The sequence below is a fragment of the Candidatus Arthromitus sp. SFB-turkey genome (assembly GCF_001655775.1).
GTDB lineage: Bacteria > Bacillota > Clostridia > Clostridiales > Clostridiaceae > Dwaynesavagella > Dwaynesavagella gallinarum.
Genome location: NZ_LXFF01000017.1, coordinates 1 through 57,671, shown reverse-complemented (window position 1 = coordinate 57,671; position 57,671 = coordinate 1). Strand labels below are relative to the sequence as shown.

Genomic DNA, 57,671 nt, shown 5'->3' with positions numbered 1-57,671 from the left:
TCTTATAGAGTTAAAATTAATGATATTATAGAAGTTAGAGAAAAAAGTCGTTCACTTGAAAAGTTTAAAGTTTTGTTTGAAAATAATACGTCTATTCCTTCATGGCTTACTATTGATGGTGAGAGATATAGAGGAAAGGTTGTATCTATTCCTTCTAAGGATGACTTAAATGTACAATTTAATGAAACTTTAATTGTAGAGTTTTATAGTAAATAATTTTTGAATCAGTTGCCCTTAAAAATTATGTTAAGGGAGGGTTTTTTATATATGTTTGATATTGAAACGCCTAAGATTGAATGTGTAGAGTGTAATGATAATGGAACATATGGGAAATATGTGGTTGAGCCTTTAGAGAGAGGTTATGGAACTACTCTTGGTAATTCATTAAGGAGAATATTGTTATCTTCTTTACCAGGTGTTGCTACAACATCTATTAAAATTGATGGAGTATTACATGAATTTTCCACAATTAAGGGAGTAAAGGAAGATGTAACAGAAATTATTTTAAATATTAAAGAACTTGCTCTACGTATGGATGAAGAGGGGAGTAAAGTATTACACTTAGATGTAAAAGGTAGTAAGGTTGTTAAAGCCGGTGATATACAAGTAGAAGATGGAATTGAAATTATAAATAAAGATTTACATATAGCAACGCTTGAAGATGATGGACATTTAAATATAGAAATTACAGTTAATAAAGGTAGAGGATATGTACCACAAAATAAAAATAAAATTGAAAATAGTATAGGTCATATTCCAATAGATTCTATTTATACTCCTGTAAAAAGAGTAAATTTTATGGTAGAAAATACAAGAGTAGGTCAAATCACTGATTATGATAAGCTTACTATAGAAGTGTGGACTAATGGTTCTATAAAAGTTGATGAAGCTATAAGTTATTCTTCAAAGATTTTAATTGAACATTTTAAATTATTCTTAGGATTAACAAAAGAAGCTAATGAAGTTGTAGTCATGGTTCAAAAAGAAGAAGATAAAAAAGAAAAAGTGCTTGAAATGACTATTGAGGAATTAGATTTTTCTGTTAGAAGTTATAATTGTTTAAAGCGTGCGGGTATTAATACAGTTCAAGAGCTTGCACAAAAATCTTTAGAGGATATGATGAAAGTTAGAAATCTCGGTAAAAAATCTTTAGAAGAGGTTGAAAAAAAACTTAAAGATTTAGGATTAAGTTTAAGGCAGAGCGATGAATAATAGGAGGTGTTTAATTTGGCTTGGCAAAGAAAATTAGGTAGACCAACAGATCAAAGAATAGCTATGCTTAAAAATCTTGTTACAAGTTTTTTAAAGCATGGAAAAATAGTTACAACAGTAACAAGAGCTAAAGAAACTCAAAGTTTAGCTGAAAAAATGATAACTCTTGCAAAAAGAGGAGATTTGCACGCAAGACGTCAGGTTTTGTCTTTTGTTAAAGAAAAGCAAGTTGTTAAATCGTTGTTTGATGAAGTTGCTTCTAAATATCAAGATAGAAATGGTGGATATACAAGAATAATAAAAATTGGACCAAGAAGAGGCGATGGTTCTGAAATGGCTGTTCTAGAATTAGTATAGTTTTTGTTTGTGGGAAATTAAGAAGTTTGTCTTAATTTCTCTTTTTGTTTTTTGAAGAAAATTTGATATAATGTTGTGTATTATAAGTAGGTTGGGAAATTGAATTATGAATAATTGTATAAAAATTATAGATGTTTCATTTAAATATAATGAATATGAAGATTATGTTTTAAAAAATATAAAATTGACTATTAATGAAGGAGAATTTGTTTGTATTGTAGGTGGAAATGGTTCTGGAAAATCTACATTATCAAAACTTATTAATGGAATTTATGAGCTTAAGTATGGGGATATTTTTGTTAATTCTATGAGCGTTAGAGATCAAAAAAATATTTTAAATATAAGAAAAATACTTTCCATTGTTTTTCAAAATCCTGATAATCAAATTGTTTCTACTCTTGTTTTAGATGATGTTGTGTTTGGCCTTGAAAATATTCTAAATGATAGGGAAGAAATTCAAAAAAGGGTTTATGATGCACTTGAAAAAGTTCATATGCTTGAGTATAAAGACCATAATACAAATATGTTATCAGGTGGGCAAAAACAAAGGGTTTCAATTGCTGGAGTTTTATCTATGAAACCTAAATATATTATTTTTGATGAATCTACATCCATGCTTGATCCTAATGGTAAAAGGGAAGTATTATCTATTTTAAAAGAGATAAATGAAGTTTATGGAATTACGGTTATATTAATAACTCATTTTATTGAGGAATGTCTTTTAGCAAATAGAATTGTTGTTTTAAGTAAAGGGATAATCAAATATGATGGCAATCCAAGGAAAATTTTATGGGATGAAAAATTTTTATTTGAAAATAATTTAGATACCACATCATCTTGTAGAATATCAAATTATTTAAAAAAAATGGGTTTTCACAATGAAGAAAATATATTTGATTTGGAGGAACTTGTTGATTTGTTATGTCGATTGAATTTAAAAATGTAGAATATACTTATCTTAAAAATACTCCTTTTGAAAATAAAGTGTTACATGATGTAAATTTTAAAATTAATAAGGGTGAGATAATTTCAATTATTGGGCATACTGGAAGTGGTAAATCTACTCTTGTTCAGCTTATGAATTTGCTTCTTAAAGGTTTTTCAGGAGATATTATAGTTGACTCTTCAAGTGCTAAGGACAAAAAAGTAAAGCATGTTGATATTAGAAAAAAGTTTGGATTTTCTTTTCAATATCCAGAGTATCAATTTTTTGAGGAAACCATATATAAAGATATTTCATTTTCTTTGAAAGTTCGTGGTGAAAGTGATTTAAATATAGAGCGTAAAGTTAGAGGTGCTATGAAAATGGTATCTTTAGACTTTGAAAAATATAAAGATAAAAGTCCTTTTGAAATTAGTGGTGGGGAAAAAAGAAAGGTTTCTTTAGCTTCTATGCTTGTTTTAAATCCTGAATATATTATTTTAGATGAACCAACTGTTGGTCTTGATCCTAAAACTCGTGAAGAAATAATTTTAATTATTGAAAGGTTAAATAAAGAATTTAATAAGACTATTATTATAGTAACTCATATTATGGATTTAGTTTATAGGCTTTCACATAGAGTTATGCTTTTAAATAAAGGGAAAATTATAAGTTTTGAAGAAACACATAAATTTTTTATGAATGAAAAAATTTTAAATGAGTATTTAATTGAAAAACCATATTTATTAAAGTTATACTTGTGTTTAATGGAAAAAGGTATAAATTTAGAAACTTGTCCTAGAAATATTCATGAAATGGAAAATGTATTAAGCACTTATTTTAAAAATAAGAGGGAAGGTAAATGATTGATAATATTATAATTGGTCAATATGTAAAAAGCGATTCTTTTATACATAAACTTGATCCTAGAACTAAAATAATACTTAATATTGTATATATTCTTGGTGTGTTTTTTATTGATGATATAAAAGGGTATTTAGCTTATTTTCTAATAGTGTTTTTTGTGTCATTTTCATCTAAAATTAAAATTTATCATTTATTAAAGGCTTTGAAAACTATAAGTATGTTTATTATTTTAACCTCTCTTTTTAATGTGTTTTTCATAAAAGAAGGAAATATAATTTTTAATGTTGGGTTTTTAAAGATTTATGATAAAGCTCTTATTACATCTATTTTTATAAGTTTTAGGGTAATATTTTTAATATTAGGGTCAACTATTTTAACACTTACAACTTCTCCAACAGAATTAACAGATGGTTTTGAATCTCTTATGAAACCTCTTAGAAAATTAAAGGTACCTGTTGGGGAAATTTCTCTTATGATTAGTATTTCTCTTAGGTTTATTCCAACTCTTTTAGATGAAACAGATAAAATAATTAAAGCTCAAAAGTCTAGGGGAGTTGATTTTGAAAGTGGAAGTATTGTAAAGAAAATTAAAAATATTGTACCTATTTTAGTTCCTCTTTTTATAAATTCATTTAGACGTGCAGATGAACTTGCTATTGCTATGGAATCTAGATGTTATCAGGGAAGTGAAAATAGATTTAAATTTAGGGTGTTAAAATTTACAAGAAATGATTTTATAAGTTTTATTGTGTTTATAAGCCTTATTGTTTTAACTTCTTTTATATAGGTGATTTATGAATATATGTTTAAAAATTTCTTATTTAGGCACTAATTATTTCGGATTTCAAAAACAAAAAAATAACATTACAGTGCAAGGAACTCTTGAGAATGTATTTTTAAAAGTATTTAATAGAAATGTTAATATTATAGGGTGTAGTAGGACAGATTCTGGAGTTCATGCAGAGGAATACTATTGTAATTTTCATATTGAGGAATTTAATGTTCCTTTACATAATATAAAAAATGCTTTAAATTCTAATCTTCCTTATGATATAAGGGTAATTGATTGTTATGAAGTTTGCTATACGTTTAATTCAAGGTATGATGCTATAAAAAAAGAGTATGAGTATAAAATATTTAATGGGGAGGTATTACCACCTATAAAATATGTGAATCACATGCATTTTAAATATAGTCTAGATTTTTTAAAAATGAAGGAAGCTTCTAAATATTTTGAAGGTGAGCATGATTTTATAGGGTTTATGAGTAAGGGATCTTCTACTTCAAATACTGTTAGAACTATTTTTAAAAGTGATATTTACAAAAAAGATGAAGTTATAGTTTATAGTGTTTTAGGAAGTGGATTTTTATATAACATGGTTAGAATAATAGTTGGAACTTTAATAATGGTTGGGCAAGGGAAAATAGATTATAAAAATGTGCCTTATATAATTAAATCATGTGATAGGAAAATGTCAGGATTTGTAAGTGATGCAAAGGGGTTATGTTTGAAAAAAGTTTTTTATGATAATTGACATAGTATATAAAGTTTATTATAATACTAATGTTATGTATAATTTAGAATAACAAATCCACTGCCCCGGATTTTTTTATAAATTAAGTATCATTTTTACTAGGAGGATATTATGAAGTCATATTTGCCAAAAAAAGATGAAATTCAAAAAAAGTGGTATGTTGTTGACGTAGAAGGAATGGTTCTTGGAAGAGCAGCAAGTCAAATAGCTTCTATTTTAAGAGGAAAGCATAAGCCAGAATTTACACCTAATATGGATTTAGGGGATTTTGTAATAGTATTAAATGCAGATAAAGTTGTTTTAACAGGAAAAAAACTTGATCAAAAGATGTATAAGTATCATACTGGGTATCCAGGAGGACTTAAAGAAATTCCATATAAGAAATTTTTAGATAAAAAGCCTGAGTTTTTATTTTATGAAGCAGTTAGAAGAATGATTCCGAGAGGTCCACTTGGAAGAAGTCAAATGAAAAAACTTAAGGTTTATAGAGGTTGTGAACACAATCATCAAGCTCAAAATCCTCAAGAGTTGAAATTGAAATATTAATTTGGAGGGAGGAGTTATTATGGGTAAAATTCAATATATGGGAACAGGAAGAAGAAAGAAATCAGTTGCTAGAGTTTTTTTAGTTCCTGGAAATGGAAATGTAATAATAAATAAAAGAAGTATGGATGAATATTTTGGATTGGATACTTTAAAGTACATAGTAAATCAACCATTAGTTCTAACAGATACTTTGTCTAGATATGATGTTAAAGTTAATGTACATGGTGGAGGTTTCACAGGTCAAGCTGGAGCTATAAGACATGGAATATCAAGAGCTTTAGTTAAGTCAGATGAAAACTTAAGACCAATTCTTAAAAGAGAAGGATTTTTAACTAGAGATCCTAGAATGAAAGAAAGAAAGAAATATGGTTTAAAGAAAGCGAGAAGAGCTCCACAATTCTCAAAAAGATAATATTTTTTATTTTCAAGGTTCAAACATTTGTTTGAGCTTTTTTTTGTTTACATAAAATTAAATAAAAATGTCAAACATAAGAGTGAGGATGTAAATTATATAAAGGGGTTTTAAAATGAGGATAGGTAATTTATTTAAAATTCTTACTTTAAGCGTTTTTATTTTTTGTTTTGTGGTTTTTAAAGTATGTTCTATGGAAAATAATAAAATTATCTTAATAGATCCAGGGCATGGAGGAATTGATGGAGGGGCTGTATCTTTAACAAAAACTTTAGAGAAGGATTTAAATCTTCAAATATCTTTAAAACTTAGAGATATTTTAGAAAATAAAGGTTACAAAGTATTTATGACTCGTGATGAAGATGTTTCACTTTCAAATAGTGAAAATGTTAAACAAAAAAAGAGAGAAGATTTAAATAAAAGGTGTAGCATGAAAAAGGAAGTTTCATGTGATATATTTTTAAGTATACATATGAATAAATTTCCAGATTCTTCAGTTAAAGGATCTCAAGTTTGGTATCCTATTTACAGCGAGAAAAGTAAAAAATTAGCTCAAAGTATGCATAAACAATTTAAAGAAACATTAAAACAAGAAAATAATAGAGAACCTAAAGGGGTTAAAAATGAGTATGTAATACTTAGAGATGGATATTTAGGAGCATCTGTAATAGTTGAATGTGGATTTATATCTAATAAAGAAGAAGAAGCAAAATTAAAAGATGATAATTATCAAAATGAATTGTGTAATGCTATAGCATTAGCTATTGACGATTATTTTAGTGGAGGTAATTTGAATTGATTTTTAATTTTAAAGGTAAGATTCAGTCTAATGTATTTATTGATAATTTACTTGCAAAATCTAATGGAAATATTGTTATTATTAGACCAATTTATTATAAGGAAATTAAAAAATCTGAAATTTCATTATCTATATTAAATTTAATAATAGGAAAATTAGAATCTTTATATGATAAAGATATGACCTTTAAAATGATAATGAGTGATGAAGACGGACCTATTGTATTTGTTGTTATAAATAAAGATTCTTTTGATTTAAAGCATGATATGGCTGTATTTGAAGATGAGGATGAACTTGGTCAACTTGGAGTATATATGGTATATGATAAAATAGAAAATAGGTTCATAAAAAGAAGTGAAGCTAATTCTGATTATAGAACTTGTCCTATTTGCAGAGATGAATATATTAATTGTGATATAAATAATAAGCATAATAGAGATGAAATAATTAAACATTTAAGTAGTAGATATTCAGAACTTAGAAAGGAATTTTTTTCAGTTATTTAGTAGTAAATTAATTAGAAATTTATTGAATATATTAAAGAAAAGATTTACACTAATTATTGTAAAAATAGTTATATATATATTTAAACATGAAGTATATTTATTATAAATTAAAAATTATTTTTATTAATTTAAAAATAAAAATTTTAAAAATTATTTATTGTTTTTGTTTGTTTANNATAAAAAAAGATATAAAAATAAATATTAACAATTTAAAAATTGAAAATATAGATATTGAAATAAAGAACTTAGAAGATGCTCTTAGTAAAACAAGAGAGCAACTAGAATTTTTGAGAAAAAAAATAGAAACTGAAGTTGGGAAAGAAGAATCTTTAGTTTTTGAAAGTCATCAAATGATACTTGAGGATCCTGAATTTATTGATAAAGCAAAAGATATGATAAAAAATAATAGTGTTAGTGCTGATTATGCAATTGATAGTGTTAAAAAAGAGCTTGTTCTTGTTATGGAAAGTATTGATGATGAATACATGAGAGAAAGAGCTGCAGATATTAAGGACGTATCAGATAGAATAGTTAGAAATATTTTAGGTATACAGGAAGAAGTGGAAATAACTGAACAAAATACTGTTGTTGTTGCACATGATTTAACTCCATCAGATACCGCTCAACTTGATAAAAGTAAGGTTTGTGGATTTTTAACAAACATTGGAGGTAAAACATCACATTCAGCTATAATGGCTAGAACAATGGAAATTCCAGCTATAGTTGGAATGAATAATATAACAGATATTGTTAAAAATGGAGATATTGTTTTAGTAAATGGTGTTGAAGGGTATGTAATAATAAATCCGAAAGATTCGGAAATTAAAGAGTTTGAAAATTATATAAGAAGTTACAATGAAGAAAAAGAGAAGTTAAAAGCTTTAAAAGATGTTAAAATATATGATAAAAATAATAGACAAATTGAAATTTGTGGGAACATTGGTTCCACCAAAGATGTGGATCAAGTTTTAGAAAATGGTGGAGATGGAATAGGTTTATTTAGAACAGAGTTTTTATATATGGATAGAAGTAATATGCCATCAGAAGAGGAGCAGTTTAATTCCTATAAAGTAGTTCTTGAAAAAATGAATGGTAAACCTGTTGTAATTAGAACACTTGATATAGGAGGAGACAAAAAACTCGATTATTTAGATTTAGGTCATGAAATGAATCCATTTCTTGGATATAGAGCTATTAGACTTTGTTTAGATAGAGTGGATATATTTAAAATTCAGCTTAGAGCACTTTTAAGAGCTTCTATATATGGTAATCTTAAGATTATGTTTCCAATGATTTCTTCAATTGAAGAATTTAGACAAGCCAAGAAAATTTTAGAAGAGTGTAAACAAGAACTTATAAATGAAGGGGTTGTTGTAAGTGATTCAATTGAGGTTGGAATAATGGTTGAAATTCCATCAACGGCAGTTTCAGCTAGTGAATTTGCAAAAGAAGTTGACTTCTTTTCAATAGGAACTAATGATTTAATTCAGTATACACTAGCTTGTGATAGAATGAATGAAAAAGTATCTTATTTATATAATCCAATGCATCCATCTGTACTTTCTCTTATAAAAATGACCATAGATGGAGCTCATGCTGAAGGTAAATGGGTTGGAATGTGTGGAGAAATGGCTGGAGATGAGGAGGCTATTCCTAAACTTTTAGAATATGGATTAGATGAATTTTCTATGTCAGCAACATCTATTTTACCAGCTAAAAAGCAGATTTTAGACATATTAGATAAAAAATAAAATATTTCATGAAGGTGAAATTCTATGGTAACTATTATAAAAGACATTGAAGTTTATGCACCAGAGAGTTTAGGCAAAAAAGATGTAGTGTTTTTATTTGATAAAATAGAAGGATTGTATGATAAAATAAATGAAATCAATCCCCTTATAGAATGTGAGGTAATTGATGGAAGCGATTATATAATGTTTCCTGGATTAATTGATTCTCATGTTCATATATCAGGTGGTGGTGGGGAAGCTGGTTTTAAAAGCAGAACACCAGAAATTAGTATTACAGATTTAATAACTTCTGGAATTACTACAGTTGTTGGATGTTTAGGAACTGATAATGTATGTAGGAATATGAATAATTTACTTGCTAAAGCTTATGGTCTTGAGGAAGAAGGAATAAGTACTTATGTTTATACGGGATCATATGAAATACCCGTTAAAACTATAACTGGAGATATAAAAAAGGATCTTATGCTTATTCCTAAAGTAATAGGTGTTGGAGAAATTGCTTTATCTGATTATAGATCTTCAAAGCCTAGTTTTGAGGAGTTTATAAAAATTATTCATGAGGCAAAAGTTGGTGGAATTTTATCTAATAAAATGGGAATTGTACACATTCATATAGGTGATTCTAATGAAGGGCTTAAATATTTATTTGATATTTGTGTAAATAAAGATATAAACTTATCTCAAATTATTCCTACTCATGTAAATAGAAATAGAAAACTTTTAGATTCTGCTATTGAATATGGTAAGAAGGGTGGATATTTTGATTTAACAAGTAGCTATGTTAAAGGTATAGAAGAAGAGGAAAATTTACGTATAAGTAAAATTATTCCCGAAATTTTATCAAAAGGTGTAGATGTAAGTCATATTACTTGTTCTTCAGATTCTCAAGGGAGTTTACCTATTGTAGATGGTAATGGTAATTTTGTTGGAATTGGAATTGGAAAACCAAATTCTTTATATAATGAAATAAGGGAATTATTAAATAATTCTAAAATTTCAAAAAGTCATATAATATCTCTTGTAACTAAAAATGTTGCAGATATATTAGGACTTAAACATAAGGGAGAAATAAAGAAACATAAAGATGCAGATGTAATTCTTGTAGATAAGCAAGATTTTGAAATAAAATATGTGTTTTCAAAAGGTAAGAAAATGGTTTATAATGGTAAATTATTAGTAAATGAAACTTTTATTAAGGAGTGATTAAGTTTATGATTAATGTTAATGATGCAAATTTTCAAGAGGAAGTATTAGATTTTAAGGGACTTGTGGTTATAGATTTTTATGCTGATTGGTGTGGACCTTGTAAATCGTTTGGACCTATATTTGAAGAGTTTTCAAATGAGAATAGTGACGTGAAATGCGTTAAAATAAACGTTGATGAAAGTACAATTTCTAGAAAATATAAAGTTATGAGTATACCAACAGTAATTTTATTTAAAGATGGTGAAGTTTGTGATAGATTTGTTGGTGTTATGCAAAAAAGAGATTTAGTTGAGTTTGTAAATAAAAATAAGTAAAGAAAAGATGCTAGAGTTTTCTAGCATCTTTTTTATATATGAATGTATTCACTTAAGGTTGAATTTATTTCTAAATGAATTTCATTTAAGGTTTGATTAAGCATTAAGAAATTTGATTTAAGAGATTCTACATCATTAATGTTACTTACTATACTATTTAGCTGTGAAACTTTTTCATTTAAATCTATATTTGAATAGTTTCCTTCAGAATTTTCTAGAGCAAGTACCGAATAATTAATTATTTCTGATATATTTTTTAATTCCTCTTTAACTTCATCTATATTGTTAGCGTTTAAAATATTATTTAAATTTTCAGTTTGAATATATTGATTTGTTAAGTAGCAAAAAAGTATGTTTGATTTAAGAAATTTTTGCTCTATTTTAGAATTAACAACAGAATAAGGATAGTTTACTATGTCATTTATTAAATCTTTAATTTCAGATTTTTGTTTTGTTATATTAAAATACAAATTAGAATTTTTAATATCATTTATTTCCAAACCTTTTTTAAAAATGTGATTATATTTGTTGTATAAATTAACTAAAACTTCAGCCATTTCTTCTTTTTGATTTCTTTTTGTATTTTTATTTTCAATATTAAATATATTTAAAGGTGCTTTTATTTCTCTTTCTTTTACATCATTTATTGGTAATGCTTGAGCACTGTAAGTTATATACGGAAGAGTTGTTGTCAAAGCACCTATTGATAGGCTCAATGCTAAATTTTTAAGTTTTTTCATAAATACCTCCGTAAATTTAAAGGTATAATTAGTTACTCTTTAGTTTGTGCAGTTATTTAAAAAATATTAGTTTAGTTGTACAAAGAATTTGAAATACTTACTTTAGAATCTATTTTATGTTTTAAAGTATTGTATTTATTTAAAATTTTTGAATAAACAAATTCTGTTTGCTCATACATTTTTTGCAGATTTTCATCTGTTAATTCATTTGCTTCTGATAAATGTTCATTTTTAATAGAATATTTTAATTTTGTATTGTATTCATCATAAAGATCTAAAATTTCTTCAATTTCATGATATATAGATAAACCTTCTTGAGGTATTGGAAGTTTTGAAAGTTTAGATTTTAAATTTTTTAAAACGTTTAAATTTTTTTCTAATGTATTTAAAATTAATTGATAGTCATATTTGTTATCTCTAGCTTTTTTTAATTTTTCATCAATGTTTTCTATTAAAGGAAGGAATTCATACATAATGGAGTTTACTTCACTTATAAATTTATTTAAGCTTAAGGTTGATATGGAGTTTATTTTTTCTGAGTAAAAATTATTTTCATAAGCATCTTGAACATTTGAAATTGTATTTATGGTTTCTGTTAAAATATTTGAATTAGCTGGTAGGGATTTTAAACTTAGGATTATTTGATCAAAATGGTTTTTAAGAGCAACGATGTTTTCATTTATATTTTCAGTGTCTGATTGTAGATTTGATATTTGTTTTATGTATAGCTCTGATGAATTTATTAAGTGATTGAAGGTTTTAGTTTCATGAACTTTCAGAGAAGTGTTAATATTTTTTTTAGATTCTTGTAATATGTATATGTTTTCTAAAGATTTTGATATATTTTCTTTAGAATATAAATTGTCATCTAAGATTTTATATATGTTATTTAGGTGTGAAATATATGAATCTAATTTATAGTTTGGATTATGTTCTTTATTTATAATTAAATATGTTATAAAACAGCAAATACTGAAGAAAATAATAAATAAAAATATTGATATTATTTTAAATAAATTTTTTTTAATATGCAAAATGTTTTCGCCCCTTTAAAAATCATTTAGTTTATTATATTATTGAGTTAGTTAATAAATTCTTTAAAAAAGAAAAAAAAGAGGTAGATAATTGGAGTTTTTAAATATTGTTTTAAATACAATTAAAAATATAAATGTATTTGATTTACTAGATATATCGATAGTTGCGTATGCTTTATATAAGGCTTATATGCTTATAAAAGAAACTAGAGCTGAACAATTATTAAAAGGGATTTTATTTATATTAGTTTTAATACCTATTAGTTACCTTTTAAATTTAACTATGGTTTATACTATTTTAAAAAATACTTTAACTATAGGTGTTTTAACTATTGTTATTTTGTTTCAACCAGAAATACGTAAAGCACTTGAACATTTAGGTAGAAGTGCTTTTTCAGATATACATAATAAATATTATAATAGTTACGTTAAAAATGATTTTATTGTTGAGATTTGCAAAGGAATTGCAAATATGTCTAGCAAAAATGTTGGAGCGTTAATTGTGATAGAGAGAAATACAAAACTAGCAGATATTGTTGAAAGTGGTACTAAATTAAATTCTAAAATTAGTTCTGAGGTTATAGAAACAATATTTTTTCCTAACAGTCCTTTACATGATGGGGCTATTATTATACGAGAGGGTTTAATAGAAGCTGCAGGATGTTTTCTTCCTCTTAGTTATCAAAATATTGATAAAAGTTTAGGAACAAGACATAGGGCAGCTCTTGGAATATCAGAGATTAGTGATGCTGCGGTTATTGTTGTTTCTGAAGAGAGTGGAATAATATCTCTAGTTGTAAATGGTAAAATGACGAGAAACTATGATTTTGAAAAATTAAATTCCTTACTTAGTAGGATGTTTGTATATAATAATTTAAAATCAGCATCTTTTAAAGGCAGGGTAAAAGGTTGGATAAGAAAAAAAATAAGAATAAAGCACAATTCATAAATGTAAAGATATTGTGTTTAATAGTATCGTTTATGCTTTGGATTTATATATTTATAACTTTAGATCCTATGATTACAACTAAGATTTATAATATACCTGTAAATATTATAAATAGTTTAAGTTTGAAAAAAAATGGATTAATTGTATTACCTGATCAAAAGTTTACAGTTAATTTAACTGTTGAGGGGAATGCATCAGATATATATAATTTGAAGGCAGAAAATTTTGAAATATTTTTAGATTTAAGCTTGTATGAGATTGAGAAGGGAGAAAATGTAGTAAGAAGCTATATACGAAGTATACCTTCTAATATTTCAATAACAAAACCTAATGATTTAGATATTAAAATTTTAATAGATGAGTTTGTAGAAAAAAGAGTATCTGTTGACAAGGTTATTGAAAAACATAATACTGAGGGGTTTTATTCTTTTGAACCTATAATCACTCCTGAATATGTTATAGTTTCGGGAGCATCAAAATTTGTAAATGAAGTTGATAAAGCTGTTGTTAATGCTAAGTTTGAAGATTTAAAACAGGATACTTATCAGAGTTTAAAAGTTAAATTTTTAGATAAAGATGGAAAAGAAATAAATGAATTTTTAGATGTTTATCCTGACGTTGTTGAGATGTATATTATGGTTAGAGCTATGAAAGATGTAGAGGTGGATGTTCCTTTTGTAAATAATTTGCAAGAAGGATTAAAGCTTGAAAGTATTGACATTATACCTAAGGAAATAAAAATAATTGGAGCTGAGGATGTAATATCAAATATTTATAAAATTTCTTCTGAAAGTGTTGATTTATCTAAGATAGAGGAAAATTCTATATTAGAAGTCCCATTAAAAATTTCAAATGGTATAGAGACTGTAGATAACAGGAAATCTGTTACAGTAAAAGTTAAAGTTAGTAAAGTTGAAGAATGATAATTATAAATTTAATTAAATGTTTAAGGAAGAAGTGATATTTATATATAAGGTTATATTTAGGGAAGAACGGTGCAAGGGATGTACACTTTGTGAGACGGTTTGTCCGAAGAAAATAATTTCTATGTCTAGTAAATTAAATGATTCAGGGCATTATGTTGCTCAAATAGTACATCATAAGGAAAAAGATTGTATAGGATGTGGGTTTTGTTTTAGAATGTGTCCAGATTCTGTTATAACTATAGTTGAAAATAAAGGAGAATAGATAATTGAAGATATTAATTAAAGGATGTGAAGCTTTAGGAGAAGCGGCTATTAAAGCAGGGTGTCATGCTTTTTTTGGGTATCCTATAACTCCGCAAACAGAGATAGTTGCACATTTGTCAAAGAGGATGCCGGAATGTGGAAGACTAATTATTCAAGCAGAGAGTGAAATTTCTGCTATTAATATGGTTTATGGAGCAGCCAGTGCAGGATTTCGTACTATGACTTCTACTTCAAGTCCAGGAATGAGCTTAAAAGCTGAAGGAATTTCATATATGGCAGGTGCAGAGTTACCATGTGTTATAGTTAATGTTTGCAGATTAGGTCCTGGTCTTGGAGGTATTCAACCATCTCAACAGGATTATTTTGTTGTAACTAGAGCACTTGGTCATGGAGGATTTAAAGTAATAGTTTTAGCTCCAAATAGTGTACAAGAAATTTATGATTTAACAATTAAAGCATTTGAATTGGCAGACAAGTACAGGAATCCTGTGGTTATTTTTTTAGATGGAACTTTAGGGCAGATGATGGAGTCTATAGAGGTAGATGAAAAAAGTGATACTATTTACGATTCTTTTGAAGATATAAGAAAATTAAAGCCTTGGAGTGCAAATGGTGTAGTAGATAGAGAATATAGAAATGTTATACGTTCATTGTATTTAGATAATGAAGAAGTTAAAAATCATATGAAAAAATTAAATGAAAAGTATAATTTAATGAAAATCAATGAAGTTAGTTGTGAAGTATTAGGATTAGAACAAGAAGTTGATATTATATTAGTATGTTTTGGAATAATATCTAGAATATGTGAAAAAGTAAGGGATATTCTTAAGGATGAAAATATATGTGTAGGTATATTGAGACCTATAACTATTTGGCCATTTCCTTATGATGAAATAAAAAAATATACTCATAATACAAAATATGGGTTTTTATGTGTAGAAATGAATTTTGGACAAATGGTTGAAGATGTAATTTTAGGTTGTTCTAGTAAAAATAAAGTGTATTCTTGTGCAGAGGTGTATGGAAACGTTATTGACTGTGAAACTATAGTAGAAGATATTAGAAAAATTATTAAAGGAGATAAGCATGAATATAAAATTTAAACCATCTGAAGCTATTATTGATGTTAAGAATCACTATTGTCCAGGATGTACTCATGGAATAATAAATAATATAATAGGTGAGGTTTTAGAGGAGTTAAATATACTAAATAAATCTATTGGAATTGCTTCTGTTGGATGTTCAGTTCTTATGTATGATTATTTAAATTGTGATTTTATAAGTGCTTCTCATGGAAGAGCTCCAGCCGTTGCTACTGCAGTGTCAAGACTTTTAAAAGATAGGGTTGTATTTACTTATCAAGGAGATGGGGATTTAGCAGCTATAGGTATGTCAGAAATTATACATGCAGCACTGAGAGGGGAAAATATAGTAGTAATTTTTATAAATAATTGTACTTATGGAATGACTGGTGGGCAAATGGCGCCTACTACTTTGAAGGGACAGATAACTGAAACAACTCCTTATGGAAGAGAAGTTGATTCTCATGGTCCTCCTGTGAAAGTTTGTGAATTATTAGAAACTATTGAAGGAATTAGATATTTAGAAAGGGTTTCAACTCACAATGTTCGTGAAGTTATGAAAGCGAAAAAAGCAATAAAGAAAGCATTTGAATATGTAAAAAATGGTGAAGGTTTTTCTTTTGTTGAAATTCTTTCTATATGTCCAACAAATTGGAGAAAAAATATTTATGATTCTTTAAAATGGGTTGAGGAAAATATGGTTAAGGAGTTTGAATTAAAGGTATTTAAGGATTAAGTTTGTGGAGGTATACTAGTTTGAATTTAGATGTATTGTTTTCAGGATTTGGTGGACAAGGAATCTTATTTATTTCAAAAATTTTATCTTATGCTGCAATTGAAAGTGGATTAAATGTTACATGGTTTCCATCTTATGGACCAGAAATGAGAGGAGGAACTGCTAGTTGTTCTGTTGTAATAAGTAATAAGAAAATTTCTTCTCCAATTGTTTCTAGACCTAAATATATGGTTGCTATGAATTATCCATCACTACTTAAATATGAAAGTAGAGTTTTGAGTAATGGTTTTATATTTGTTAATTCAGATATAATTAGAAATAATCATTTGAGAAAAGATGTTAAATATTTTGATGTACCAATTCAAAGTATTGCTAAAGGTATTTCTGAAAAAGTTTTTGGAAATATTGTAATGCTTGGTTCATTAACTAAAATAATAAAAGTTATTTCTAGAGGTTCTGTTATTAATTCTCTTAAGAGACATTTGAATAAAAAATTTAATTTTGATGATAATGAAAAAGCTTTTGAAGCTGGATATGATTTTTTATAAAGGAGTATAAATAATGGGAAAGTTATTTGGAACAGATGGTATTAGAGGAATTGCAAATGTAAAATTAACAGGTGAATTTGCGTATTTAATAGGAAAATGTGGAGCGCATATTCTATCTAATAATTCAACAAATAACAAAAAAATTATAGTTGGTATGGATACAAGAATTTCAAGTCCTATGCTTGAAAATAGTATATGCTCGGGTATTGCATCATGTGGTATTGATGTTATAAAAGTATCTTATATACCAACACCTGCCATAGGATATTTAATAACTAAGTATAACTTAATAGGTGGAGTTATGATTTCAGCTTCGCATAATCCTTATGAATATAATGGAATAAAGTTTTTTGATCATAATGGAGTAAAATTAAGTGATGAGTTAGAAGAAAAAATAGAAGATTTATACTTTGAAAATATAAATGGATTTGAGAGTAAAAATTCACAAATTGGGAAAATTGAATATTCAGAACATATGATAGATGATTATAGGAAATTTTTATTAAATTCTTTAGATACAAGTCTTAATGGTTTAAAAATAGCTATAGATTGTGCAAATGGAGCAGCATATATGATTGCTGAAAAGGTATTTAAAGATACAGGAGCAGAGGTATTAATTATAAATAATAACCCAAATGGAACTAATATAAATAATAATTGTGGCTCTACAAGTATGAAGGAAATTTGTAATTTTGTTGTAGAAAATAATTGTGATTTTGGTTTTGCCTATGATGGGGATGCTGATAGATGTTTAGCTGTTGATCATGAAGGAAACATTATAAATGGTGATTTTATAATGGGAATAATATCAATTTATTTTAAAGAAAAGGGTATTTTAAATAAAAATACAGTTGTAGCAACAGTTATGAGTAATATTGGATTGCACAAATCGTTAAATAAATATGGTATAGACATTTCTGAAGTTTGTGTTGGAGATAAGTATGTTTTTCAGAATATGAATGAAAATAATTATGTTGTAGGAGGAGAACAATCAGGACATATAATTTTACTTGATAATAAAACAGGAGATGGAATTTTAACTTCTCTTATACTTAGTAAAATTGTAAAAGAAAAAGGGAAAACTTTAAAGGATTTAGCATCATGTATAGAAGAGTTTCCACAAGTTTTGTTAAATGTAAATGTTAGTGAGGGTAAGAAAAACATTTATAAAGAAGATAAAGAAATAGTTGAGTTAATTGAAAAATGTGAAAATGAGCTTTTAGATAATGGAAGGATTTTAGTTAGAGAATCTGGTACAGAAGATTTAATTAGAATTATGGTAGAAGGTAAAGATAAAAATATTATTGAAAATATTGCAAATGAAATATCAAATGCTATTAAAAATAAATTATAGAAAATGTGTAGAATTAAATTTCTACACATTTTTTAATATTATGTTATTTATTGCATATGAAATCCCTTCTTCGTCGTTTGTTTTTGTAATATGTGTTGCAAGTTTTTTCACATCATTTTCTCCATTTTCAGGGACTATAGAGGTTCCAGCAAAATTTATCATTTCTATGTCATTAAAATTATCTCCAAAAACGCAAACATTCTCACTTTCTATATTTAAAATGTCACAAAGAATAGAAAGAGCAGTTCCTTTATTTATACCTGAAGGCATTAAATCTAATAATTCATAATCAGAAGATACGATTGATAAATTTTTAAAATCTTTATTTAAGATAGATTGAATTTCTAAAAGTTTAGGTCGATTTTCTATGTGGGCTAGAGATTTTAGAAATTTTAAATTTGAATATTTATTTATGTCATCGTCCATAATTTCAAAATTAAATTGATCATTTTTATTTGCTGTTTTGTTATAATTTTTCAAAAACTCAATACGAGGATTGTTTTTTGTAACTAAAATTGAGTTTTCTGTGTAAAATAAGAAATTTAATTCTAATGATTTAAAATAATTAAAAATATTTTTTACAGTTTCAAAATCTAGAGTTTTCATGTAGTAAATTTTATTTGAAAGATCTCTTATAATTGATCCATTACATGAAATTATTGGTAAATCTGAACATATTTCACGTTGGTATTTTCTTGCTAAAATATCAATTCTTCCTGTTGCAATTGTATATTTAATATTATAATTAGATAAATTTTTAACAGCTAATAAAGTTTCTTGTGTTATCTTTTTATTTGAATTTAATAGTGTCCCATCAAGATCAAAAACACATAATTTAATATTTTTCATTTTAAATTCATCTCCAATTTATAATTATGATAAAAAAATGTTTTTTTTATTGAAATATATACAATAATGTTGCATAATTGTTATTTAAATATTAAAATAATACAATAATTATATTTTAAATATTTTGAAAATGAAAGGAGTTAATGGTTTTGGCTGAAAAAAGAAGTAAAAGATTAAGAAGTACAAATGCAGTCAAAAAAGTTGGTATACTTAATAAAAGTCTCAATTTTATTGAAAAGATTGGTAATAAGTTACCTGATCCTGTAACATTGTTTGTTTTATTAAGTATATTAACCATAATTGCATCTTTTATTTTAGGTAACGCTGGTGTCAGCGCAGAGTATGAAACCGTAAAAGATGGAGTTTCTGAAGTTGTTAAAGTAGATGCTGTTAATTTATTAACTAAAAGTTCCATGGCAGAATTTTTGAAAAATATTGTTAGTAACTTCACGAGCTTTGCCCCACTTGGTGTTGTTTTAGTTTCAATGCTTGGTGTTGGAGTTGCTGAAGGAACAGGGTTAATAGATGCTTTAATAAAGAAGCTTATTTTAAGTACTCCAAAAAGACTTATAACTGTTGTTGTTGTGCTTTTAGGAGTTTTATCAAATATAGCTTCTGATGCCGGATATGTTGTTTTAGTACCACTGGGTGCTATAATATTTAAGAGTTTTGGAATGAATCCAATAGCCGGTATTGCTGCAGCTTTTGCTGGAGTTTCTGGAGGATTTTCAGCAAACTTACTTATAGGAACAATAGATCCTTTATTAAGTGGTCTTAGTCAATCAGCTGCAAATATTATTGATCCAACATATGTTGTTAATCCAACAAGTAACTACTATTTTATGGTTGTTTCTACATTTTTAATAACTATAGTTGGTACTCTTGTAACTGAATGTATAATATTACCAAGATTAAATAGAAAAAATGGTGATAATTTAGTAGATCAAGTTGAAATTGAAGATGAAAGTGCTTTTAAATTTACAAAAGAAGAGAAAAAAGGACTTTTATGGGCTGGAATTTCTTTATTTATTTATGTTCTAATAATTATAATTGGACTTCTTCCTGGAGGAATGCTTAGAAATCCAGAAACAGATTCAATTATTGTTAAATCTCCATTTATAGATGGTATAGTTGTTATTCTTTCACTTGGGTTTTTTGTGCCAGGTGTGGCTTTTGGAATTGGGTCAGGAAAAATTAAAAATGATTCAGATGTAGTAAAATCTATGACAAAGTCTATGTCTACAATGGGAGGATATTTAGTTTTAGCATTCTTTGCTTCTCAATTTATAAAACTATTTGAGCAAAGTAAAATAGCTACAATAATTGCAGTAAAAGGTGCGGATTTCTTAGAAAATATTGGTTTTGTTGGAATTCCTCTAATACTTGCATTCATAATAATAGTTGCTTTTATAAACTTATTTATAGGAAGTGCATCAGCAAAATGGGCTATAATGGCACCAATATTTGTTCCATTATTTATGAGATTAGGATTTACACCAGAATTTACACAAATAGCTTATAGAATAGGTGATTCTACAAGTAATATAATAACTCCACTTTTACCATATTTTCCTATAATAGCAATGCTTGTTAAGAAATATGATCCAAAGAGTGGAATTGGAACTCTTATTTCTTTAATGCTTCCATATTCAATAGTTTTCTTAATTTCATGGGTATTGTTATTGATTGTTTGGATGGTTTTAAAATTACCTTTAGGACCTGGTGCATTTATTTTTATGTAGAAAATATTAAGTTTAAGGATAATTTAAAAGTTTTAAATTATCCTTATTTTATTGAGGTGAATTTGTGAAAATACTTAAAAGTAGTAAAGAAATAGAAATTAGTGATGAAGAATTTTTAAGTAAAATAAGTAAATATAGTAAGTGTGTAATTGATCTAGGGACAGGTCAAGGAGGATTTGTTTACTTTAATGCTTTAGAAAATAAAGATTGTTTTTATATAGGACTTGATTCATGTAGAGATTCTATGAAAAAATATGGAGTTAAGCAGTATAAAAATAAAATTGATAATTTAATGTATGTTGTTATGAATGCTCAAAGTTTACATGAGGTTTTATATAATAAATTTTCAGAAATTTATATAAATCTTCCTTGGGGAAGTTTACTTCAAGGAATTTTTAAGGAAGAATTAAAAATTATAGAGGGGATTTCTAAGCTTTCAAAACCAGAATGTAAAATAAATATATGCTTTTCTTATGATGAAAAATTTGAAAAAAATGAAATAGAAAAGAGAGAGCTTCCTGAATTAAATGAGAGTTATTTTAAAGAGATTTTTATTCCAACATATAATAAATATGGAATTGAAGTAGAAAGTATAGAGTATATTTCAAAAGATAAATTATCTTTTCAAAGTAAATGGATGAAGGTTTTAACAGAGAGTAAAAGTAGAAAATTTTATGTTATAGTTTGTGAAAAAAAATAGAGTGCAAAAATTTTGCACTCTATTTTTTTAATATATAACTTTGTAAATTTCTAATAATTCTTCAACAAGTGGGTATCTTGGGTTTGCACCAGTACATTGATCATCAAATGCTTTTACAGCAAGTTCATTGATTTTGTTCATATATTTTTCTTTTGATATTCCACACTCAGAAACTTTTGAAGGCATTTCAAGTTCAGACATTAACTTTTTAACAGCGTCAATTAAGCTATTAACTCCTTCTTCTGTAGTTGAAGCTTTAAGACCAAGAGTTCTAGCAATTTCTGCATATTTTTCATGAGCAATAAATTTCTCATATTTAGGGAATGATGGAAGCTTAGTTGGAGTTTCAGAGTTAAACTTAATTACATGAGGAAGAAGTATAGCGTTAGCACGTCCGTGAGGTATATGGAATTCTCCTCCAAGTTTGTGAGCAAGAGAGTGGTTTATACCTAAGAATGCATTTGTAAATGCCATACCAGCTATAGCTGATGCATTATTCATTTTTTCTCTTGCAACCTTATCATTACTTCCATTTTTAAATGCTCTTGGTAAATATTCAAATACTAATTGAATTGCTTTCATTGCAAGGGCATCTGTATAGTCAGAAGCAAGTATTGAAACATAAGCTTCAATTGCGTGAGTTAAAACATCAAGTCCAGTATCTGCTGTTACAGCTTTTGGAAGACTCATTACATATTGAGTATCTATTATTGCAACATCTGGAGTTAACTCATAATCAGCTAAAGGATATTTAACATTTTTAACTTTATCAGTTATAACAGAAAATGCTGTAACCTCAGAACCTGTTCCAGAAGTTGTAGGAATTGCAACTAATTTTGCTTTTTGTCCTAATTTAGGGAACTTGTAAGTTCTCTTTCTTATATCAACAAACTTTAATTTTATATCATCAAAATTTGTATTAGGGTGTTCATAGAATAACCACATACCTTTTGCAGCATCAATTGCAGATCCACCACCTAGAGCTATAATACAATCAGGTTTGAATCTTTCCATTGCTTTAACACCACTTAACACAGTTTCAACAGATGGATCTGGTTCAACATCTGAGAATATTTCAAAGTGAACCTTGTCAATTCTTCTTTCTAAATGGTTTATTACAATATCAGTATACCCTAAATTAACCATTCCAGGATCTGTAACTATCATAACTTTAGATATATTAGGCATTTTCTCTAAATAACAAGTAGATCCCCACTCAAAATATATTTTTTCAGGAATTTTAAACCACTGCATATTAACTTTTCTCCTTGCAACTCTTTTTAAGTTAATTAAATTTTCACATGTTACATTAGAAATTATTGAGTTTTTACCATAAGATCCACATCCTAAAGTTAAAGATGCTCTATTTGAGTTATATAAATCACCTATAGCACCTTGAGTTGATGGAGTATTTACAACTATTCTTCCAGCTTTTACTTTTTCAGAGAATTTTTTAATAACTTCTTCATTATTTGAGTGAACTGCTGCAGAGTGACCAAGTCCTCCAAATTCTACCATTTGAGAAGCTTTTTCAATTCCTTCATCAGAGTTTTTAACAACAATGTAAGCAAGAACTGGGCTTAATTTTTCACGAGATAAAGGAGATTCATTTCCAACTGAATTAATTTTAGCAACAAGTATTTTTGTTTTAGGTGGAACAGTAAATCCAGCTTGTTCAGCTATCCAGTTTGCAGATTTACCAACTATATTTGGATTTAATGCACAAGAATTTTTTTCTGGAGGGAATGCCATTTGTTCAAGTTTTTTAATTTCATCTTTTGAACAAAAATGACAATTAAGTTCCTTCATTACTTCTTCAAATTCTTTTGAAATTTCTTCATCAACAATAGCAGCTTGCTCAGAAGCACAAATCATTCCATTATCAAATGTTTTTGAAATAATTATGTCAGATACAGCTCTTCTTACATTACAAGATTTTTCTAAGTACGCAGGAACATTTCCAGGTCCAACTCCAAGTGCTGGTTTTCCACAGCTATAAGCAGACTTAACCATTCCAGATCCACCAGTTGCAAGTATTAAAGAGATTCCTTCGTGATTCATTAAAGCATTTGTAGCTTCTAAAGATGGTTCTTCAATCCATTGAACGCAGTCTTCTGGAGCTCCAGCTTTTATTGCAGCATCACGAACTATTCTTGCAGCTTCAGCACTACATTTTTGAGCAGAAGGGTGGAAAGCAAAAATAATAGGATTTCTAGTTTTTATAGAAATAATTGCTTTAAACATAGCAGTAGAAGTTGGGTTAGTTACAGGAGTAACTCCAGCTATTATTCCAACAGGCTCAGCTACATTAAAGTAATCTTTTGTATGGTCATCATTTATTATTCCAACAGTTTTTACGTGTTTTATATCATGATGAATGTATTCTGTAGCAAATAGATTTTTAATAACTTTATCTTCAAAAACTCCACGTCCAGTTTCTTCAACAGCAAACTTAGCTAATTCTATGTTTTTAGAAGCACCAGCAATACACATAGCATCTACAATTTTATCTATTTGAGATTGGTTTAATTGCAATAATTTTTTTTCAGCTTCTCTAGCTTTTGTTATGAGGGAATCAATAACTAAATTTGTATTTGAACTTTCTTTTTCTGAAACTTGTTGTTTTGATTTCATAATGAATAACAACCTCCATAATCATTAAACTTTGATAGTCTTATATTTTTGTATTATTTGATTAACTAAAAAAAATATTATTTTAATTTTGATATTTTAATAACAAAGTTTGTTATTTTAATAACAATATTATTATACGAAAATATATAAAAAATATCAATATATAATCGGTTAAAGGTATGAATAATAAAAAAAATTTTGGTAATAATAGAATATATTTCAAAAAATGTTTTAAATTGAGATGATTTTTCTTAGTTAAAATGGAAGGGATATGACATGATAAATTATGATTTACTCAATTTAGTTTGTACGCATAATGATGTGCACATAAAGAAATTTAATTTTAAAGATAAGTTTAAAGACTTAAATAAAACGTTTTTAAAAAATGTTGAAGCTATTGAAAATATAAAATCTTTAGGATGTAAAATAAGTGATAGTTCTAAATGGATAACGGATAATTTTTTTGTAATAGAGAATGAAACCATACAGTTATTAAATGATAATTATATTAATTTAAGAGAGTTTATTTCTGTAAAAATTAATGAGGAGTTTTTACCTAGAGCATATTTATTTTGTTCTTGTGTTGTTGAAAATCAGGATAGTATTTTTGAAGAGAGAGAATTTTTTGAAAAATTAGATGAGTATGAGAGTAAAGTTAAACTTAGTTTAAAAGAACTCTGGAGTATTTCATTTTTTTTGAAGTATTCTGTTTTGGAAAATATATATAAAATTGTTAATGAAGTTTCATTAATTGAAAACCAGAGATATAAAGGGCATGTTCTTTTTAAGAGTGTAATGAAATTAATTAATGATGGTAAATTTAAAGTTGCTTTGCGCAAACTTGAGAAATTTTTAGATAATAATGTTTCATTATATACAATTGAATATTTTATAGATTTAATGAATGAAAACAGAATAGAAGATCGTGTAATAAGAGATTTTTTAGATAAAATTTTAGAAAATGAAAATTTAACATATAAAGATTTGAAACAATTAAATGAGAAACAATTAAATGATATAAGAATTAAAATTAGTATTTATATACAATCTCTTAAAAATATTTCTTTGTTTGATTGGAGAATTGCTCTTGAAAATGTAAGTTCTGTACATAAAGAATTTTTAAAAGATCCATCAGGCGTTTATGGAAATATGGATTATGAAAGTAGGGATTTTTATAGAAAAACACTTGAAAAAATCTGTGAGAAAAATAATTTAAATGAGTATATGGAATGCGTTAAAATCCTAGATTTATGTAAAAATGGAGATACAAATTGTTCAAGACATGTTGGTTATTATTTATTAGACGAGGGAAGTAAACGCTTTAAAAATGTTAGGTTTTCGGAGAAATTTAAAAAAATATCTTATTTTACAAGTATATTTAGTGGAATATTTTTTATAGAGTTATTTTTACTTAAATATTTTAATGGTATTTTATATAGTAGGTTTTTAAGTTTTGGTGTTAGTACTGTATTTTTGGTTTTAGTTGGTGATATTTGGATCAATATTATTAACCACTTATTCTTAGAGAATATAGAACATAAATTTGTACCTAAAATGGATTATTCTAAGAAAATTCCAGATGAAGCTAAAACAATAGTTGTGATTCCATCTATTTTAACTAGTAAAGAGGATATAGATAATTTATTTAAAAATTTGGAAATATCTTATATTTGTAATAAAAATAACAATGTATATTTCTCATTATTGTTTGATTATGTTGATACTATCTCTTACGAGGGGTTTGAAGATAAAATTCTTTTAGATTATGCTAAGAAGTCATTAAAGGAACTAAATAGTAGATATAAAGATAAAATTAATGAAACAAAATTTTACATGTTTGTGAGAGAAAAAATTTATAATGAGAGCAATAAAGTTTACATGGGATGGGAACGTAAACGCGGTAAAATAATGGAATTTATAAAATTTTTAAAAGGAAGAGAAAGTAATTTTCATGAATCTATTGAAGATTATCCATTATTAAAAAACACTAAATATATAATAACAATTGATTCTGATACTAAATTAATGAAAGATTCTGCATTTAAATTAATAGGAGCTATAAATCATATTTTAAATAAAGCAGTTGTTAAGACAATCAGAAGAAGAAATAAAGTCATTAGAGGTTATGGAATAGTACAGCCTAAAGTTAATGTTAGTTTTAAAAGTTCATTAAATACCATTTATTCTAAACTTTTTGTTGGTAATGTTGCCACATCATCTTATAATTCTATTACTTCTAATATATATCAAGATATTTTTTCAGATAGTATTTTTATAGGGAAAGGTATTATTGATATAGATGTATTTGATAAGATTTTGTGGAATGTTATACCTGAAAATAGAGTTTTGAGTCATGATTTAATAGAGGGATGTTTTTCAAAAGTTTTATTAAGTTCAGACATTGAGATACAAGAAGGATTTCCATCAAACATTCTCTCAAATTTTTTAAGATTACATAGATGGACGCGGGGAGATTGGCAATTAATTCCTTATTTAATAAGAGGAAGAGGAATTAGTATGCTTTCTAAGTATAAAATTTTAGATAATTTGAGAAGAAGTTTAATTCCTATTAGTTGGATGATTTGTATTACTTTACCATTTTTTCTTAATATACAAGAAAGAAACAAATATTATGGGTTAGTTTTACTTGGTTTATTATTCCCACTTTTTTTAGATATATCTTCCCTTACTATAGTACCTGTAGCTAAAGAAAATTTATCTTTTAATTTAAAAAATTTAAAAAATAAGTTTACTCAAATGTATGTTATGTTTTCTTTTTTACCGTATCAAGCGTACATAGTTTTTGATGCTGTATTTAAAGTTATAATGAGGTTATTATTTACTAAGAAAAATTTACTTGAATGGAAATCATTCCAAGAAGTTGAGAAAAATTCAAAAGATTCTATCGTTTCATATTTAGGTAAAATGTTTTTATGTATAGTTTTTGGATTATTAAGTTTAATGTTTAGTGTTTATTTTAAATTTAATGAGATGATTTTACCTTCAATTACGTTTTTTATAGCTCCATTTATAGCATATTATTTGTCTAAAAAACAAAAAGTCAAAAAAGTTAAAATAACTAGTGAACAAAATATTTTTTTAAGATCATTATCAAGAAGTATATTTTCATATTTCGAGGATTTTGTAAATGAAAGTACTAACTATTTAGTTTGTGATAATTATCAAGAAGATCCGTCAATAGGTATTGTAAAAAAAACGTCTCCAACTAATATAGGTATGAGTTTAAGCTCTTTTATTTTAGCTAGGGATTTTGGATTTATAAGTGTTTTTGATATGGTTGATAGATTAAAAAATATTATGAAATCCATAGATTCTTTACCGGTTTATAGAGGACATTTATATAATTGGTATGATATAGAAAATGTTGTTCCACTTGGAGATAGATATGTTTCAACTGTTGATAGTGGAAATTTACTTGCTAGTTATTATTTGTGTAAAAAGTCTTTAGAAGATATTTTAAATAAACCTATTATTCATAAAGATTTAGTAAAGTCCTTTGAAGAAATGGGATATTTATCAAATAATTCTAAAATGGATCATTTGTATAAAGATTTAATTAATTATGGTTATAACTGCAATAAATATAGAGATTATATTAAATTTTTAGAGGATGTAGCGGATAAATCTAAAGAAAATATTTCTGAATTGAGTAAAGATAGTGCAGATGTTTATTGGCATATAAAGATTAATGAAAGTGCAAATAATTTTTTAAATGAAATTTTTAATATAACTTGTAGAATTAATGAAATATCTAATTTTAGAATTGAGAAATTTGGAGAAATATTTATTAGTACAAATTTAGGGGAATTAGAGAAGGAACTTGTAGAATTTAAGAAAAATTATAACAATTCATCTGTTAGAAATGAGTTAGTTGACTTAAAAATATCTGAAGTAATAGTTAATGTTAAGCAGATAGTTAAAGATGTTAAATTTTTAATGGATAAAATTAGTTCTAAAATTAATTCTATGGATTTTAAATTTTTATATAATAAGGAGAGAAATTTATTATCAATAGGATATGATTGTGAAAATGATTTGTTAGATGAAAATTGTTATGATTTATTGGCATCAGAAGTTAGAATTGCAAGTTTTTTATCTATTGCAAAAGGAGATATACCTATAAGTCATTGGTTTAAATTAGGACGATTAGGAATTAATGTAAATGGTATAAAAACTCTTATGTCTTGGAGTGGAACTATGTTTGAGTATTTAATGCCAATGCTTTATATGAAAGCTTATCCTGATACGGTGTTTTATGAAACTTATAGAGGATGTGTCGAAGCTCAGATAAAGTTTGCAAACCATAATAGAATTCCTTTTGGTGTATCAGAATCTTGTTTTTATGAATTTGATAGTCAATTAAATTATCAGTATAAAGCATTTGGAATTCCTGGAGTTGCAGTAAAAAAAGATTACGAAAATTTAGTTGTAAGCCCTTATTCTGGAATTATGAGTTCTATGGTTGATTTTAAAAGTAGCATAAAAAATTTAAAAAGGTTAAAAAAATTAGGAAGTTTGGGTAAATATGGTTTTTATGAAGCTATTGATTTTACAAAACAAAGAAATCATAAAAATAATAGTTATTCTATAGTAAAAAGCTATATGGCTCATCATCAAGGTATGAGTCTGATAGCGTTGTCAAATATTTTAATGAATAATATTTGTCAAGATAGATTTGAAAAAATAATTGATGTGGAAAGTATAAGTGAATTACTTAATGAAAGTATCCATAATATATCCATTAATAAAGTTAAAGAAAATGAGTTTGTTTTAAATGTTATGGATTTAAATGATGAGTTTATACCGAGAATAATTAAGTATAGTAAAGATAAAATGTGTGATATGCAAATTTATTCTAATGGAGATTATTCTTTGGGAATAAGCAGTAGTGGTGGTGGATATTTAAAATTTAAAGGTGAGTACATTTCAGAATTAAGCTATGATTTTACTAATGAGAAGCCTTATGGAAGTGTATATATAAGGGATTTAGATAGCGGTAAATTTTTTAGTAATACATATTTGCCATGTAAAAATAATGATGTTAGTTATATTTGTGAATTTGAATTAGATAAAGTAAGATTTAAAGCAAATGATAGAGATATTAATGTTATTAGTGAGATTTTTATATCTAATGATGAAAACGTTGAGATAAGAAAAATAATATTAAAGAATTTAACATCCAAGGTTAAAAATTTAGAATTAACTAGTTATTTTGAAAGTGATATTTTGAATAAAAGTTTTGATTATGTAGATGATAAAATGTTAGTTATATGTGGAAATGATAATGATAATTTGTTTATGGGTCATAGTATTTATTACACTAATAATGAAATTGAAGGAATTAAATTTGAAAACACAAAGCAAGGATTCATGGGAGTAAATGGAAATTTACAATATCCTATTTCTATGGGTATTAATTCTAATTATGGAAATAATAAATTTTATGATGATATGGTTATGAGTTTAAGATCTAATATAAGATTAAATTCTCATGGTCATGTAAGTGTGTACTTTATAAATGCTATAAGTGATAATAAAGAAAAATTAGTTAAATTAATTGATAACTATAAAAATTTGAATATGATATCTAATTTATTTTATAGTAATTCTTATAATCTTAAAATTATGGTTAACAACTTAAAAATATCTCCTCAAGAGTTATCTTTATTTAATCATATTACTTCTAAAATTATATATGGTTTTCCAGAAAGAAATTATAAATTAAGTTGTGATGTAGGAATTAAAGATTTAATATCTTATAATATAAATCCTAATATACCGATTGTAGCTGTAGAAATTATGCAAAGTAAGGATCTAGAACATGTTGAAATATTAATTAAAGCGTTAGCATATTTTATAAAAATTGGTTTAGAATTTAATTTAGTAATCTTAAATAGTTATTTAAGACAAGATAAACATATTGATAGCGAGCTTGATAAAATTATATTGAGATATAATCTTAAGGAAAGAATAAATGTTGACAATGGAATTTACATAATTTTATCAAATATTTATAAGAGCACTTGTGAAATTATCAAAAATATATCAAACATTTTAATACAATCAGGGGAAAAGAGTATATATGATCAGCTTAATTTTACTGTTAAAAATTTACAAGAAATAATAAGAGAGGAAAATTTAGAAAATTGTATTGTATCACCTCAAAACGATATTTTTAAGTATAATAAAAATATTATTTTAAATAGATATTTGTTTGAGATAGGTGATGAAATTTCAGATTATAATGATATAAGTAAATATAATAGTCCAAGGAAAATGCTCAAATTTTATAATTCTTATGGAGGCTTTTCAAAAGACTATTCTGAATATATTGTTAAAATTAATAATTTAAATATGATTCCTTATAGTTATAAAAATATTTTAAATAATAAATATATTTCTACTTGTATATTGTCAAGTGGATTTATGAGTACCTGGGCTTTTGATTGTAGAGAGTTTTTGATTACTGAAGATTTTACAAAAAAAGAATATAATTATGCTGGAGAATCAATTTATATAAGAGAAGATGAATTTGTTTGGTCACCAACATTTAGTCCTATTGATAATGGAGAGGATTATATAATTTCTAATTCATTTTCTAGTACAAAAATAAGTAATCAATATAGAGATGTTAAAACTAATGTTGAATGCTCTATTCCACAAGGGAAAAAATATAAAGTTGTTAAAATAAAATTTAAAAATTTATCTGATAAAGTTAGACGTTTTAATGTGTATTATTTTGCACCTATCTTATTATCTTCAAAAGATGATTATTCTAAGAAATTAAGTACTTATATAAATAGAGATTTTGATTACATATACGGAGAAAATAATTTTTCTAAGAATTTTAAAAATGTAAAGGCTTATTTAAAATTATTTGGGTGTAAAGATGTTTCATTTACAGGAAGTAAAAAGGAATTTTTGGGAATAAATAATGGATATTTTAATCCTATAGGTGTGTATAAAGACAAGTTAAGCAATTTGACGGGAATCTATTTAGAATCTTGTTTATGTGCTTCAGGAAAACTTACTTTAGATGTGGGAGAGACTAAGGAAGTTCATATTATTTTAGGATATGATAATAGTATTGAAGCTATAAATTCTGAAATAAATAATTTTTGTACAGATGAAAAGTTATTTAATGATGTATATGAAAAAAATGAGGAAATATATTTTAAAAAATATAAAGAGTTTCAAATTAAAACTAAGGATGAATATATAGATGCGTTTATGAATGGATGGATTCTTCATCAGAGTTATAATGAAAAATTTTTATTAAGTAGTTCATTTAAAGGAGAATTAAATTCTTGTATTGATTTAATGGAAAAATGTTTAATTTATACATATATAGATTCTGAAGAAAGTAAGAAAAATATTATAAAAGTATTTTCTAATATGTATGAGAATGGGAATTTTAAAGATAAATGGAGCTATTTTACAAAAGAATATGAAATAAATGATTGTTTATATGATTTATTATGGATTGTATATATACTTTTAGATTATATAAAAGTTACTGGTGATTTTGATATTTTGAATGTTGAAATTAATTATATGAGTGATAGCGATTCAAAAGTAAAATTTTCAAATATATATGATAAGTGCTTAAAAATTATAAATAAGGGAATATTTGTAGAAGATGTAGGTGACCCTAAGGTAAATAAAAATATTTTGGATGTTAAGACTCTTTTTATGCTTTATAGAGTATTAGGGGATTTTGATGAAATATTATTAAAAGTTAATGATTGTAAAAATAGAGATATATTTAATAAGGTTAAAAATAGAATTTTGCACATTCTTGAGACAGAGTGTTTTAATGGAGAGTTTTATATAAATAATTTAAAAGATAAAGGGTCTAAAGCTTTTTATAATGATATATATTTACTTCCTCAGATATTATCATTGATTTGTGTAGATAATCATGTCATTAGTCAAAAAGTTATATTTTCTATTGAAAAATATTTAATTAATAGAGATTCTGGATTTGTAAAAGAATTTTTTACTAAAGATAATGCATTTATAAAAGAGGATAAAATTATTCAGAATAATAAGGAATTAATTTTATTGGTTAAGGCACTAACAAAATTAAAATTGAATGATAAAGCATATAAATATTTAAATTTTTTAAATCCTATATTAAGAACTATGAATAGAAATTGTGCAAATATTTATAAAAAAGAACCGTATATGATTCCAGCTAAAATAGGATTTAAAGAAAATAGTTTAGTTAAAATTATAAATGATGATTTTAATTATACTTCTTCGTTATTTTATAGAGTTGTTCTTGAAAATATATTGGGATTTAATTTGTGTGAAGATGGATTTTATTTAGAACCATGTATACCAAGTGATTGGAAACAGTATGTAATTGAATATAATAGAGGAAATGTATTTTATAAAATAATAGTTAGAAAGGGAGAATTAAAGAATTTAAAAATTAATGGAGAAAAGTATGTTGAAAAATTGATAAAATTTAAGGATGAAGGAACTTATATAATTGATATAACTATATAAAGCAAATTTTTAATACTTTTCCACATATATTTTGTGGAAAAGTATTAATTTTTGTGGAAAAATATTATTAATTTAGCTAAATATCGATGCAATAATGTGTTTATAAATTTAGATATAAGGAATAAATATTTTAAAATTTTGTTATTAATAATGGTAAATATTTGAAAAATATAAAATATTTCTATAATTAATTATAAAAAAATAAAGTTATTAACATATATATGTTAATAATGTTGATAACTATTTGTATATAACAATTTAAATTTATATTTTGTAAATTTATTTAGGTATGTTATAATTTAGAAAAATTTTAATTATAAACTAAGAGGGAATATGATGAGTTTATTTGAAGAATTAGAGAGTCGTGGTTTTATAAAACAAATGACTCATGAATATGAAATTAAAAAAAATATTAATGAGGATAAAGTTGTATTTTACATAGGTTATGATCCTACTGCAGATAGTTTAACAGTTGGTCATTTTGTTACCCTTATGTTTATGGCTCATATGCAAAAATATGGTCATAAACCTATTGTTTTAGTTGGTGGGGGAACTGTTATGGTTGGTGACCCTACAGGAAAAACTGATATGAGAAAAATGTTATCAAGAGATGTTATTGAAGAAAATATAAGAAAAATTAAGGGGCAAATATCAAAATTTATAGATTTTTCAGATGATAAAGCTATAATGGTTGATAATTCAGATTGGCTTCTAAATCTTAATTATATAGAATTTTTGAGAGATATTGGTGTTAATTTTTCAGTTAATAATATGTTAAGAGCAGAATGCTTTAAACAGAGGCTTGAAAAAGGACTTAGTTTTTTAGAGTTTAATTATATGATTATGCAATCATATGATTTTTTAGTACTTAATCAAAAATATAATTGTATTATGCAGCTTGGTGGAGACGATCAATGGTCAAATATGATTGGTGGTATGGATTTAATTAGAAGAAAAACTGGAAAACAAGTTTATGCCCTTACATGTAATTTACTTTTAACAAGTGATGGAAAGAAAATGGGTAAAACTGAAAGTGGTGCTATATGGCTTGATAAGGAAAAAACATCTATATATGATTTTTATCAATATTGGAGAAATATTGATGATAAAGATGTTGAGAAAACATTAAAGATGCTTACATTTGTTCCTCTTAATGAAATTAAAGAGTTGTGTAGTGTAGAGGGAGAACAAATTAATAAAGCAAAAGAAGTATTAGCTTTTGAAGTAACTAAAATTATACATGGAGAAGAAGAAGCGATTAAATGTATGGAAGCATCACGTGCTTTGTTTTCAAAAGAAGGAAATTTAGATAATGCACCTAAGTATGATGTTTCAGAAAGTGAGCTTGGATGCAGTTTGTTAGACATTTTGGTTTCTAAGAAAATATTTCCATCAAAATCAGAAGGAAGAAGACTTGTAACTCAAGGTGGGGTTGCTTTAAATGAAAATAAAATAAGTGATGTGAATTTTATTTTAAATATAGATGCTTTTAAAGATGGAAAAGCAATAATTAAAAAAGGAAAGAAAAATTTTTATGTTCTTAATTTAATATAAAAAAGACTAGCCTTAAAAGGCTAGTCTTTTTTATATGAAAAAATCGTTATTAAGTGGATCAAATTCAGAATCATTTATATTATTTGTATATTCATTATATTGAGGTGAGTTATTAAATTCGTTATGGTTATTTTCAACTAAATCAAATATATTATCTATATCCCAAAGGTCTTTTGGATCCATAATAATCACTTCCTTTGAGATTAGTTTTGTAATTTTATATATAAATTATTCATTATTTTAAATTTTCTTTAAAAAAATTAAATATAGCTTTTGAAGAGCTTTCCCTTGAAACTTTTGCAGGTATTCCCAAATAGTGTATTGTTTTTATGTTTTTAATATTTGCATATTTAAAGTCTACTCCTCCAGGAAGTGAAGATAAGTCTAAAATTAATGTTTTTTTGTTTAATGAATTTAAAATTTCTTTTGTTATTATTAAATGAGGTATTGTATTTATGATTATATCAAAGTTTTTTGCTTCATTTTTGAAATTATCTATTGTTCTAGATTTTATATTATCTATTTTTGTATAAACATAGTTTATTGAAGGATTATTATAAATAATTAATTCTTTGCATAATGGTTCTATTCTTCTTGAAAGCGCTTTTGAAACGCGTCCATATCCAATTATACAAACTTTTGATTCAAATAAACTTTTTTCACTTTCATGAATTAATTTTTCTATGGAACCTTCAGCTGTTATTATTGCGTTTATTAAAGTAAATTTTTCATCTTTTAAAATATTTATAAAGTTTAAATTCATTTCTTTTAATGTGTTTTCTGAATTTTTATCAAATCCCCCAATTATTTTACCTTTGAAATTTTTTAGGTTAGAAAATATACTTTCAGTATTTATTTTTTCAGAATAAAAAGGTGCGTTTAAGAAATTATTTTTTGAAAAAGGTATTGGAAGAAAAATTATATCAAAATTATTTATTTTTTTGAAATTTTCATCATTTGAATTTAAAAAAGAAGTTTTAGTTTTAAAATTATTTTCATTAAGAATTTTTTCAAGAGAAATAAATCTTTCGTCTCCACCTAGTATTAATATATTCATTAAAATCTCTCCAATAAAAATTAATATTTTAATATAGTATGAAAAAATATTTTATATATTTTTACCTAAATTTATGATATTATTTTATTTGGTTTTTGATATATTTTTTTAAATTTTGATTTGAGGTAATTTATGAATTTAGTAATTAAAAAATTTAATGAACTTACAGTTAAAGAATTATACGAAATTATTAAATTAAGAGTTCAAGTTTTTATTGTTGATCAAAAATGTGTTTATCAGGATTTGGATAGTTTAGATTATGATTGTTATCATCATTTTGTAGAGGATAATGGTGAAATATTAGCATACACTAGAATTTTTAATAAAGGAGTAAATTTTCCTGAAGTTTCTTTTGGGAGAGTTATGTCAAATAAATTATATAGAGGAAAAGGGTTTTGTAAGAAACTATTAAGTGAAAGTATAAAATTTATAGAAAATGAGTTAAATGAAAATATTATAAAAATAAGATCTCGGGTACATGCTGTGAATTTTTATAAAAAGCTTGGATTTGTTGAAGAGGGAGAAGAGTATTTAGAATCTGGACTTCCACATATAAACATGGTATATAAATCAAAAAAATAGGTGCTTTTTAAAAGCACCTATTTTTTATGGTTTTTCTGTATAATCAAATTCACTTGTTGAAATATTATTTACAACGATTGGGTTTGTTTTTGGATTTGGTATATTTGAATGATTTAATTTATTGAAATTTTTAACTGAATTGTCTGTTTCATCAGAAATACGAATATTTGGTCCGTAAAATTTTTCCATAAAAACAACTCCTTTTAAAAATAAAAATTAAATCATTTTTATTATTAACAAATTATAAATATTTTACTCTTGGAATTTTCCAATATCAGATAAAATAATTGAAGGATTTTTATCAATAGCCCATTGAATTCCCCAAGCATTTTGAAAAATTAAAATATTTCTATTTTTTAAATCGGTAGCTTTTTTTGTATCACTAGTTAAATTAAGTTTATCTATGGGAATATCACATTTTTCTATCCAACGTATTAAATTATATGGAAGTTTATTTATTTTAATTTCTGTGTTATATTCGTGTTTTAATCTATATTCTAGCACTTCAAATTGAAGATTACCTATTACACCAACTATAACTTCTTCCATTCCAAAATTAATTTCTTTAAAAACTTGAATAGCACCTTCTTGAGCTATTTGAGTAATTCCTTTTATAAATTGTTTTCTTTTCATTGAATTAATAGGTTTTATATTTGCAAATAATTCTGGTGCAAAAGATGGCATACCATTAAATTTGAAGTTTTTAGGAGAAGTTGTTAAAGTATCTCCTATTGAAAATATTCCTGGATCAAACACACCTATAATATCTCCAGCGTAGGCTTCATCAATAAATTCTTTATCTTGAGCAAAAAATTGTTGAGGTTGGGAGAGTTTAATTTTATTGTTATTTTGAATATGAGAAACTTCCATGCCTTTTTCAAATTTTCCAGAACAAATTCTCATAAATGCAATTCTATCTCTATGTTTAGGATTCATATTAGCTTGAATTTTAAATATAAATGCTGAGAAAAAATCTTCATAAGGAGATATATCTCCAATAGTTGATTCTCTTTTTGAGGGTTCTGAGGAATATTTTAAGAAATTTTTTAGAAAGATTTCAACACCAAAATTAGTTATAGCAGATCCAAAAAACACAGGAGTAAGTTCTCCGTTTAATATTTGTTCAGAATTAAAAGGGGTTTCTGTAAGTTTTAAAAGTTCGATTTCTTCAATTAGGTTTGAATGCAGATTTTCTCCTAGTATGTTTTTAAAAATCTCATCATTATAATTTCCAGAATGAGAAGCTGAAATATTTTGACCGTGGTTTTTTGATGAGAAAGTATAAATTTTTTCTTCCTCTCTTTGGTAAATTCCTTTAAAGTCTTGTCCACATCCAATTGGCCAATTTACAGGATAGCATTTTATATTTAATTCTTTTTCAATTTCTTCTAGTAAATCGAAAGGATTTTTTATTTCACGGTCGATTTTATTTATAAATGTAAAAATTGGAATATTTCTAAGAGCACAAACTTGAAATAGTTTCTTTGTTTGAAGCTCTATTCCTTTAGAGCCATCAATAACCATTACAGCAGAATCAGCTGCTACAAGAGTTCTATATGTATCTTCTGAAAAATCCTCGTGTCCTGGTGTATCTAAAATATTTATACAATAATCGTCATAATGGAATTGTAAAACAGAACTTGTTACAGATATTCCACGTTGTTTTTCTATATCCATCCAGTCAGAAGTAGCGTGTTTTGAAGCTTTACGTGCTTTAACAGAACCTGCAAGTCTTATAGCACCACCGTATAATAGAAGTTTTTCAGTTAGTGTAGTTTTACCAGCATCTGGGTGAGATATTATAGCAAAGGTTCTTCTTTTTTTAATCTCGTGTGAAAAATTATTCATAAATAGACCTCGTAATTTAATTATTGTGTAAAATATAAGACTTCTAAAATATTACAAATAGAAGTCTTATTACTTTTTATATTTATCGATATCTCTTTGAATTGATAATAAAAGGGAATTTAATTGGTTTATATCGCCAATTTCAATAAGTGTAGTTAATTGAAGTTGATAATTACTGGATTCTTTAACCCTTCCAAGAGAAATTAAACTAATTAAGCTCTCATTTATGTTTGAAACAATATTGGATTTTACTCCAAAAAGTCTTTGAGCATCTTTGATTTCATCTTTTATTTGCATCATTAATTCATCTAATTGATAAGCAGCATCTGCAGCTTCTTTTAATTTCTTTTTTAAATTTGGAGGGATAAGCTCCTTATACTTATAATTTAATGAATGTTCAGCTGTAGCCCAAAAATTCATCCCTAAAGTTCTAATTTGAATTTCTGAAATAATTTCTTTACATCCAATAGATAAATTAACAGGGTATTTAATTATTATGTGATAACTTCTATATCCACTTTCTTTAACGTTTGTTATGTAGTCTTTTTCATATAAAATAGAAAGATCTTTTCTTTTTCTAATTATATTTACAACTTTTGTTATATCATCTACAAATTGACACATTATTCTAATTCCAGCTATATCTTCAAGTTCATATTCGATTTTATCCATAGGAATATTGAATTTTTTAACTTTTTCTAAAATACTAGAAACTTCTTTTACTCTACCTGTTACAAATTCAATAGGTGAGTATTCGTTTCTAAATTTAAATTCACTACGAATACTTTTAAATTTAATTTTTAATTCTTCAACAGCTTGTTGATATGGCATAAGAAAAGTTTTCCATTGTTTTATAGCCATAATACATCACCCATTTTAGCTAAAAAATAATAGATTTTATTATAATATTTTTAATGGTGTAAAATTTAGGTAATCACAAGAGGTTAAATAGTAACTAGTATTATTTATTTTTCTGTCATAAAATTTTTCAAAGTTACTGTGGATATGACCATACAATACTTTTTCAATTTTATATTCATCTATTAAATCTAAAAATATATTTTTATTATTACATTCATTATTTGTAGTAAAGGGAGGATAATGAATCATATAAATAAATTTTTTAAATCCGTCTTTTATTGCTGAATTTAGAGAAAGTTCCATTCTTATTTTTTCTCTTTCTAGAATTTTCAAATGTTGTTTCTCATCTTGATTTTCACAAATTTCTATATTAAAGCCTCTACTTCCGCATATAGCGTAATCTTTAAAAGGAATATAACTATTTTGAATAAATTTAATATTTTCATATATTGAATTTAATTTATTTATACCATTCCACCAAAAATCATGATTACCTTTTATAAGTATTTTCTTACCTGGAAGTGAATTTAACCAATCTAAATCAGGCATTGCTTCATTTAAGTTCATTGCCCATGAAAAATCACCACAAAGTAATACGAAATCATTTTTAGAAATCATTTTTATCCAATTTTCTTTAATTTTATCGAAATGATTAATCCATTTATCTCCAAAAATATTCATGAGTTTCTTTGAACTAAAAGATAGATGTAAATCTGATATTGCAAATAAGTTCAAATTGATCACTCCCTAAAACTTGTTTGCAAATTATATTATACATACAAAATGGTACACCATCAATAAAATTTAAAGGGTAATTTCTACTTTATTTTTACCTTTATCTTTAGCTTTATAGAGCATATTATCTGCATGATTTAAAAGTTGATCAATTGTTTTTCCATCATATGGGTAAATAGCTATACCAAAGCTCATAGTTACACTTGATTTTGATCCATTTAATTCTATTGTATTGCTTTCAACGGTTTTTCGAATTTTCTCAACTTTAATAAGTAAGTCTTTTGGATTTTCAAATGAATCTATATACATTATGAATTCTTCTCCGCCGTATCTTGCAAGCATGTCACGTTCTCCAACTAAATTTTTTATTGCATTTGTAGTTTGAACTAGTGCAGAATCTCCAAAAAGATGACCATGAGAATCATTTATTGATTTAAAATTATCAATATCCATCATTACAATTGCAAAATCTTTTTTTGGTTTTTTCTTTGCAATGAAATTTAATCTTTCCATGAATTCAACTCTAGTTAAAATATTTAAACTTGGATCATTTTTAGATTTTTCATCAAGTTGTTTATATAAAGTGTAATTTTCGTAAGTCATAGCAAGAAGGTCTGCAAGTGCACCTAAAAAGTGAACCTTATGGTGATCAAAGAAATTTTCATAAGGGTGTTCAAGAATCATATAACCTACGAATTTTTTTTTACAAAATATAGGATATCCAATTAAAGATTTTGAATCAGGTTCTTTTATAGAATCAATACTTAATTCATTTTTACAAGAGAGTAAGAAAGTTTCTTCACCAAAAAATTTATACATAAAATTAAAGTTTTTATAGTTTTTGCTGTTTACATTTGAGATATTTAAATAGGTGTTAGAATCTTCTTTAACAATTATTGTTGAATATTTAACTCCAAATATTGCAATTGCAACATCGTTTATTATATTAAAAATGTTATCATTTCCAATTCCCATATTTAGATATTTACTTATATCTAGTAAGTTACTTGTTATAGATAGTTTGTATTGTAGAGAATCATTTAGTTGTTTTAATCTATTAATTTCTTCTTCTGTTAATTTTTTATAAATATCAAATTCACTATTTGAATTATGGGTAATATTTTCTTTTAATGATGTCATTACGTACACCTTCTTTTCAATAAGTTTTCTAGATTATTATTATCTAAATGAAGAAAATTTATGAATTAATTAAAAATAACATATATAATTGAAAGAATAGTAAATATTTATTTAACAATATTTCTAGTTGAGAAAAAAATAATAAATTTTTATATTGAATTGTTTATAAATTAAGTATATAATTACAAGTGTAATTAATATAGAAAATAGGTTTGTTTTAAGGGTACGGATTCTTTCGTTCATAAGTGTTTGACAAGGAAGATAATGTCCTTCAAATAATTCCTATGAACGTGAGGAGTGTTTAATATGAGTGATAAGAACATTACTTGTAAAGATTGTGGAAAAGATTTTGTGTTTACAGTTGGAGAGCAAGAGTTTTTTAAAGAAAAAGGTTTTGAGAATGATCCGGTAAGATGTCCAGATTGCAGACGTGCAAGAAAGAATCAAAAAAGAGAAGTTAGAAGATAGTTTTGTTTTTAGGAAGAGATCTTAATTTTAAGGTCTCTTTTTAATGTAAATAAAAACAGGTAGGGTATAATATGAAAACAATATTTAGTGGTATTCAACCATCAGGAGATTTAACTATAGGAAATTATTTTGGAGCTATAAAGAGTTGGTTAAAACTTCAAGGGGAATATAATTGTTTTTTTTGTATAGTAGATTTACATGCCATAACAGTTAGGCAAGAACCTAAAAAACTTAGGGAAAAGATTTTAGAGGTTTTAGCTATTTATATAGCTTGTGGAATTGATCCTGAAAAAAATAATTTATTTATTCAATCTCATGTTCCTTTTCATAGTGAGCTTTCTTGGATTTTGAATTGTTATACTTATATGGGAGAGTTATCTAGAATGACTCAGTATAAGGAAAAATCTCTAAAAGTAGGGGAATCAATTCCAGTAGGTCTTTTTACATATCCAGTTCTTATGGCTTCAGATATTTTACTTTATAATACAGACCTTGTTCCAGTGGGTTCTGACCAAAAACAACATTTAGAACTTGCAAGAGATATTGCAGAAAGATTTAATACTTTGTATTCACCAACTTTTAAAATTCCTGAGCCTTACATTGTAGAAAATTCATCGAGAATAATGAGTTTACAAAATCCTGTAAAGAAAATGTCTAAATCAGATGAAAATGAGAATTCATATATAAAAATAATGGATGATGAAAATGTTATAAAGAGAAAGATTTTAAAGAGTGTTACAGATTCAAAGGGAGTAGTTTCTTATAACGATGATCAATCAGGGATAAAAAATTTAATAAATATTTTAATCTCTATAACTGGTGAAAGTGTTGAAAGTGTTGAAAATAGATTTTTAGGAAAAGGATATGGGGATTTGAAAAATGAATTAGTAGAAGCACTTTTAAGTGAACTTATTCCAATTCAGCAAAAGGTTAGAGATTTTTTAAAGAATAAGGATTATTTGGAAAAAGTATATAAAGACGGTGCAAATAGTGCAAGTGAAGTATCCTATAAAGTTTTGAGGAAAGTTAAGAAGAAAATTGGATTTATTTAATAAGTAGGAAGATTTCACAATATTTACATGGAGTAATTATTAGTGTAAAGTTTAGACTAATTATTACGAGGTGAAATCTTTGATAAGAGTTTTGAATTTTATATTAAAATTTATAGTTATATTCTTTTTTACAGGTTTCATATTAAATTTTGGGAGTTTTTCTATTAATATTTTTGTAGTTGTAGGATTTATATCTTTAATTTTTAAATTTATTGATTCAAATAAATTTTTTAAAGTAGTTGGTTCTAGTGATTTTTAAAATTAGAGTAGCGTAAATTTGCGTTACTCTAATTTTTTTATAAATCATCTATTAAAAATAAATTTTTAAGTTCATCTACAGACATTTTTGATATTGAATTTGATTCAAATTCATTGTCTTTAATAATTGAGTTTATTAAATTTGTTTTTCTCTCTTGTATTTCAAATATTTTCTCTTCAATGGTACCTTTTGTAATTAATTTTATTACGTGAATTGTATTTTTTTGTCCAATTCTATGTGCTCTATCAGTTGCTTGATTTTCAACTGCATTATTCCACCAGGGGTCAAAGTGAATTACAGTTTCAGCAGATGTTATATTAAGACCGAATCCTCCAGCTTTAAGAGAAATTAAAAATACATTATAATCATTTTTATTAAAGTTATTTACAATATCTATACGTTCCTTAGAAGGTATGGATCCATCTAAATAAGAGTATTTTATGTTTCTTTTAATAAGTATAGATTTAATTATATTTAATACTGATGTAAAATTTGAAAAAATAATAATTTTCTTATGATTTTTAATATTATCTTCTACAATTTCCATTAGCGTATCTATTTTTGAACTTCCGTGAGAATAATCATCAATTATTACTTTTGGTTCGCAACAAATTTGACGAAGCCTTGTTAAAGCACTTAACATTTTAAATTTCAAATTTTTATTGTTAATTATGTTTTCTTGAGATTCAAATTCTGTTTTGAATTTTTCTATGTATGAATAATATAATTTTTTCTGTTCGTCATTTAAATCTATCATTATTTTAGTTTCTATTTTAGGAGGTAGTTCAGTTAAAACATTTTTCTTAAGACGTCTTAAAATAAATGGAGATATTTTTTTGCTTAAATTACTATTATCAGTTGATGATTCATAATTTGATTTAAATTTTGAGTATGAATGTAAATATCCTGGCATTAAAAAATCAAATATTGACCACAATTCATCTATGGAATTTTCAATTGGAGTACCTGTTAGTGCAAATTTATAATTTACATTTAATTCTTTTAGAGATAGTGTATTTTTAGATGTTTTGTTTTTTATATTTTGAGCTTCATCTATTACGCATATATTAAAATTTTTAGTTTTTAAAATATCTATGTCTTTTTGAACTATTCCGTAAGAGGTTAAAATAATATCGTATTTATGGAATTCATCTACTAATTTTGTCCTTATATTTTTATTTCCATTAAATATCATTATTTTTAAATTTGGAGTAAACTTTTTAATTTCTTCAAACCAATTATATATAAGAGATTTTGGACAAATAATAATTGAATTTTTAAGTGAATTATTTTCGTATTCTTTTTGTAAAAATGCAATAGTTTGAAGAGTTTTTCCAAGACCCATTTCATCTGCAAGTATTCCAGAAAGATTATATTCTTTTAATGTTTTCAACCATTTAAAACCATCTAATTGATATGTTCTAAGATTTGCATTTAAATTTTTTGGAGGAGATAGATCTATATTTTTAAAATTTGAAATTCCATTTATAATTTTTAAAAAATCATTGTTCTTATTTAATTTCCCAATTGACTTAAAATTTTCAGCATACGAATCATTTAAATAGAAAGCGTGAAATTTATCTATACTTAATTCCTTTTGTTGAAGTTGTTTTTCATCTATATTCAAATCGTATAATACATTATTTATTTCCTTTAAATAATCGTTATCTAAATTTAAAATTCCTTTATCTTTTAGTTTTAAGTATTTTTCTCCTCGACGTATATTTTTAATTGCAGAATACAATTCTTCGTTAGTTATTCCATCAAAAGAGAAGGATATATTAAGAAAATTATTAATTCCAATATTAAATGAAGTTTTATAAGATGATGAGGAGATTATTTTATATTTTTTGAAATTTTTGGTGTAGTAAATTTCTCCTAAATCTTTAAGTATATAAATTCCATTTTCTTTAAAATTAATTATTTTTTCAGGAGATTTTATAAAATAATATAGAGAATTTTGATATTCACACAAATTATTTAATGTAATTAAAATTTTATTTTCTGTTTTATAATCTCTTAAAATTGAAGTATTTAATAGAGTTGTATCTAAAGGGTTTATATTTAAATCCTTATAGTTAAATAAAACTTTGATTATTATAATATCGTTTACGGTTTTGTCTATATAAAATTTTGGATTACATTTTTCAATTTTAATATTTTCATTTAAATCATCTGAAATTTTAAGATTAAAATATTTTGAAAATTTTGGAAGAGTTTTATTCAAAAATAAATTTTTCTTGTTTTCATTAATTTTAAAATAGGATGTATTATTATTTAAAATTAAATCTTTCAAGCAATTAAAATTTTCAATAAAATTTTTAGATACTTTGTAAATGTTTCCATCAAAATAGAAATAAGGAGAGTTGTCAAAAAGATTTATTATATTTGATATATTTAGAGAGAGTATAATATTATTTTCATTGTCTGTAGAAATAACAGGAGATATATCTAAATCTTCAGTTATTTGTTTTGAGTTTTCAAATTTTTTATCTTTAAATTTAATAGTGAAAGAGTCTGTATTAATTATTTTCAAAAAAATATGTAAAAGGCGCTCATTTAAAATTACATATTGATTTGAAAAAATATCATTTTTAATAGTTTCATTTATATTTGTTAAAGAGTATATAGTTAAAAGTTCGTTTATAAACAAATTATCTTCATCTATAAAATTTTCTTCACTTAAGTTTATATCATTATTTTTAGTTATTTTGTAAGGAGTTGAGTTTATTATACAATTTAAAAAATAGGTAATATCTAATATTGGATATATTTTGTTTGATATAATTGAGATTTCTAGTTTTATATTATTTTTTGAAATTATATTGATACAATAAGAGAGTTTATATAGAATTTTATTTTCTAGATTATTATTTTTAAATGAATTATCAATATTATCTAAGTATGAAAAATTATAATCACTAGTTGGTTTCATAGAATCTTTAATATTATTTATAAAAAAAATATAGGATGCTACTATGTGTTTACAATTATCAGTTTTTGTATTTTTATATGTACATGAACAGGAAAAATCTGTGATTATGTTATTTTCATTTATGGAAATTTTTGTTTTATGGGTTATATTTCTAGTTGAAATAATATTAAACCATAATGAAATTCCATTTTTAATAAATTCATGATATATAAGCTCTATTTTATTTTTTTTATATAATGTTATTCCATCATTTGCATTATTGAAATTAGAGAAATCATTTATTTTTCCTATATCAATTTTTATCATTTAATTCCAACTTTCAAAGAAAGATTTTAAAATATATAAAAAGATGTTTAAACTTAAGAAACCTTAATTTTAAACATCTTTTTTATTTTTAACAGCCGCCTCCGCAGCTTCCACATCCACCACCACTTGATGAATTAACTGGTTTTAAAACCAACCCTCTATTATTTTCAGCGGTTCCTTCAACTATAAAATCACCAAATTGATCATGTAAATCTTTATTTATAATAAAAGTTATATCATTTATAGTGCAAGCTAAATCATCTTCTTTTTGTTCATCCAGAACAATATTAAATGATGGACCGCCTCAACCCATTCCTGCCAAATTTATTCTAATAATATTTTTATTTATATCATTATCGGCAAGGAGCTGTTTGAATTCTTGAAAAGTCTCATTGCTTATATTTACAAAATTCATAGTAATTACCTCCAATTATAATATTATATTATTTTTATTTATTTTACAACAATATTTACTAGTCTGTTTTTAATTACAATAACTTTAACTATTTTTTTATTATCAATGTGTTTAATTATTTCAGGGTTTGAAAGAGAAATATTTTTAATTGTTTCTTCTTCAGAGTTTGTTGGTATCATTATTTTTGTTCTTATTTTTCCATTTACTTGAATTGCAATTTCTACTTCATCTCTAGTTAAATATTTAGGATCTGCTTTAGGGTAATCTTCTAAAAATACAGAAGTTTTATTTTTACCATTTATTTCTTGTAAAATACCAAAATAATATTCACAAAAGTGAGGAGCAAATGGAGCAAATAATTTTATATAATTAAACAAAAATTCATTTAAAAAACTACAATTTATTTTATTGTTGTTTAAATATTTTGAGAATTCATTAGTTAATTTCATAAAGTGAGCAATACATGTGTTGAACTGAAGAATTTCAACATCTGTTTTAATCATTTTTATTGCATTATTAAGAGCAAACAATAAATTTGTTTCTTCAGATTCATCATTTATAGAATTAAATGACTTGTCTTTAAGTACACACAAACCTTTATTTATTAATCTTTCACTTCTTTGTATAAATTTGTGAATAGATTTTATACCTTCATCACTCCAAGCTCCACCTTCTGTATAGGTGAATGCAAACATTAAATAAGTTCGAAATACATCAGATCCATATTCTTCTATATACTTATCAGGAGATATTGTATTTCCTCGAGATTTACTCATTTTAAATCCATCAGGACCTAAAATTAATCCTTGATGGGTTAATGATATAAACGGCTCATCAAAATTTAGAAAATTCATATCTCTAAGAGCTTTAGTAATAAATCTAGCATATAAAAGATGCATACATGCGTGTTCTGGTCCACCAACATATTTATCAACAGGAAGCATTCTATTTATTTTATCTTTATCAAAAGGAGCTTCATTATTTTGTGGATCAACATATCTAAGGTAATACCAAGAGGAACAAACGAAAGTATCAAGAGTATCTGTTTCTCTTTTTGCTTTTGAGTTACATTTTGGGCAAAGTGTATTTACAAATTTTTCGCAAGTTTCAAGTGGAGATTTTCCATTTGGATTAAAATTAACATCATCTGGAAGCTCTACAGGAAGAGATTCATAAGGAACTGGAACTATACCACAATTTTCACAATAAATAATTGGAATAGGAGCTCCCCAATATCTTTGTCTAGAAACAAGCCAATCTCTAAGTCTAAAAGTTGTTTTAAAGCTTCCTTTATTAATTGATTGTAAATGTTTAGTAATTTCTTCCTTAGCTTTATCAGAAGAGAGGTTATTAAAAATTTCAGAATTTATAAGAGTACCTTTTTCAGTTATAGGAAGATTAGTTTGAGTTTCTGTTTTGATAACTTCAAAAATTGGAAGATTAAATTTTTTAGAAAATTCAAAATCACGTTCATCATGGGCTGGAACCGCCATAACAGCTCCCGTTCCATATGTTGATATAACATAATCTGAAATCCAAATTGGAAGTTTTTTATTAGTTATTGGATGAATTGCATATGCTCCAGTAAATTCACCAGTTTTTTCTCTATTTGAACTTACTCTATCTATTTCAGATTGTTTTGAAGATAAGTCTATATAATTTTTTACATTAGATAAGTAATCATTTGTTGTTATTTCTAATACTAAAGGATGTTCAGGAGCTAATACTACGTAAGATACCCCCATTAATGTATCTACTCTTGTTGTGAAAACATCGAAAGTTTTATTAGAGTTTTCAACAGAAAAATTTACTATAGTACCATAAGATCTACCTATCCAATTTTTTTGCATAGATTTTGTTTTTTCAGGCCAATCTAAAGAATTTAATTTATCAACTAATTCATCTGCATATTTTGTGATTTTAAAAAACCATTGAGTTAAGTTCTTCTTTTCGATTTCACTCGAACATCGTTCGCATTTATTTTCAATAACTTGTTCATTAGCTAAAACAGTATTACAACTAGGACAAAAATTTACAGGAGCATTTTTTCTGTATGCTAAATCATTTTCATAAAGTTTTAAAAATAGCCACTGAGTCCATTTGTAGTAATCGGGTGTACAAGTTATTATTTCATTTTCAAAGTTAAACATTGCTCCCATGTTGTCTAATTGATTTCTCATTGTATCTATATTTTTCATTGTAGACTCTTTTGGATGTATTCCAGTTTTTATAGCGTAATTTTCCGCAGGCAAACCAAATGCATCAAATCCCATTGGTTGAAAAACATTAAATCCATTCATTTTTTTATATCTAGCGTAAGAATCTACAAGTCCGAAATTAAACCAATGTCCAGCATGAAGATTACTTCCAGATGGATATGAGAACATTTCTAAAACATATAACTTTTTTTTGTAATCATCTATGTTAAAAGTATTTATTTTGTTTTTTTTCCAAAAGTCTTGAGAAATTTTATCTATTGAGATGGAGTAGTCCATAAGATTTATCACCTTTCAAAATTTATATTTAATAGAAAAAATCAAGATTATATCAAGCTAAGTATATAAAAAATTTTTTTCAATTGTCAACATTTATAGTTTTATTTGAAAAATTTAATAGTTAACTTTAGAAAACGAATAAAGAAATTATTTTATTTTACGAAAAAAAAGTAAAGATTAATTGAAAAATTTAGCTTTGTAAGGAGTGAAAAAATGGTAACTATTAAGGATATTTCAAATAAATTAGGCATTTCAATTAGTTCAGTTTCTAAAGCTTTAAATGGAGCTACGGATATAAGCCAAAAAACTCGTGAAAAAGTTATTGAAGTTGCAAATGAAATGGGATACGTAAAAAAATCTGTTATTAATAATAAAATAAATTTAAAGTTTGGAATTATTGTTGACCAAAATTGTAATGAGTATGATAAAGTTTTAAATTATGATGTAATACAAGGGTTTAACTCTAAAGCTTTAAACGAAGATAATGAGGTTTTAATTGTTACTTTAAAAGAAAGTCATAAAAAAGGTTGTTTAGATGCGATTATAAAATCAAATAATTTGTCTGGTGCAATACTTCTTATTAATAATATTTCTGACTCTATTCATAAATCTATTTTTAAAGTTACTCATCCTTTTGTAATAATTAATAACTATTTGAGCATTGATAAACAAAATGTAGGATATGTTGGAATTGATATGGTTGAAGGTATGAGAAATGTTGTTAATTATTTTGTAAAAGCAGGACATAGAGATATATCCTTTATAAATATCAAAAATAATGACGTTTTTTATCAAGATAAACTTGTTGGATATATTGCAGCTCTTACTTCGCTTGGAATTAATTACAATCCTGATAATGTTTTAAATATTTCAAATGATAATTATGAAGAGAAAATTTTGAAGTTTGTTAAGAGTAAAAACCCAACAGCAATTTGTGCAGATAATGATCTTACTGCTTATAAAATATTAAATGTTTTGAGTCATAATGGATATGATGTTCCAAAAGATATTTCTATTATGGGATTTGACAATAATTTTATATCTAATTGCTCTTTACCATCAATTTCTACTGTTAGTTATGATAGAAATGAACTTGGAATTAAAGCTTATGTGGCATTAAACAACATTTTAAATGGAAATAGTATAAACAGAATGCAAATTAAATCTGAAATTTTAGAGAGAGAATCAAGTAAAATGTAAAAAATTTAAGAGGGTATTTATAAGGAGAGATTAAAAAATCTTTTTTATAAATGCCCTCTTAATTTTTAAAAGTATTCATTTTATCATTTAATATCTTTCATTAAAAATATTAGAAACTTTATTAAAAGTATCATAAGTGTTAAAAAAGTTGTTATTATTAATGAAACAATTGCAGTGGAAATAATGAGGCCAAAAGATAGATCTATTGCAAAAGATAAAAAGAATAGAAAACAAATTACAAATATAACAGGTATATAGATATATTTTTTTAGAAATTTTAAAAATTTCATAATTTTAGCTCCTATTTTTAATTTTATAATTTACATTATACTATGATTTATAAATTTTTTATTGTAAAATTACTTAACGTTAAATTTTAAGAGATTAATTTTGGAGGAGAGGGCTTTGAAAATTACAGAGTTTAAAATAGAAGAAGGAATAATACACGTTCTTGATGTAAATTGTGATGAGCCGATTTTAAATGAAAGTTATTTAAATTTATCAAATGAAGATATAAATATTTTTTTAAGTAAACATGTTGAAAAAATTTTAAAAGATGAGGAGCTTAATTTAGGGAAATTTAATGAAAGTCCGGATTTTATAGAATATATAAACAAATTTTTTAAAAATGAAATAAATTTAGTAGAAGTTTCAAAAGAAATTTCAAAAAAGTTTTTTGAAATTATACAACAAGAGGGGAGTTCTTCATCATGTGATTTATTGTTTTTGAAACTTAAAACTGAAATTGGATATGCTCTTTGTATGATAAAATTAGATTATGTTAAAAATTATGTACATAAAATCGAATATGTTGAAGATAAAATGCAAATTGACATAATACCTCAATTTATAACACTTCCAAGTAATTCTCAAAAAGTAATGAAATCATGTTTGTTTATAGAAGATTTGGAAAATAACTTTAATCTTTTGTATTTAGATAAAAATTATAAAAATTCCCATGAAAATTCAAATTATTTTAAAGAAGATTTTTTAAAATGTTTCAAAGTGTATTCTGATTATTCTAAAACTAAAGAATTAATTTCTGTAGCTGAAAAGTGGACAAGAAAAAATATACGTGATGATGCAGATAGTGCGTTTTTTGTGAGAGAATCTTTTAAAGATAAACTTAATAATGAAGAAAATTTAAATATTAATGAGTTTGCTAGAGAAGTTTTTAAAAATGATAGTGATAAAATAGAAAGTTTTGTTGATTTTATAGAATCAAATGGAATTGAGGGAGAAGTAGTTGTTGATAAAGACTACATTCATAAAAAATACGAAAGAATAAGATTAAAAATTGATAGAGATATTGATCTTTATATAAATAAAGAATCTTTTTACGATATAAACAGATTTGAAGTTAAAAGAAATGGTGATGGAAGTTTAAATATGATAATTAAGTATGTTTTAAATTATAATGAAAAATAGAGGTGATTTTTTTGAAGTGGGATTTAGATACATTATATGAAGGTTTTGATTCTTTAGAATATAAGAAAGATTTAGAAAGTTTAAAGTGTAGTATAGAAGATATTAATAAAATTTTTGAGAATGATTTTTGTATATTAAATGAGGATAAATTTATTTTGATTTTAGAAGAGATATTTACTAAATATGAAAAGATATATTCTCTTTATGAAAAATTATATTGTTTTGTTTTTTTGAATCTTTCTACTAATTCAAGTAATAAGAAGGCAATAGATAATGAAATGATTTTAAAAGATTTAAATGTTTCTATTATCTTAATAAATTCTAGTATTGTAAAAATAATTTCAGAGAGAAAAAATTGTATAGAAGCTTTACATAAAAGTGAAGTTTTAAGTGAGTACAGATTTTTAATAAATGAGTTTTTACATATGGGTAAGTATTTACTTCCAAAGGATTTAGAAGAAACTATGGCTTCTCTTTATAATTATGGATCACGTTATTTTTCATCTCTTCAAGAATCTTTAATATCAAAGTATAAGGTTAGTATGGAAATAGATGGTACTATTAAAGAAATTCCATTAACAGAATGTAGAAGTTTACTTGAAAGCACTTGTAGAAAAACTCGTAGAAAAGCTTTTGAAAGTGAAAAAAGGTTATATAAATTTATGGAAGAGCCTTTAGCTTATTCAATTAATAGCATTAAAAAAAGTTTTATATATGATACGAAAAAAAGAGGGTATGATTCACCACTTTCTAGAAGTTTAAAAGATAATAGAATATCTGAAGAAATTTTAAATGCTATGTTTGATGCTGTTAGAGAAAATTTGGATTTTTTTAGAGAGTTCTTAAAGTTAAAATCAAAACTTTTAGGGAATAAAAGTGAGAGAATAAATTTTTATGATTTATTTTCACCAACAAGGTCTTTAAATAGGGAAATTGATTTTGAGTATGGAAAAGAATTTTTAATTAAAAACTTTTATGATTTTTCAAATGAAGTTGGAGATTTTGTAAAAAATGCTTTTGATAAAAATTGGATTGATTCAGAAATTTATGAAGGAAAAGTTGGAGGGGCATTTTGCTCAAATATAAATCCTATTGGAGAAAGTAGAATTTTATTAAATTATACTAATTCTTATGAGGGTATTTTTACTCTTGCTCATGAATTAGGTCATGCATATCACGGAGAAACTTTAAAAAGTGAGAGAATATTAAATACTGTTTATCCAATGACTATAGCAGAAACAGCATCGATTTTTTTTGAAACATTAATTTGTGATAAGGCTTATGAATCGGCAGATGAAAATGAAAAAATTATGATACTTGAATATGAATTAAATAATGCATGTCAATTAGTGCTTGATATTTATAGTAGATTTTTATTTGAAAAAGAAGTGTTTAAAAGGTGTGAAAAAGAATTTTTAACGCCAGAAGATTTAAATGAAATTATGAAAAAATCTCAAGAATTATCTTACGGTGATTCAATGAATTCTGAGTATTTTAAAGAAGCATGGATATATAAATCTCATTATTATGATTTTGATAATCATTTTTATAATTTTCCTTACACATTTGGACATCTTTTCTCTCTTGGACTATATAAACTTTATTTAAATAATTCTAATGATTTCCATCAAAAATATAAACTTATCTTAAAAAATTCCGGAAAAAATAATTTACAAGATTTGTGTAATATGTGTTTAATTGATATAACGAAAAAAGAATTTTTTGAAAGTTCAATAGAAATATTAAAAAACAAATATAATAACTATAAAAAATTAGTTTGTTAAAAAATTGGAGGGATTTTTATAAATAGGGAAGAGATTAGGTTAAGATGTTACGATAATTTTTACTTAAATGTATATGTTTATGGAGATTACACTAAAAAATTTAAAGGTATAGTTCAAATTTCTCATGGTAAAGGAGAATATAGTCAAAATTATTTAGAACTTATAGAAAAATTAGTAAAAAATTCTTACATTGTTTTTATACATGATCACAGAGGTCATGGAAGATATAATAAAGGCAAAGAAGTTTTTTCTGTAGATACTAAGGATAATAATTTTTCTTTAATGGTAAAAGATTTGAAGGTTATTAATTCTTTTATAAGGTGGAAATTTAAAGATAAAAAAGTATTTTTAATAGGGCATAGCATGGGAGCTTATTTATCTTTAAAATATTCAGAAGTTTATGGAGATACAATAGATGGGTTAATTTTATCGGGAATTGGAATAGATAATAAATTAAATTTAACTTTACCAGTTATAATTACAAAATCTATTTGTGGATTTAGAGATGTAAATAAACCTAATAAGTTTGTTAGCAATAATTTGTTTAGAGTGTTGAATAAAAACTTTAAAGAAGATAGAATTATAGATAACAAATATGCATTTACAACCAGTGATAAAAGTGTACTTAAAAGATACAGTGAAGATGAACTTAGAATAAAAGAGTATACATTAAAATTTTATCATGATTTATTTTGTGGAATAAGACACACTTTAAGAGAAGATTCTATAAAGAAGATTCCTAAAACTTTAGAAGTTATGATAATTGCAGGTAGTTTAGATCCGGTTTGCTCTTTTAAGAGAGGTGTTAAGAAATTAAACAAATCTTTAGTAAAAAATGGAGTTTCTTCTCATTATAAAATTTATGAAAATATGAGACATGAAATTTTTGTTGAAAGTAATAAGTATACGGTTTTTAATGATGTGTTAGAGTTTTTAAGAAAATTAAATTAAGGGGTAATGATAAATGGATATAAAATATTTTGAAAATAGAAACGATATTGAAGAAAAGTATACGTGGAATTTGGAAAAAATTTATGGTAGTTTAGAAGAATTTGAAAAGGATTTTGAAAAGGTTAAGGAATTTTCTAAAAAAATCCTTGAGTATAAGGGTAAATTAAATGATAGCAATACTGTTTTGAATTTATTTAAAGATTTAGAATTTGTGTTTAGAACTATTATGAAACTTATGAATTATGCACATATGAAAAAAGATCAAGATGGTTCAGTTACAATGTATCAGGGAATTCAAACAAGAATTGAACAGTTTTATTATCAATTTTCAGCAGAAAGTAGTTTTATAGATACAGAACTTATTAGTAAAGATGAAAACTTTTTAAATTCTCTTGTTAATGATGAAAAATTGAAAGAATTTAAATTTAAAATACAAGGGCTCATTAGAAGTAAAGAACATATTTTATCTGAAGAAGCTGAAATGATTTTAAGTATGTTTGGATCATCAATAGATGCACCTTATAATATTGCTGGAATTTTTAAAAATGTTGATTTGAAATTTCCCAAGATTATTAATGAAGATAACAAAGAAGTTCAATTAAATGAAGGAAATTATGGTGTTTTTTTATCTTCAAAAGATAGAAGTGTAAGAAAAGATGCTTATGAAAAACTATTTTCATCTTATAAAGATTATAAAAATACATTAGCTACATGTTTATCAACGTCTATTACTAATGATGTTTTATATTCTAGAGCTAAAAAATTTAATTCTTCACTTGAAAGTAATTTGTTTGGGAATAATATAGATAAGTCTGTTTATACAAATGCAATTGAAGTTATGCATGATAACTTTGATAAAATTCATAGATATATAGATTTGAAAAAGAAAATGCTAAAAGTTGATAAACTTATGAGTTATGACTTATATGTTCCTCTTTTTGAAAATTTAGATAATGATATTCCTTATGAAAAAGCTCTTGAAATATCATTTAATGCTTTAAAACCACTAGGTGATGAATATTTAAATATTTTTAAAGAAGCTGTAGATAATAGATGGATAGATGTTTATACAAATAAAGGAAAGAGAAGTGGAGCGTATTCTTCTGGAAGTTATGATACATATCCATATATACTTTTAAATTATTCGAATTCTTTTAATGATGTATCTACGCTTGTTCACGAGATGGGACATTCTATTCATTCATATTATTCTAAAAATAATCAAAGTTTTTTCAATTATAGATATCCTATATTTTTAGCAGAAATTGCATCGACTTGTAATGAGCATTTGTTAAACAAATATATGCAAGATATTTCTAAGGGAAATGAAAAGCTTTATTTTGTTAATAAAGAGATTGAAAATATTAGGACGACTGTTTTTAGACAAATGTTGTTTGCAGAATTTGAACTTATAACTCATGAAATGGTTGAGAACGGAAAACCACTTACAAGTGATGATTTTTGTTCAATATGGAAAGATTTAAATGAAAAATATTATGGTAAGAGCTTGGTTTTAGATGATTATATAATTTTTGAGTGGAGTCGTATACCACATTTTTATTCTGCATTTTATGTTTACCAATATGCAACTGGATATGCTGCAAGCTTTGCATTTTCTCAAAATATTTTAAATGAAGGAAATAGTGCAGTAAGAAATTATATTGATAATTTTCTTAAAATGGGAGGATCCAATTATCCTATTGAGATTTTAAAAGATGCTAGTGTTGATATGACAACGAAAACACCTATGCAAAATGTTATGAATAGATTCTCTGAACTTTTAGATATTTTAGAGAAAAATATTTAAAATAGATTTAAGGTAGTTAAAAAAATTAACTACCTTTTATTGTGATTAAAATATTTACTAAAATTTAAAATATAAAGTATAATATTAACTAAAAGTTTTAAAATAAAGAATAGTTGATAAAAGTTTTAACTTATTAAACAATTATTAATTATTAGCAATGTTAGGAAGGATGAGAATATTTGAGAAAGTTTTGTAGATTTTTTGTTCTTATCTCTTTGTTTGTATTTAGTTTTGGATTTTTTATACAAGCTGTAGGATTTGGAGAAGATGCACTTAAGTATTTAATACAAATTTCAAGAATTCAAAGAGTTGCTTTTACAGAAGGAGAAGTATATACAGCGGATTATTTAGGAAGAATTTTGAGAGATTTAGGTTATGATACGACTTTTGAAGAAATTGTATTTCCTGAAGATACAATTTTAAATTTTACTCAGGGAGACTATTTATCTCATAATATTATTGCTACTAAAAAAGGATCAAGTGATTTAGAAGTTATAATTGGAGCGGCTTATGATTCAGAAGAAGTTAAAGGTTCTACTGGATTTGAATGTGCAACAGGTGTATCTTTATTACTTGAACTTGCAAAAAAACTTAAAGATGTAGATCTTCCATATACTTTAAAATTTGTTTTATTTGGTGCAGGAAAGCAAGGAAATATCGGATCAACTCATTATGTTTCTACAAGGTCTCAAGATGAATTAAATAAAATAATGTATTATTTAAATTTATCTTCTATCGGTAGTGGTAAGGAACTACATGTTTATGCCAATAATGGAGAGAAAGGATTTTTACGAGAAGATTATTTGAAGCTTTCTAAAGAATTAAATATATCTTTATCTACTAGTCCAAGTATGGAGGATTACGATATACCAGAAGGTGTTGGATATGACATTGGAGAACATGTACCATTTAAGTATAGTAATGTTCCTTATGGATTTATTGAGGCAACTTCTTGGGATAGTGTTTATGAAGAATTTCAAATACCAGATGATCCTACTGGAGAAAAAATTGGAGTAATAGATGGAAGTAGTTATGATAATTATGACGAAGTCATGAAGATATTTGGTGATAATGTAAGAAATAATTTATCTAAGGCAAGTGAGTTAATTTATAATGGAATTGTTAAGAAAGAAAAAAGCATAAAAATAATTACTGTGTTGACAGAGGAAAATTTAAATAATGCTAGTTCAATAAGTTATACTCTATTTAAAGATGGTAAAAAACTAAAAACATCTACTTTAGATGAAAATTTAATTGTAGAATTTAAAAATTTAGATGAGGGAAATTATAAAATAGAGTTTAGTGCTCCTAATGATATTAAATTCTTAAAGAATATAAATGATTTTGAATTTAATTTTGATTGTGATGGAGAATTTGTAATTGTAAATGATGAACTTGATGTTTACACTTATAGAGAAGAATTTACAGATAACTATATATCTGTAAGAGAAAATATACAAAACACTCAATTTGAAGTTGGAATAAAAAATGTTTTATTTGATTACTCTAGTGCGAGTGAAGGGGATTTTCAAGAAGATACAGATTTAAATAAAAATGATCAACTTATTAAAGTTTTATCAGTTGTTTTGGTAATACTGGTTGTTGTGTATATTTTATTAAGGATAATTTTTTCAATAATGAATAAAAAAGTTAAATGAAAACTTGAGAAATCAAGTTTTCATTTTTTTTATTAAAAAATTTAAAAAAATTACGATATATAAGTAACTGTAAAAATAGAAATAAATTTGTTTTTTATAGTAAAAGTATTATTTAAACTTTCAAGGAGGAAAATGTATGGGGAGGGATACAGAACATACAAGTAGTGATAAAGAATTAAGACGGAAAATTTTAAAATCTATAGGCCTTGCAACGACTTTGGCAACTGTAACTGGTGTAACTTTAACAAATATTCCTGTGCAGCAAACTCAGGCAAAGTTTAAAATTCCAATAAAAAAACCACCAATAAAGAGTCCGATAAAAAAACCTTCCATAAGTGTTTCAAAACCAGGGACAAGTGTAGGTATTAAACCAGGCACAAGTACGAGTAAACCAGGTACAAGTACAAGTAAGCCAGGTACAAGTACAAATAAGCCGTTGGGAGGATCATCAAGTTCTAGTAAGCCAGGAGGTACTTCAAGTACAAGTAAACCAGGTGGCACAACAGGAGGAACAACAAGTACAAACAAACCATTAGGAGGATCATCAAGTTCTAGTAAGCCAGGAGGTACTTCGAGCTCTTCAGGATCTTCTAATAATAATGTAGTAAAACCAGGT

48 protein-coding genes and 1 pseudogene (1 of these 49 running past the window's edge) are annotated in these 57,671 nt (G+C 25.2%); 36 read left to right on the top strand and 13 right to left on the bottom strand.

Going from position 1 to position 57,671, the window contains the following annotated elements; genetic code table 11:
• The 14 genes from rpsD to trxA all read left to right on the top strand — a co-directional run.
• Positions 1 to 216: the 3' portion of a 30S ribosomal protein S4 gene (gene rpsD / locus A6P36_RS03555; protein ID WP_066761052.1), read on the top strand. The gene continues 411 nt to the left of window position 1, outside the view; 216 of the gene's 627 nt are visible here — the last part of the coding sequence; the start codon falls outside the window, past its left edge; it ends in the stop codon at positions 214 to 216.
• Between the two features lie 51 nt (positions 217 to 267).
• Entirely contained in the window at positions 268 to 1,212 is a 945-nt protein-coding gene (locus A6P36_RS03550; RefSeq protein ID WP_066761050.1) for a DNA-directed RNA polymerase subunit alpha, read from the top strand.
• Positions 1,213 to 1,227: 15 nt separating this feature from the next.
• Complete coding sequence (gene rplQ, locus A6P36_RS03545) at positions 1,228 to 1,569, top strand: 50S ribosomal protein L17 (RefSeq protein WP_066761048.1); 342 nt, start codon at positions 1,228 to 1,230, stop codon at positions 1,567 to 1,569.
• A 106-nt stretch (positions 1,570 to 1,675) separates the two neighbouring features.
• On the top strand, positions 1,676 to 2,515 hold the full coding sequence (locus A6P36_RS03540) for an energy-coupling factor transporter ATPase (RefSeq protein WP_066761047.1): 840 nt from the start codon (positions 1,676 to 1,678) through the stop codon (positions 2,513 to 2,515).
• Complete coding sequence (locus A6P36_RS03535) at positions 2,491 to 3,357, top strand: ATP-binding cassette domain-containing protein (protein ID WP_066761046.1); 867 nt, start codon at positions 2,491 to 2,493, stop codon at positions 3,355 to 3,357. Before A6P36_RS03540 ends, A6P36_RS03535 begins: the two co-directional genes overlap by 25 nt.
• Positions 3,354 to 4,145, top strand: a complete 792-nt coding sequence (locus A6P36_RS03530) for an energy-coupling factor transporter transmembrane component T family protein (protein WP_066761044.1) — start codon at positions 3,354 to 3,356, stop codon at positions 4,143 to 4,145. Before A6P36_RS03535 ends, A6P36_RS03530 begins: the two co-directional genes overlap by 4 nt.
• 7 nt (positions 4,146 to 4,152) lie before the next feature.
• Positions 4,153 to 4,893 (top strand): tRNA pseudouridine(38-40) synthase TruA, encoded by a 741-nt coding sequence (truA, locus tag A6P36_RS03525; protein ID WP_066761042.1) that lies wholly within the window; start codon positions 4,153 to 4,155, stop codon positions 4,891 to 4,893.
• Positions 4,894 to 5,004: 111 nt separating this feature from the next.
• Positions 5,005 to 5,439, top strand: a complete 435-nt coding sequence (gene rplM / locus A6P36_RS03520; protein WP_066761041.1) for a 50S ribosomal protein L13 — start codon at positions 5,005 to 5,007, stop codon at positions 5,437 to 5,439.
• A gap of 19 nt (positions 5,440 to 5,458) precedes the next feature.
• Positions 5,459 to 5,851, top strand: coding sequence for a 30S ribosomal protein S9 (rpsI, locus tag A6P36_RS03515; protein WP_066761040.1), 393 nt, complete (start codon positions 5,459 to 5,461; stop codon positions 5,849 to 5,851).
• A gap of 115 nt (positions 5,852 to 5,966) precedes the next feature.
• Positions 5,967 to 6,650 (top strand): N-acetylmuramoyl-L-alanine amidase CwlD, encoded by a 684-nt coding sequence (cwlD, locus tag A6P36_RS03510; protein WP_066761038.1) that lies wholly within the window; start codon positions 5,967 to 5,969, stop codon positions 6,648 to 6,650.
• Positions 6,647 to 7,156: a citrate lyase holo-[acyl-carrier protein] synthase gene (locus tag A6P36_RS03505; protein WP_066761037.1), complete on the top strand. Its 510-nt coding sequence runs from the start codon at positions 6,647 to 6,649 to the stop codon at positions 7,154 to 7,156. Before cwlD ends, A6P36_RS03505 begins: the two co-directional genes overlap by 4 nt.
• Positions 7,157 to 7,332: 176 nt before the next feature.
• On the top strand, positions 7,333 to 8,907 hold a 1,575-nt coding region (gene ptsP, locus A6P36_RS03500; protein WP_156507972.1), incomplete at its 5' end, for a phosphoenolpyruvate--protein phosphotransferase.
• A 24-nt stretch (positions 8,908 to 8,931) separates the two neighbouring features.
• Positions 8,932 to 10,110: a beta-aspartyl-peptidase gene (iadA, locus tag A6P36_RS03495; RefSeq protein ID WP_066761036.1), complete on the top strand. Its 1,179-nt coding sequence runs from the start codon at positions 8,932 to 8,934 to the stop codon at positions 10,108 to 10,110.
• Between the two features lie 8 nt (positions 10,111 to 10,118).
• Positions 10,119 to 10,427, top strand: a complete 309-nt coding sequence (trxA, locus tag A6P36_RS03490; protein WP_066761031.1) for a thioredoxin — start codon at positions 10,119 to 10,121, stop codon at positions 10,425 to 10,427.
• 32 nt (positions 10,428 to 10,459) lie between these two features.
• On the opposite strand, the gene A6P36_RS03485 is transcribed toward trxA, so the two are convergent.
• Together A6P36_RS03485 and A6P36_RS03480 are read right to left on the bottom strand one after the other, a co-directional pair.
• Positions 10,460 to 11,167: a hypothetical protein gene (locus A6P36_RS03485; protein ID WP_066761029.1), complete on the bottom strand. Its 708-nt coding sequence runs from the start codon at positions 11,165 to 11,167 to the stop codon at positions 10,460 to 10,462.
• Between the two features lie 71 nt (positions 11,168 to 11,238).
• Positions 11,239 to 12,201, bottom strand: coding sequence for a hypothetical protein (locus tag A6P36_RS03480; protein ID WP_066761028.1), 963 nt, complete (start codon positions 12,199 to 12,201; stop codon positions 11,239 to 11,241).
• Positions 12,202 to 12,292: 91 nt separating this feature from the next.
• Here A6P36_RS03480 and cdaA point away from each other — a divergent pair, with 91 nt between their 5' ends.
• The 7 genes from cdaA to glmM are packed head-to-tail and all read left to right on the top strand — an operon-like array spanning position 12,293 to position 18,060.
• Positions 12,293 to 13,150: a diadenylate cyclase CdaA gene (gene cdaA / locus A6P36_RS03475; protein ID WP_066761023.1), complete on the top strand. Its 858-nt coding sequence runs from the start codon at positions 12,293 to 12,295 to the stop codon at positions 13,148 to 13,150.
• Positions 13,111 to 14,073, top strand: coding sequence for a CdaR family protein (locus tag A6P36_RS03470; RefSeq protein WP_066761022.1), 963 nt, complete (start codon positions 13,111 to 13,113; stop codon positions 14,071 to 14,073). Before cdaA ends, A6P36_RS03470 begins: the two co-directional genes overlap by 40 nt.
• A gap of 19 nt (positions 14,074 to 14,092) precedes the next feature.
• Entirely contained in the window at positions 14,093 to 14,338 is a 246-nt protein-coding gene (locus tag A6P36_RS03465; protein ID WP_082917604.1) for a 4Fe-4S dicluster domain-containing protein, read from the top strand.
• A 4-nt stretch (positions 14,339 to 14,342) separates the two neighbouring features.
• On the top strand, positions 14,343 to 15,443 hold the full coding sequence (gene vorB, locus A6P36_RS03460) for a 3-methyl-2-oxobutanoate dehydrogenase subunit VorB (RefSeq protein WP_066761020.1): 1,101 nt from the start codon (positions 14,343 to 14,345) through the stop codon (positions 15,441 to 15,443).
• Complete coding sequence (locus tag A6P36_RS03455) at positions 15,427 to 16,158, top strand: thiamine pyrophosphate-dependent enzyme (RefSeq protein WP_066761018.1); 732 nt, start codon at positions 15,427 to 15,429, stop codon at positions 16,156 to 16,158. The genes vorB and A6P36_RS03455 overlap by 17 nt, the downstream gene beginning before the upstream one ends.
• A 20-nt stretch (positions 16,159 to 16,178) precedes the next feature.
• Positions 16,179 to 16,706 carry a 2-oxoacid:acceptor oxidoreductase family protein gene (locus tag A6P36_RS03450; RefSeq protein ID WP_066761016.1) on the top strand — a complete coding sequence of 176 codons (528 nt, stop codon included), beginning with the start codon at positions 16,179 to 16,181 and terminating at the stop codon, positions 16,704 to 16,706.
• A 13-nt stretch (positions 16,707 to 16,719) separates the two neighbouring features.
• The gene (glmM, locus tag A6P36_RS03445; RefSeq protein ID WP_066761014.1) at positions 16,720 to 18,060 is read left to right on the top strand and encodes a phosphoglucosamine mutase; all 1,341 of its coding nucleotides are present in this window, start codon (positions 16,720 to 16,722) and stop codon (positions 18,058 to 18,060) included.
• 21 nt (positions 18,061 to 18,081) lie between these two features.
• Here glmM and A6P36_RS03440 read toward each other — a convergent pair whose 3' ends face one another.
• Positions 18,082 to 18,909, bottom strand: a complete 828-nt coding sequence (locus A6P36_RS03440) for a Cof-type HAD-IIB family hydrolase (RefSeq protein ID WP_066761013.1) — start codon at positions 18,907 to 18,909, stop codon at positions 18,082 to 18,084.
• 143 nt (positions 18,910 to 19,052) lie between these two features.
• Here A6P36_RS03440 and A6P36_RS03435 point away from each other — a divergent pair, with 143 nt between their 5' ends.
• Entirely contained in the window at positions 19,053 to 20,651 is a 1,599-nt protein-coding gene (locus A6P36_RS03435; RefSeq protein WP_369815416.1) for an AbgT family transporter, read from the top strand.
• A gap of 64 nt (positions 20,652 to 20,715) precedes the next feature.
• The gene (locus tag A6P36_RS03430) at positions 20,716 to 21,351 is read left to right on the top strand and encodes a class I SAM-dependent methyltransferase (protein ID WP_066761006.1); all 636 of its coding nucleotides are present in this window, start codon (positions 20,716 to 20,718) and stop codon (positions 21,349 to 21,351) included.
• 27 nt (positions 21,352 to 21,378) lie between these two features.
• On the opposite strand, the gene adhE is transcribed toward A6P36_RS03430, so the two are convergent.
• On the bottom strand, positions 21,379 to 23,985 hold the full coding sequence (adhE, locus tag A6P36_RS03425) for a bifunctional acetaldehyde-CoA/alcohol dehydrogenase (RefSeq protein ID WP_066761005.1): 2,607 nt from the start codon (positions 23,983 to 23,985) through the stop codon (positions 21,379 to 21,381).
• A gap of 276 nt (positions 23,986 to 24,261) precedes the next feature.
• Here adhE and A6P36_RS03420 point away from each other — a divergent pair, with 276 nt between their 5' ends.
• Both A6P36_RS03420 and tyrS read left to right on the top strand, forming a co-directional pair.
• Complete coding sequence (locus A6P36_RS03420; RefSeq protein ID WP_066761004.1) at positions 24,262 to 32,520, top strand: glucoamylase family protein; 8,259 nt, start codon at positions 24,262 to 24,264, stop codon at positions 32,518 to 32,520.
• 333 nt (positions 32,521 to 32,853) lie between these two features.
• Positions 32,854 to 34,074 (top strand): tyrosine--tRNA ligase, encoded by a 1,221-nt coding sequence (tyrS, locus tag A6P36_RS03415; RefSeq protein WP_066761002.1) that lies wholly within the window; start codon positions 32,854 to 32,856, stop codon positions 34,072 to 34,074.
• Between the two features lie 30 nt (positions 34,075 to 34,104).
• Here the strand turns inward: tyrS and A6P36_RS08215 are convergent, their stop codons facing one another.
• Together A6P36_RS08215 and A6P36_RS03410 are read right to left on the bottom strand one after the other, a co-directional pair.
• The gene (locus tag A6P36_RS08215) at positions 34,105 to 34,257 is read right to left on the bottom strand and encodes a hypothetical protein (protein WP_191336241.1); all 153 of its coding nucleotides are present in this window, start codon (positions 34,255 to 34,257) and stop codon (positions 34,105 to 34,107) included.
• Between the two features lie 52 nt (positions 34,258 to 34,309).
• Positions 34,310 to 35,131, bottom strand: coding sequence for a dipicolinate synthase subunit DpsA (locus A6P36_RS03410; protein WP_066761000.1), 822 nt, complete (start codon positions 35,129 to 35,131; stop codon positions 34,310 to 34,312).
• 132 nt (positions 35,132 to 35,263) lie between these two features.
• On the opposite strand from A6P36_RS03410, the gene A6P36_RS03405 reads away from it, so the two are divergent.
• Positions 35,264 to 35,713, top strand: coding sequence for a GNAT family N-acetyltransferase (locus A6P36_RS03405; protein WP_066760998.1), 450 nt, complete (start codon positions 35,264 to 35,266; stop codon positions 35,711 to 35,713).
• A gap of 24 nt (positions 35,714 to 35,737) precedes the next feature.
• Here A6P36_RS03405 and A6P36_RS08210 read toward each other — a convergent pair whose 3' ends face one another.
• The 5 genes from A6P36_RS08210 to A6P36_RS03385 all read right to left on the bottom strand — a co-directional run bounded on the left by A6P36_RS08210 (position 35,738) and on the right by A6P36_RS03385 (position 40,297).
• Positions 35,738 to 35,902 (bottom strand): hypothetical protein, encoded by a 165-nt coding sequence (locus A6P36_RS08210; protein WP_191336244.1) that lies wholly within the window; start codon positions 35,900 to 35,902, stop codon positions 35,738 to 35,740.
• A 63-nt stretch (positions 35,903 to 35,965) separates the two neighbouring features.
• Entirely contained in the window at positions 35,966 to 37,561 is a 1,596-nt protein-coding gene (locus tag A6P36_RS03400) for a peptide chain release factor 3 (RefSeq protein ID WP_066760996.1), read from the bottom strand.
• Positions 37,562 to 37,630: 69 nt separating this feature from the next.
• Positions 37,631 to 38,422 carry a GTP pyrophosphokinase gene (locus A6P36_RS03395; protein ID WP_066760994.1) on the bottom strand — a complete coding sequence of 264 codons (792 nt, stop codon included), beginning with the start codon at positions 38,420 to 38,422 and terminating at the stop codon, positions 37,631 to 37,633.
• A gap of 39 nt (positions 38,423 to 38,461) precedes the next feature.
• A complete protein-coding gene (locus A6P36_RS03390; RefSeq protein ID WP_066760992.1) occupies positions 38,462 to 39,157 on the bottom strand; it encodes a metallophosphoesterase in 696 nt (231 codons plus the stop codon).
• Positions 39,158 to 39,226: 69 nt separating this feature from the next.
• Positions 39,227 to 40,297 (bottom strand): sensor domain-containing diguanylate cyclase, encoded by a 1,071-nt coding sequence (locus A6P36_RS03385; protein ID WP_066760990.1) that lies wholly within the window; start codon positions 40,295 to 40,297, stop codon positions 39,227 to 39,229.
• A 306-nt stretch (positions 40,298 to 40,603) separates the two neighbouring features.
• Between A6P36_RS03385 and A6P36_RS03380 the strand changes: the two genes are divergently transcribed.
• The 3 genes from A6P36_RS03380 to A6P36_RS03370 all read left to right on the top strand — a co-directional run bounded on the left by A6P36_RS03380 (position 40,604) and on the right by A6P36_RS03370 (position 42,076).
• On the top strand, positions 40,604 to 40,765 hold the full coding sequence (locus A6P36_RS03380) for a zinc-ribbon domain-containing protein (RefSeq protein ID WP_066760988.1): 162 nt from the start codon (positions 40,604 to 40,606) through the stop codon (positions 40,763 to 40,765).
• 71 nt (positions 40,766 to 40,836) lie between these two features.
• Positions 40,837 to 41,817, top strand: a complete 981-nt coding sequence (gene trpS, locus A6P36_RS03375) for a tryptophan--tRNA ligase (protein ID WP_066760986.1) — start codon at positions 40,837 to 40,839, stop codon at positions 41,815 to 41,817.
• Between the two features lie 79 nt (positions 41,818 to 41,896).
• Positions 41,897 to 42,076, top strand: coding sequence for a hypothetical protein (locus A6P36_RS03370; RefSeq protein WP_066760983.1), 180 nt, complete (start codon positions 41,897 to 41,899; stop codon positions 42,074 to 42,076).
• Positions 42,077 to 42,113: 37 nt separating this feature from the next.
• Here the strand turns inward: A6P36_RS03370 and A6P36_RS03365 are convergent, their stop codons facing one another.
• Together A6P36_RS03365 and leuS are read right to left on the bottom strand one after the other, a co-directional pair.
• Positions 42,114 to 45,317 (bottom strand): DEAD/DEAH box helicase, encoded by a 3,204-nt coding sequence (locus A6P36_RS03365; RefSeq protein ID WP_066760982.1) that lies wholly within the window; start codon positions 45,315 to 45,317, stop codon positions 42,114 to 42,116.
• A 453-nt stretch (positions 45,318 to 45,770) separates the two neighbouring features.
• Complete coding sequence (gene leuS / locus A6P36_RS03355) at positions 45,771 to 48,227, bottom strand: leucine--tRNA ligase (protein ID WP_066760981.1); 2,457 nt, start codon at positions 48,225 to 48,227, stop codon at positions 45,771 to 45,773.
• 213 nt (positions 48,228 to 48,440) lie between these two features.
• Here leuS and A6P36_RS03350 point away from each other — a divergent pair, with 213 nt between their 5' ends.
• The 7 genes and pseudogenes from A6P36_RS03350 to A6P36_RS03315 all read left to right on the top strand — a co-directional run.
• On the top strand, positions 48,441 to 49,427 hold the full coding sequence (locus A6P36_RS03350) for a LacI family DNA-binding transcriptional regulator (protein WP_066760980.1): 987 nt from the start codon (positions 48,441 to 48,443) through the stop codon (positions 49,425 to 49,427).
• 405 nt (positions 49,428 to 49,832) lie between these two features.
• Entirely contained in the window at positions 49,833 to 50,855 is a 1,023-nt protein-coding gene (locus A6P36_RS03340; protein ID WP_066760974.1) for a nucleoid-associated protein, read from the top strand.
• Positions 50,856 to 50,866: 11 nt separating this feature from the next.
• Positions 50,867 to 52,639: a M3 family oligoendopeptidase gene (locus A6P36_RS03335; RefSeq protein ID WP_066760972.1), complete on the top strand. Its 1,773-nt coding sequence runs from the start codon at positions 50,867 to 50,869 to the stop codon at positions 52,637 to 52,639.
• A gap of 3 nt (positions 52,640 to 52,642) precedes the next feature.
• A complete protein-coding gene (locus A6P36_RS03330; protein ID WP_369815417.1) occupies positions 52,643 to 53,590 on the top strand; it encodes an alpha/beta fold hydrolase in 948 nt (315 codons plus the stop codon).
• A gap of 13 nt (positions 53,591 to 53,603) precedes the next feature.
• Positions 53,604 to 55,397 carry an oligoendopeptidase F gene (pepF, locus tag A6P36_RS03325; RefSeq protein ID WP_066760968.1) on the top strand — a complete coding sequence of 598 codons (1,794 nt, stop codon included), beginning with the start codon at positions 53,604 to 53,606 and terminating at the stop codon, positions 55,395 to 55,397.
• Positions 55,398 to 55,576: 179 nt separating this feature from the next.
• On the top strand, positions 55,577 to 57,055 hold the full coding sequence (locus A6P36_RS03320) for a M28 family peptidase (RefSeq protein WP_066760966.1): 1,479 nt from the start codon (positions 55,577 to 55,579) through the stop codon (positions 57,053 to 57,055).
• 136 nt (positions 57,056 to 57,191) lie between these two features.
• Positions 57,192 to 57,671: pseudogene (locus A6P36_RS03315) on the top strand (hypothetical protein); the annotation flags it as partial.

Coding starts and splice junctions, on each gene's coding strand:
- A6P36_RS03550 (WP_066761050.1), top strand. CDS start 268: ATGTTTGATATTGAAACGCCTAAGATTGAATGTGTAGAGTGTAATGAT.
- A6P36_RS03540 (WP_066761047.1), top strand. CDS start 1,676: ATGAATAATTGTATAAAAATTATAGATGTTTCATTTAAATATAATGAA.
- A6P36_RS03535 (WP_066761046.1), top strand. CDS start 2,491: ATGTCGATTGAATTTAAAAATGTAGAATATACTTATCTTAAAAATACT.
- A6P36_RS03530 (WP_066761044.1), top strand. CDS start 3,354: ATGATTGATAATATTATAATTGGTCAATATGTAAAAAGCGATTCTTTT.
- truA (WP_066761042.1), top strand. CDS start 4,153: ATGAATATATGTTTAAAAATTTCTTATTTAGGCACTAATTATTTCGGA.
- rplM (WP_066761041.1), top strand. CDS start 5,005: ATGAAGTCATATTTGCCAAAAAAAGATGAAATTCAAAAAAAGTGGTAT.
- rpsI (WP_066761040.1), top strand. CDS start 5,459: ATGGGTAAAATTCAATATATGGGAACAGGAAGAAGAAAGAAATCAGTT.
- cwlD (WP_066761038.1), top strand. CDS start 5,967: ATGAGGATAGGTAATTTATTTAAAATTCTTACTTTAAGCGTTTTTATT.
- iadA (WP_066761036.1), top strand. CDS start 8,932: ATGGTAACTATTATAAAAGACATTGAAGTTTATGCACCAGAGAGTTTA.
- trxA (WP_066761031.1), top strand. CDS start 10,119: ATGATTAATGTTAATGATGCAAATTTTCAAGAGGAAGTATTAGATTTT.
- A6P36_RS03485 (WP_066761029.1), bottom strand. CDS start 11,167: ATGAAAAAACTTAAAAATTTAGCATTGAGCCTATCAATAGGTGCTTTG.
- A6P36_RS03465 (WP_082917604.1), top strand. CDS start 14,093: ATGTTTAAGGAAGAAGTGATATTTATATATAAGGTTATATTTAGGGAA.
- A6P36_RS03455 (WP_066761018.1), top strand. CDS start 15,427: ATGAATATAAAATTTAAACCATCTGAAGCTATTATTGATGTTAAGAAT.
- glmM (WP_066761014.1), top strand. CDS start 16,720: ATGGGAAAGTTATTTGGAACAGATGGTATTAGAGGAATTGCAAATGTA.
- A6P36_RS03440 (WP_066761013.1), bottom strand. CDS start 18,909: ATGAAAAATATTAAATTATGTGTTTTTGATCTTGATGGGACACTATTA.
- A6P36_RS03435 (WP_369815416.1), top strand. CDS start 19,053: ATGGTTTTGGCTGAAAAAAGAAGTAAAAGATTAAGAAGTACAAATGCA.
- adhE (WP_066761005.1), bottom strand. CDS start 23,985: ATGAAATCAAAACAACAAGTTTCAGAAAAAGAAAGTTCAAATACAAAT.
- A6P36_RS03420 (WP_066761004.1), top strand. CDS start 24,262: ATGATAAATTATGATTTACTCAATTTAGTTTGTACGCATAATGATGTG.
- tyrS (WP_066761002.1), top strand. CDS start 32,854: ATGATGAGTTTATTTGAAGAATTAGAGAGTCGTGGTTTTATAAAACAA.
- A6P36_RS08215 (WP_191336241.1), bottom strand. CDS start 34,257: ATGGATCCAAAAGACCTTTGGGATATAGATAATATATTTGATTTAGTT.
- A6P36_RS03410 (WP_066761000.1), bottom strand. CDS start 35,131: ATGAATATATTAATACTAGGTGGAGACGAAAGATTTATTTCTCTTGAA.
- A6P36_RS03405 (WP_066760998.1), top strand. CDS start 35,264: ATGAATTTAGTAATTAAAAAATTTAATGAACTTACAGTTAAAGAATTA.
- A6P36_RS08210 (WP_191336244.1), bottom strand. CDS start 35,902: ATGGAAAAATTTTACGGACCAAATATTCGTATTTCTGATGAAACAGAC.
- A6P36_RS03400 (WP_066760996.1), bottom strand. CDS start 37,561: ATGAATAATTTTTCACACGAGATTAAAAAAAGAAGAACCTTTGCTATA.
- A6P36_RS03395 (WP_066760994.1), bottom strand. CDS start 38,422: ATGGCTATAAAACAATGGAAAACTTTTCTTATGCCATATCAACAAGCT.
- A6P36_RS03385 (WP_066760990.1), bottom strand. CDS start 40,297: ATGACATCATTAAAAGAAAATATTACCCATAATTCAAATAGTGAATTT.
- A6P36_RS03380 (WP_066760988.1), top strand. CDS start 40,604: ATGAGTGATAAGAACATTACTTGTAAAGATTGTGGAAAAGATTTTGTG.
- trpS (WP_066760986.1), top strand. CDS start 40,837: ATGAAAACAATATTTAGTGGTATTCAACCATCAGGAGATTTAACTATA.
- A6P36_RS03365 (WP_066760982.1), bottom strand. CDS start 45,317: ATGATAAAAATTGATATAGGAAAAATAAATGATTTCTCTAATTTCAAT.
- leuS (WP_066760981.1), bottom strand. CDS start 48,227: ATGGACTACTCCATCTCAATAGATAAAATTTCTCAAGACTTTTGGAAA.
- A6P36_RS03350 (WP_066760980.1), top strand. CDS start 48,441: ATGGTAACTATTAAGGATATTTCAAATAAATTAGGCATTTCAATTAGT.
- pepF (WP_066760968.1), top strand. CDS start 53,604: ATGGATATAAAATATTTTGAAAATAGAAACGATATTGAAGAAAAGTAT.